This is a genomic window from Bacillus sp. NTK034 (assembly GCF_017303275.1).
Taxonomy (GTDB): Bacteria; Bacillota; Bacilli; order Bacillales; family Cytobacillaceae; genus Cytobacillus.
The window spans coordinates 115,344-173,014 of record NZ_JAFKOJ010000005.1 but is presented as its reverse complement, the minus strand read 5'-3'; the positions used below and the strand labels follow the sequence as shown (position 1 = coordinate 173,014).

The window sequence follows — 57,671 nt, the reverse complement described above, 5'->3', positions numbered from 1 at the left end:
AGTGGCATAGCCGTATCCTTCTACAAATACCTTAGAACCCAAAGGAATGACGTCCGGATCCACCGCAATTACTTTTGCATCCGGATTATCGATAAGATTTACTCCTGTTTTTGTAATGCCGATGCATCCTTCGCAGCTGGCTGTATAGGCAGTTGCAGTGACAGTCAGGCTTTTGTCCGTTTCAGCTGCAGGCTGTTCTGTGTTAGCCGCTTTTACAACTGTTTTAGGCGTTGATTCCTTAGCCGAGCCATTTTTATAGATGATAAGCTCTAAACCAGGTTTAATAAGGTCTGAGTTCAGCTGATTCCATTTTTTAAGGTTATGTACATTAATACCGTATGTTTTAGCGATATTCCAGAGAGTGTCACCGGATTTTACTATGTATATTTCTTCAGGTGAAACATTAAGTTTATCATTTGGGTGAATCAAATCTCCAGTTAGACCATTCCAGCTTTTTATATCCCGAACGGACACTTCATGTTTTTGTGCTATGGACCACAGGGTATCCCCTTTGTTTACTGTTACCTCTTCTGCTTGTGCGCTCACACCTGCTGTACTCCAGATCGTTATAGCTGCGAGCAGATAATAAAAATACTTTTTCATATTAAGCCTCCTAATAGCTTGTTTGACATTTTCTATGCTAGCACAGAAAATTCTGAGAAAAAGAACAGGGAAGTTATAATTCAATTACGCACATTTCATGAAATTAACGAAGAAATGGCAAAACATAATAATGTTCATAATAGATGAACAAAAAGCATCAGAAACGGTCATATTTGATATATTTAATCCTTAAGATGGATTAAATAGAAACTTTTGTATATGGTTTTATATTGTCAGCATGTTAATGCTGTAATGTTGATAGAACAGGAACTGACCGATAAATCGGAAAAGTGACCTATAAAAGAGGAGAACCAGCCGATAAAATACAAATTCTGACCGATAAAATTCTAATTTGACCGATAAATGCTGGAAATTGACCGAAAAACTTGAGGAACAAGGTTTTATTTTAATAAACAGCATATATATAAGAAGTTACAGCATAAGAAGTGTCATACTTTTAGAAATAAAAAGGTATATAAGTGAGTTGTTAATGAAAAATCCTCCTAAGGTGTTAGATATCTCACTGACAAAGCAGTAAGTTTCATTTTTAATGGTAGATGAATAATAAAGAAGAATTTAATGGATATCGACTGGGGGCAAGCTCATATAATCTAGTGAAGGTGTGTTACTTGCTTACAAATGCGTATGTAAATTCTCTTTCTCGGCGATTCGATTTGACGCCAGCGATAATTTCCAATAATAGTATGAGGTTGTGTCGACACATGTGGGAGTAGGGTGTATAATGGTTACGGTTACATGTTTAAATGTTGTGAAAATTTTCAGCATTGGAGGGGATGGGCATGGAGCTTTGGAATTTATATCAGAATAACTATTTGATAGTTTTTGTGTTTTTGTGCCTGGGAGTTTTACTGCCTGTGGTGGCTTTGTTTTTGGGCAAGCTTTTGCGGCCCTATAAGCCATATGATACGAAGTATACCACATATGAGAGCGGGATTGAGCCATTCCATGATTCGAGGGTGCAGTTCAATGTCCGCTATTATATTTTTGCCCTGATGTTTGTCATTTTTGATGTAGAGACTGTATTTTTGTATCCGTGGGCTGTGGCCTATGAGAAACTTGGGATTTTTGCATTGATTGAGATGCTGATTTTTGTATTTATGCTAGTAATTGGACTTGTTTATGCATGGAAAAAGAAGGTGCTGAAATGGATTTAAAGTTGGATAATATTACACCAGAAGAAATGGAAGAACTGCAGCGAAATGTGTTTATGGCAACTTTGGAACAGATTAAAGCGTGGGCGCGGAGTAATTCATTGTGGCCAATGACCTTCGGGCTTGCTTGCTGTGCCATTGAAATGATGGGTGTAGGTTCATCGCACTACGATTTGGACCGTTTCGGATCTTTTTTCCGTACATCTCCCCGCCAGTCTGATGTCATGATTGTTTCAGGTACAGTAACAAAGAAAATGGCGCCAATTGTCCGCCGTCTTTACGATCAGATGCCTGAACCAAAATGGGTGATTGCGATGGGCTCATGTGCAACTGCGGGCGGGCCATACGTAAAATCTTACTCAGTTGTAAAAGGGGTCGACCAGATTGTCCCTGTTGATGTATACATACCAGGATGCCCGCCGAACCCGGCAGCATTGATTTATGGAATTAATAAACTAAAAGAAAAAATCCGTTATGAGGCTAAGACTGGGAAGAAGGTGATCTAACCTATGAGCGGAGAAAAAGATCTTGAACAGCTGAAAAAAGAAGCAGCAGCTAAAGCGAAGGCAGCAGCACTGGCTAAAATGAAGGCGAAAGAGCAGGGTGAAGCGAAGGAAGAATCGCCAGCAGAAGACTTGGATCTGGCCAAGCAAAAAGCCGCCGCCGCCGCGAAGGCGAAGGCTGCAGCCCTGGCAAAGATGAAAGCGAAAGAGCAGGGCGAAGCGAAGGAAGAATCACCAGCAGAAGACATAGACATCGCCAAGCAAAAAGCCGCTGCCGCCGCAAAAGCAAAGGCTGCAGCAGCAGCTAAGGCGAAAGCCGCTGCTCAAGCAAAACAGGCTGGCGGGGATGACGAAAAAGCTAAAGCCATTTCAGCTGCAAAGGCGAAAGCCGCCGCTGCAGCAAAAGCAAAATTAGCTGCGGCAGGCAAAGCTGGCGGATCAGCTGATGATGAAAAGGCCAAGGCAATCGCAGCCGCAAAAGCAAAGGCCGCCGCCGCAGCTGCCGCAAAGGCAAAAGCTGCCGGAAGCAAGGCAGACACTGAACCGGCTGCAGAAAAAGCGCCATCCGTTAATCAGCCTTATCTTGATAAATATGTAAAGGTAATTGAAGAGAATCTTGGTGCTGACGTTCTTGAAGAGTACTATATTAATGATCTTTCCAAGGATGTGCCTACTTTAGTTGCCAAGGCTGAATCATATTTTAAATTGGCAGAATTCCTGAAATATAATGAACAACTTGGTTTTGATTACCTATCAGAGCTTCATGGCACTGATTTTGAGACGCATATGGAAGTGTATGCTCATTTATACTCATACAAAAAGCGCCAATCTGTAGCCCTTAAGGTTAAAATTGACCGCGATAAGCCGGAAATTGATTCTCTGCAGCCGTTATGGGCTGGAGCGGATTGGCCGGAATGTGAAACGTATGATTTGCTGGGCATTCAGTTCAAGGGCCACCCTAATTTATATCGGATTATGCTTGGGGAAGACTGGATCGGGCATCCGCTGCGCAAAGACTATGAACCGTACGATGTGGAGGTGTAACCAATGCTGCGAACCGAAGAAATGCTATTGAATGTTGGACCTCAGCATCCAAGTACACACGGTGTTTTCCGCCTTGTTCTGAAAATTGACGGTGAAATCATCAAAGAGGCGAAACCGGTCATCGGTTATCTGCACCGCGGAACGGAGAAATTAGCTGAAAACCTGCAGTATACGCAAATTATTCCTTATACAGACCGAATGGATTATCTTGCAGCCATGACGAATAATTATATCCTTGTCCACGCGGTTGAAACGATGATGGACCTTGAAATTCCGGAGCGGGCCGAATATCTGCGTGTGATCACCATGGAACTTGGCCGGATTGCCAGCCATCTCGTATGGTGGGGTACATATTTGCTGGATATTGGAGCGACAAGCCCATTCCTGTATGCATTCAGAGAGCGTGAAATGATTATCAATATGCTGAATGAGATATCCGGGGGCCGCTTAACGTTTAACTATATGCGTGTCGGCGGTGTAAAATGGGATGCTCCTGAAGGCTGGATTGATAAAGTAAGAGAGTTTGTTCCCTATATGCGTGAACAGCTGAAAGGTTATCATCAGCTTGTAACAGGAAATGAAATTTTCATGAACCGTGTCAAAGGGGTAGGAAAGTATACGAAAGAGGATGCTTTAAACTACTCTCTGAGCGGTGCAAATCTCCGCTGTACAGGCGTGAAATGGGATCTCCGCAAAGATGAGCCATACTCTATCTATGACCGCTTCGATTTCGAAGTTGCCGTACAGGACGGCGGGGATGCATGGGCCCGTTATCATGTGCGCATGCAGGAAATTGAAGAATCATTAAAAATCCTTGAACAGGCTGTTGAGCAATTCCCTTCAGAAGGCGATATTCTGGCAAAAGTGCCGAAAATCATTAAAGCGCCTAAAGGGGAAGGGTTTGTTAGAATTGAGTCTCCACGGGGAGAAATCGGCTGCTATATCGCGAGTGATGGAAAGAAAGAGCCATACCGGTTAAAATTCCGGAGGCCATCATTCTATAATCTTCAAATTCTCCCTAAATTGCTTGAAGGCGAAAACATTGCGAACTTAATTGCTATTTTAGGGGCAATTGATATTGTCCTTGGGGAGGTGGACGGTTAATGGTAGAAGAACTTCTCTATTCCGAAGCAGGTTTGCTGAATTTCGGCATTTTCTTCTTGCTTGCCACCGTTTTGCTATTAGTCGTTTTGGGATTTGTTACTTACGCCATTCTGGCAGAACGTAAAGTCATGGGATTTATGCAGCTGCGCCATGGCCCGAATCAGGTCGGCGGCCGCTGGGGGCTGCTGCAGACCGTTGCTGATGTATTGAAGCTTTTATTAAAAGAAGACACCATCCCTAAGCTGGCAGACAGGCCATTGTTTATACTTGCACCAGTTATTGCATTTGCACCAGCATTTATGGTGCTGGCGACGATTCCTTTTACAGATAAACTTCAGTTTGCTGATATTGGAGTTGGATTGCTGTATTATATCGCCATTTCCGGGCTGACAACAGTCGGTATTGTCACCGGAGCATGGGCTTCCAATAATAAATATGCTTTGCTAGGCGGAATGCGTGCCGCGGCCCAGATGATTTCTTATGAGATTCCACTCGTTATGTCTGTATTAGGCATTATCCTTTTAACAGGCAGCTTAAACCTTAATGAGATCGTGGAAGCGCAAAAAAATGGCTGGTTCATCATTTGGCAGCCAATCGCTTTTATCGTATTCCTGATTGCTTCAACAGCGGAGCTGAACCGTGTTCCATTTGATTTGCCTGAGGCGGAATCAGAGCTGGTCGCAGGTTTCCATGTTGAATATTCCGGCTTCCGCTGGGCGTTCTTCATGCTTGCGGAATATGTATATTTCTTTGCAATGGCTTCATTGACAACCGTATTATTCCTTGGCGGATGGCTGCCGCTTCCTTTCCTGGAATTCATTCCGGGTGCCGTTTGGTTTGCGATTAAGTTTACGGCTGTCATCTTTATCTTGGTTTGGTTCCGTGTCACATTCCCGCGCCTTCGTGCAGACCAGCTCATGGAATTTGGCTGGAAGGTTCTGCTGCCGGTTGCGCTTGCGAATATTTTCTTAACAGCTTTGCTGAAAGAATGGCTGAATATATTTTAATTGAGGACCGGCCTATAAAACTTCGAGAACTGTCTAGCTTCAGCGCCTACCCCCTCGAGGTCACAAGCCAATCCCTTCCAGAAGGAAAGATCACCTTCTTGCAGGGCTCGTCTTGTGCTTGTCGGGGGTGGGCAAGGCGCTTCCGCATTTCAAATAAGGGGTGAAAAAACATGCTTGGTTTAGCGAAAGGATTATCGTATACCCTAAAAAACCTGACACGCAAAAAGGTAACCTATGACTATCCGAATGAACCTCTTCCGCTTCCGGACCGGTTCAGGGGAATTCAAAAGTTTTATCCTGAAAAGTGCATCGTGTGCAATCAGTGTGCAAATATTTGTCCAACCGATTGTATCCAGCTTACAGGCAAAAAGCATCCGGACCCTGCCAAAAAGGGAAAAATTATTGATACCTATGATATCAATTTCGAAATTTGCATTCTTTGCGACTTGTGCACAGAGGTCTGCCCAACCGAAGCGATTATCATGACCAATAATTTTGAACTGGCGGAATATAGCAGGGATGAGCTGTTTAAAAATCTTGAATGGCTTGATGAAAATGATGAAAATATACGGAAGGTGAATAAAGCATGACGTTTTCAGGTGAGTTTTTAGCGTTTATGTCTCTAGCTTTAGTTGCGGTCATCGGCGGCGTGCTTTTATTGAACCTTACCAAAGTCGTGCATATGGTTGTCGCCCTGGTTTTTACATTTGTAAGCATTGCCGGAATTTATGTGCTGCTTTCAGCTGAATTCCTGGCTGCAGTCCAGATCTTAATTTACTCCGGTGCCATCACCATTATCATGCTGTTCGGAATCATGCTGACACGCCATAATGATACAAGCGAGCCGAAAACAGGCCGCTGGAGAAAGCTGTTATTATTCCTGGGTGTACTCGGCTTTGCTTTCGCAGTCTACATCGGGATATATAACCTTGATTTGCCGTCTGCGCCGAATGACCTTCATGTCAATAATACAGAGCAAATTGGAATTGAGCTTTATTCAAAATTCATTATTCCGTTTGAAGTTACATCTGTTCTATTATTGGTCGCTTTGATCGGCTCCATTGTTTTGGCCAAAAGAGATGATGAGAAGGAGGCGGAAAAGGAATGAGTGCAGTTCCAGTTCAAGCCTACCTGGCTTTGGCTTTAATTCTCTTTTGCATCGGGCTGTATGGTGCCTTGACCAAGCGGAATACCGTGATCGTCCTGATCTCGATCGAACTAATGCTGAATGCTGTCAATATTAATCTGGTGGCATTCAGCAAATACGGCATAATGCCATCCATAACAGGCCAGATATTTGCTTTGTTTACAATTACTGTTGCAGCAGCAGAAGCAGCAGTTGGCCTGGCGATATTAATTGCCCTGTATCGTAATAAGAAGAGTGTTAACATTGATGAAATGGATGCTATGAAGCACTAAAAGACTGTGAAAAATACAGCCGGACTGGCTGAGAATAGAGAGTAGTGAAGGCTGCCATAAATGGCGCCGCCTTTATGGACCTGATAATAAGGTCCCAATCTGACACGCCAAGCATTAGGGCGTGTTCAAAAAAGGGGATTGTGATAATGATGGAGAATGCATGGATCATACCGCTTTTCCCGCTTTTATCGTTTTTGTTCCTTATTTTATTCGGCAAACGGCTAAAAGAAGCGAGTGCATATATAGGAATTCTGTTTTCCCTGGCATCGCTTGTCTATTCAATATTGGTGCTATTTGACCGGTTTTCGGCACCAACTTTTAAAGCAGAAGGCGTTTGGCTGACTATAGGGGATGTTCAGTTAACAGCGGGTTTTGAAGTTAATCAGTTAAATGCACTGATGCTGGTGATTGTATCACTTGTCAGTTTCCTGGTACATACGTATTCGAAAGGCTATATGCAGGGTGATGACCGCTTCCCTGTTTTCTATGCTTATTTAGGGTTATTTACATTTGCCATGCTGGGCCTTGTCATCTCGCCTAATCTGCTTCAGACGTATTTCTTCTGGGAGCTTGTCGGACTGGGTTCCTTCCTGCTGATCGGTTTCTATTTTTTCAAAGAGGAAGCAAAGGCTGCGGCTAAAAAAGCATTTATCATGACCCGTATTGGAGACGTCGGCCTTTTGATCGGAATGATTCTGTTATTCTGGCAGGCTGGCAGCTTTGAGTATGATGAAATTTTTGCAGCTGTTGAAGCTGGTGCCATTTCGGGCACAATGATTACATTAACAGCCATTCTTATTTTTGTAGGGGCTGTCGGTAAATCGGGCCAGTTCCCGCTGCATACCTGGCTTCCGGACGCAATGGAAGGACCGACGCCGGTCTCCGCATTAATCCATGCTGCGACAATGGTAGCTGCAGGTGTGTATTTAGTGGCAGCGTTGTTCCCGCTGTTTACTGCAAGTGAAACAGCATTGATGACAGTTGCTGTAATTGGGGCGTTCACAGCCATTTTTGCAGCAAGCATCGGCCTGGTCCAAAAGGATATTAAGCGGGTGCTCGCTTATTCAACCGTCAGCCAGCTTGGCTATATGATGCTGGCGCTGGGTTCTGCCGGATATGTAGCCGGTGTATTCCATTTAATGACACATGCCTTTTTCAAAGCCTTGCTGTTTCTAGCAGCCGGAAGTGTCATCCACGCGGTTCATACACAGAATATTGAACATATGGGCGGATTATGGAAAAAGCTGCGCGTGACTGGCCCTCTATTCCTGATTGGGACACTGGCGATCAGCGGGGTTCCATTATTTTCAGGATTCTTCAGTAAAGATGAGATTTTAATTGCTGCCTGGGCACATGGGAATACAGTGCTGTTCTGGCTAGCGGTGATTGCTGCGTTCTTTACGGCATTTTATATGTTCCGTCTGTTTTTTATGGTTTTCGCTGGTGAAGCAAGAACCGATATGAAAAATGTTCACGAGTCGCCTGGTGTTATGACGCTGCCAATGGTGGCCCTAGGGGTGCTGGCTGTAGTGGCTGGATATGTGAATACACCATGGTTTGGTACATTTCTTGGTGATTGGCTCGTGGAAGATAACCATGCTCTGGGTCATGGCCATATTGAGGGGCCTGCATGGATAATGATTGTCGCCACTGCTGTTTCCCTGCTGGGAATTTTCCTTGCCTGGCTAATGTATGGCAAACGTTCGCTTGCCCGCGATTGGCTTACAAGCAGAATGCCGCTTTCATACAGTGTTCTGTACAATAAATACTATATTGATGAATTCTATTCGCTGACAGTAGTAAATGGTGTGAAATTCTTTAGCTCATTCCTGCGCTTCCTGGAAGTGTTCCTGGTTGAAGGACTTGTAAAGAGCGTAACTGGAATCGCGTCTGCACTCGGAAGACTTGGTTCTAAATTTCAAAATGGCCAGATTCAGACTTACGGAACAGTGGCGTTTGTCGGGCTTGCTATTTTAGTAGTCATCTATGCGTTTTCAGGGGGGTACTTAAAATGAACTTAGCTTATTTTCTATCCATTTTAGTTTTCTCCCCGCTGCTTGGTATTTTAGTATTATCATTCCTGCCGAAAACACAGGAATCATTGATCAAGGCCGTTGGTTTCCTGGCTACCATTCCGGCACTGGTATTGGCGCTGATAGCCTATTTTCAATACCGTGCAGGTGCAGGCTTGGAACAGCTGAATGAAAAAGTCAGCTGGATTCAGTTTGGAGATTCCGGCCAGCTGGGCAACCTTTTTTCCATTGATTATGAACTGGGGCTGGATGGATTTTCATTAATCATGGTTGTGCTCACAGCTGTGCTTTCAACACTGGCAGCTATTGCTTCTATTCATATTAAAAAAGAATGGAAGGGCTATTTCATGCTGTTCCTGCTGCTTGAAGTCGGCATGCTGGGTGTATTTGCAGCTGAAAACCTGATTCTTTTCTTTATCTTCTTTGAAATAACCTTGATTCCGACCTTCTTCCTGATCGGAAAATGGGGTTACTTTGAAAAGGAAAATGCAGCATACAGCTTCCTGATCTATAACGGACTTGGATCTGCTGTTCTGCTGATTGTCATTATGGTGCTGTTTGCCCGAACTGGCACAGCTAATATTGATGCTTTGATGGCCGCAATGAACGCGGATAATCCGCAGCTGGTTGCGCCAATCTCTGAAAATATGAAAATGGGCATGCTGATTGCGCTTTTAATTGCATTTGGAGTGAAGCTTCCTATATTCCCGCTGCACAGCTGGATGGTAAGGGTGCACGTACAAGCTCCGCCATCAATCGTCATGCTGCACGCTGGGGTGCTTTTGAAAATAGGGGCATTCGGCTTAATCCGCTTCGGCATGGGGATATTTCCTGAGCAATTCCAAAGCCTGGCTGTTTGGCTGGCTGTGCTCGGAGTCGTGAATTTACTGTATGGAGCGTTCCTGGCGTTTGTTCAGACCGACTTTAAAATGGTGCTTGCCTACTCTTCTATTTCCCACATGGGAATCGTTTTAATCGGGTTAGGCGCATTAAATGAGGCAGGAATCCAGGGGGCGATTTTCCAGGTTGTTTCTCACGGGTTAATCGCAGCGCTTTTATTCTTCCTTGTCGGTGTGTTTTATGAACGAGTTCAAACCTCCAATATTCAAAATCTCGGCGGTTTGGCAAAAGGGATGCCGATTACAGCAGGCTTCCTGCTTGCAGGGGCTATGGCTTCACTTGGTTTGCCTGGCATGTCAGGATTTGTAAGTGAATTTATGGCCTTCCTTGGCTTATTTAGAGAAATGCCGATTCTTGCTGCAGTCGGTACAATCGGAATCATTATGACAGCAGTTTACCTGCTTCGCGCGGTACTGGGCATCACTTACGGCAAAGCGCATAGAGACTTTGCCGGCGTTACGGATATGAAAAAGTTTGAGTTCGTGCCTGTCCTGGTCTTATTCGGCTTAATTGTCCTGATTGGTGTTTATCCAAGTGTACTGAGTGAACCGCTGACATCAACACTTGAAACGATCATGCTGGGGATAGGAGGGTGATGAAGGATGGATCTCGAAACATTATTATCATATGAATGGGGCATTATGACGCCAGAGTTCATCATCCTTGGTGTTGCGACCGCTCTTTCACTAATGGATTTATTTATGCCGAAATCACAAAGCCGAAAAGTTCTCGGCTGGGTCGGCTTTGCCGGCATTCTGGCAGCGCTTGTTTCCTTATTGGGCCTTATCGGACATGGACCGGAATCCATTTTGCTTGATACGTTCAGGCTTGATTCCTTTGCAAAAGCTTTTAAGCTGCTGCTTTTGATTGGATCGGCAATGGTACTGCTGATTGCCATTGGCTATGAGCCAAATGAAGGATTGGAAGAATTCAGGGGGGAATTTTTCTATCTCTTCATGGCTGCATTACTTGGAGCGATGATCATGTCTTCAAGCGGCGACTTAATTACCCTGTTTGTGGGACTTGAGCTGCTTTCCATCTCGTCCTACATTTTGGCAGGCATGAGAAAACGAAATCTGCATTCAAATGAATCTGCCATGAAATATGTGATAAATGGCAGTATCGCCACAGCGATCACTTTGTTTGGAATGAGTTATGTATACGGTTTAACTGGAACTACGAACTTAAAGGAAATGGCAGGATTTTTGACATCCGTCTATAACGAGCAGCATATTTACCTGCTTGGCCTTGCGTTTTTTATGATTGTGGTGGGACTTTCTTTCAAATTGGCAGCAGCACCGTTCCATATGTGGGCGCCTGATGTGTACCAGGGCGCACCTACACCTGTAACAGCTTTTTTAAGTGTTGTTTCCAAAACAGCCGGGTTCATCATTATTATCCGCATCCTGTTCTCAATCTTTGCGAATGCACCATCCGGTGATGCACAGGGGCTGCCAATGATTCTTGCTCTCCAGGATTACATTGCCTTCCTGGCAGGAGCCACGATGATTATTGGGAACCTGATTGCGTTAAGGCAGCGAAATATCAAGCGTTTGTTTGCCTATTCCAGTATTGCTCAGGCTGGTTATCTGCTAGTCGTCATTGCGAGCATGTCACTGTTCATGTTTGATACACTCTGGTTCTATCTGGGAGCCTACTTATTTATGAACTTGGGTGCTTTTGCGATCATCCAGCATGTGACACATAAATCGGGATCTGAAGATATCAGTCAATTTGCGGGATTATACCGCCGGGCGCCGTTTCTGGCCATTGCCATGGCCATCTTCTTGCTGTCACTTGCGGGAATTCCGGGAACAGCCGGCTTTATTGGCAAACTGAATATCTTTATGGGTGCCTTAGTGCCGAATGAAGGCCATTATGTATTGGTATCGATTATGATTGCGACAACAGTCGTTTCATACTTCTATTACTTCGGCGTAATGGTGCAGATGTTCTTCAGGCCAGCAGCTGATACAGGAAAGGTTAAGATCCCAGCTGCATTAACAGCTGTTATCGGCATCAGCCTGGCAGCAACCATCCTGTTTGGAGTTGCACCAAATATTGCATTCGACTTCCTGCAGGGCAATTTCAACCAGTTTACTGATTTCTTTCAATAAAGTAGAAATCACTTTTTAAAATGGGAGTTTTAAAAAGCTGTACCAAAAAGGGGTATTAATAGGAGGGGGAATTTTCCCCTTCTTTTTGTTTGTCTCTATTTAAACTTCGTGTTTTTTCGACAATTCGATATAATGGACATATAATCTGCGAAAAACAAAGAAACTTAATTTTCAAAAAATAACCAGTTATGAAACTTACCTGATAGTATAAACGTCAAATGGTATTGTAGCGCACAAAACAGGTAAGCGACGTGGCAAACTTTTAAGGGAGGGAAGAAGATGATATCAGGATTTGGGCAGCAGGCACTTATCAGTATTATGTCTCATCTGGTGTTTATTGCACTGGCCTGGTGGGCGCTTCAGGCATTGCGATTTGAAACACTATTGCGGGCAAATCATGTTTTTCAGGCACGTGTATTATATGTTCTGCTTTCTATTGTGATTGGTTCAGCCGTAAGCAACTTCTTTCTCGACTATCTTCTATGGTCCCAGCAGCTGCCGCTTATACTGCAGAATATTACCTTTCTTTAGGTGATGCATTTGATGGCCATATTTTTTATAAATATAGGTCTTCATACATGTTTTCTTTTTGAAGATTATTGAGTAAAATCTTTTTGTTGCTTGTTTTCCTGCATACATACTATCTTGTGAAATGGTTTTCAAAGTATGCAAAAAAGGGCAGGAATAGCAATGGAATTAACAGTGATTTTGCTGCCTTTTCAGTTTGTCAAAAAGTGACGACAATTCCCAAGTATGCTCACTCTATCCTTGGTAACAATGGTACTAAGGGGAGGAGTTTACAGATGAAAAAATCATTCATTACATTATCCATTATTGCCATTATTGGTTTCATGATGATAATCATTGGGAATAAGACGACTGTAGCCAAAGGGGAGCTTGACCTGTTAACGATGGCCTCGGTTTTACAGGGCGAGAATATTTTAATCAAAGATTGGACTTTGCATGCGAGAGAAAAAATGGAAAATCTTCAAACCCTTCGGGAAGTGAAAGCATTCACCGATGAATTGCAGGCGAAATATCCTGATTGGGAATGGAGCTTTCAAAGATCAGAAAAGTCTTGGGAAGCAGAAGCTATTATTATGAAAACAGATACTCAGTCAGAAGCAGTAAAAGTTTTATCGACCCCCACAAAAGGTCAAGTTCAGACGTATGTGATTTATGAGGCCAAAGGTCAGGGGTGGAAGATAGAACAAAGCGAACTGGCTGCAGAACTGAATAGTAAGATTTCTGACATTTTTCGAGGAAATGCCACAATTTTCTCTTGTATCCAGGGTGAATTCAATGATAAGATTAATAAGTCTTTGCCTGATACTGCAACTCAATTGCTGGAAGCTTTTAATGCAACAGAAATAGAAGCACTAGAAGAGGACCAATTTATTTCAGCATCAGCAAATTCACCGCTTTTTGGTGAATTCATTGAGACAAATGGCAATAAAATGAACATGCAGCTTGGATTACGGACACAAGGAATGGGCGCCAAGACAAACATAGTTATTGGCACACCCATCATTACGATTGAATATTAATATAGAGAAAATGGACGCGGAGGGGAATACACTTTGGATAAAATCATCGTCCGCGGCGGAATTAGGTTAAGCGGTACTGTCAAAGTAGAAGGAGCAAAAAACGCTGTCTTACCGGTTATCGCCGCAACACTGTTAGCAAGTGATGGCAAAAGCGTAATTCGTGATGTCCCAACACTCTCCGATGTATATACTATTAATGAAGTATTACGCTATTTAAACGCCGAAGTGGAGTTTGAAAATAATACAGTAACAGTAAATGCATCTCGAGAGTTGAAGGTAGAAGCACCTTTTGAATATGTACGCAAAATGCGTGCTTCAGTTTTAGTCATGGGATCTTTATTAGCAAGAAATGGCCGTGCCCGTGTGGCATTGCCAGGGGGCTGCGCAATCGGTTCCCGCCCAATCGACCAGCATTTAAAAGGCTTTGAAGCGATGGGTGCGAAAGTAAAGGTTGGTAATGGCTTTATTGAAGCGGAAGCACCAGAAGGCCGCTTGCATGGAGCAAAAATATATCTAGATTTCCCTAGCGTTGGTGCTACGGAAAACATTATGATGGCTGCAACATTAGCCAAAGGCACAACGATTTTGGAAAACGTAGCAAAGGAACCGGAAATTGTAGACTTGGCTAACTTCCTCAATAAAATGGGTGCCAAGGTTAAAGGGGCAGGAACTGGCACGATTCGCATTGAAGGTGTGGACGTACTGTTTGGTGCAGAGCACAACATCATTCCTGACCGCATTGAAGCAGGTACATTCATGGTAGCAGCTGCCATTACAGGAGGAGACGTTCTTGTAAAGGGTGCTGTTCCTGAGCATTCCGCTTCTTTAATCGCCAAGATGGAAGAAATGGGTGTTACCTTCATTGAAGAAGCTGAAGGAATCCGTGTGCTGGGTCCAGATAAATTGAAGGCAGCTGATATTAAAACAATGCCTCACCCTGGCTTCCCGACAGACATGCAATCACAGATGATGGCCCTATTGCTTCACGCTCAGGGTACAAGTGTGATCACGGAAACTGTATTCGAAAACCGTTTCATGCATGTGGAGGAATTCCGCCGCATGAACGCTGATATTAAAATTGAAGGCCGTTCAGTCATTATGAACGGACCAAGCAATCTGCAGGGTGCAGAAGTAGCCGCTACTGATCTTCGTGCAGCAGCAGCCTTGATCCTGACTGGATTGGTGGCAGATGGCGTAACACGCGTAACAGAGCTGAAGCATCTTGACCGCGGATACGTGAGTTTCCACGAAAAGCTTGCTGCACTTGGTGCAGATATCGAACGTGTGACAGAAGTGGAAGAAACACCTGTTAATAACAGCCTTGTTTCTGACATGAACGCATAAGTGATGCCAATCAAGGCGGCCATTGCGAGTCGTCAAAATAGTCGCCTTGCGCGCATACCAAACTGAAACCGCAGAATCGAGCTGTCAGAGGACTGACAAATCGATTCTGCGGTTTTTAATTAATGATAAGAATAACTTTTGAACGTTGATAACTGTCTAACACCAGCGCTTTTCTTATTGGCCGACTAGTAAGAAGGATTCATGGATAATTTTGAATATTTATACTAATATAATAGAAAAAAGATAGGATATAGTGAACAGCTGATGAAGATATAATGAAAAAAATCCTAAAGGTTTCTTTGAAGGTGAAAATTCTGGGATTGGTCCTCATGCTGATTATTTTTATCATCACGTCTTTATCTGGCTTATTTATTTATATGAAGCAGGCTGATGATGTGGTAAAGGCGAGGGAAATTTCTTTGGAAACGGCCAAGACCCTGTCTTATATGCCTGCCCTGCATGATTTCTTTCGGCATGGCGGCGGATATGAAGATATCAGTATATTGATGGACCAGATTAAATATCAATCCAAACCCATGACTGTATTTTTCCAGGGCCGTGATGGGAGGCTGATTGCTTCAACAGATGAAGACGGCTTATATAATAAGCTGAATAATGAGAATCTCGATAAAGCGCTTACTTATGGGAGCTATTACGTACTTCAAACAACAGAAAATGGCAGAAAGGTGCTAAAAGCGGTTGCCCCAGTTATGGTGGATTATGGACCTTATAAAAAAGTCGAGGGTACAGTCGTTGTCTTATATGAAATGGATGCGATATATCTTTCTATTTGGGGCGACATCGCAAAAATTCTAAAAGCTTCCGTCCTAATCTTAATTATAGGAATCATTGGAAGCTTCCTTCTGGCCAACAGCATTCGCAAAGATACACTCAATCTGGAGCCATATGAAATCGCGGCTTTGTATAGAGAAAGAAATGCTATTCTCCAATCGGTGAGAGAAGGGATCATTGCTGTGGATGAGCGAGGGTATATCACCATGATGAACTCGTCTGCACAGCAAATGCTGGATATTGAGGCACAGGCAGAAGGAAGGCCCCTATCTGAAGTAATTTGTTCCTCGGACATGTTAAAGATTCTTACTAACAGCGAAAAACAAAAGAATGTTGAAATTCAATACAAGGAAAAAATTATGATTGTCAACACTGAGCCTGTCTTTGAAGAAAATCAAAGAAAAGGGATGGTAGGCAGCTTCCGGGACAGGACAGAGATCAAGCATATGATTGATGCCCTATCAGAGGTTAGACAGTATTCCGATGACCTGAGAGCTCAAGCTCATGAGTTTACCAATAAGCTCTATGCCATTCTCGGCCTTCTGCAGCTGAATAAGAAGGAGGAAGCGATTGAGTTTATTAAGAATGAGGACCATATCCATTCGATAGAAGAAGATTTATTACTATCAAAAATACAGGATGAAAAAGTCCAGGCCATACTATTAGGAAAAATGGCGCAGGCGTCGGAAAAGAAAATAAATTTTGTTATTGATCCAGAAAGCTCGCTGGAATCCCTTCCGGAAAAATTCAAGCTATCTTCCCTGATCATTATTTTGGGAAATCTCATTAATAATGCATTTGATGCCGTTGCAGAAAAAGAAGAAAAGATGGTTCATTTTTTTGTGACAGATATCGGAAATGACATTATTTTTGAAATCAATGACAATGGGAAGGGGATTAAGGATGAGGATAAGCCATTTATTTTTCAAACCGGTTTTTCTTCCAAGGGAAAACATAGGGGATATGGTCTTGGAAATGTAAACGATGAAGCACGATCATTAGGCGGAATGATTGAATTTGACAGTAATGAAGAAAATGGTACGGTGTTTACTGTCTACTTGCCAAAATGATTATCTCTTATAAAGGGGGAATTTGAGTGGGGTAATCAATGTTCTAATTGCTGAGGATGATTTCCGGATTGCGCAAATCCATGAAGAATTTCTATCAAGGGTTAAGGGCATGAAGCTAATCGGGAAGGCCTTAAATGCAAAGGAAACCATGAATCTATTGAACGTCCATCAAGTTGATTTGCTGCTGCTGGACATATATATGCCGGATAAATTGGGAACAGATCTGCTGCTGGAAATCCGTGAAAAGTTTCCCGCACTGGATGTTATTTTGATATCAGCTGCCAGAGAAAAAGAATATTTGCAGAAAGCTCTGAAGTTTGGCGTCCATAACTATTTGATTAAGCCGGTAACAATGGAGACTTTTGTAGGAACACTTGAGAAATATAGACATGATAAGCAGATCCTGGACTCATTAGTGGAAGTGAATCAGGATGCCATTGACCGGTTATTTGGAAGCCGCAAGGTGAAAGAAGATAAACTTGATTTGCCTGCGGGAATTGACTACCTTACCTTAAACAAAGTAAGCAAAATACTAAAGAAGGAAACGAAAGGCATGTCCGCTGACAAAGTTGGCGAAAAAATGGGTGCATCCAGGACTACGGCGAGAAGGTATCTGGAATACTTGGTAAGTGCCAATAAAGCGTATGTGGAACAGGAGTATGGGATTGTAGGACGGCCGGAACGGAATTATTACATAAAAGAAGGATGAGGAAAAGTCCGAATGATCAGGGCTTTTTCTTTTTATAAATATGTGAACCTCTGAACATATGAACACAATGAACAAAATGCATATAAAGGTTTATATGGACAATTTTTTGAAAACGTTTACACAAAAGTGTTTAGAATTTATTATAAATTCAGAATTAATAACTTAAAAGGAGTGGAAACCGTGAAAAACCTTGGAATTTTAATATTAGCTGCATTTATGCTGGCAGCGTGTTCATCAGGTAAAGCATCGAACAGTGCAGATTACCCCTCGAAAAATATTGAGATTGTAGCCCCGGCATCTCCGGGTGGCGGCTGGGATTTAACTGCCCGTTCCGTACAGAAAATCTTAAAGGATAACAAACTTGTCAAAGGCAATGTAAATGTCATTAATAAGCCCGGAGGCGGGGGTGAGGTTGGCTGGAATTATCTGCATAGCAAAGACTCTCATAACCTGGCAGTTAACTCGAGTTTGCTTCTGACCAATAATTTGCTGGGGCAAAGCAAACTGACCCACAAAGATTTTACTCCTTTAGCCACACTGGCCACTGAATGGCAGGCAATTGCGGTATCTGTTGATTCTCCATATAAATCTATCAATGACTTAATGGATGAGATCAAGAAGGATCCAAAGTCTATTAAAATCGGAGTCGGCCCTGGCTTAGGGAATGATGACCATTTGGCTTTTGTGCAGGTTGCAGACATGAAAGGGATTACACCATCGGACTTGAATTTCCTTGTTTATGATGGAGGCGGGGGAGATGTCGTTACCGCTCTGATGGGGAACCATGTGGATGTTGTAACCACATCGTTATCAGAGGTAAAGGATCAGCATTTGGCTGGAAAACTTAGAATCTTGACTGTATCCTCTGATAAGACATTGGAAGAGCTCGAGGATGTGCCTACGCTCCAGGAAGAAGGAATAGACATGGTCTTTCCACACTGGAGAGGAATTATGGGCCCGCCTGACATGACTGAAGAAGAAATAAACTATTGGGATGAGAAGTTAGCTGAGATGGTAAAAACGGATGAATGGAAGAAGCTGCTTGAGAATAATGACTGGGATGACTTCTATCAAAATAGTGAAGAAACGAAAAAGTTTTTTGATGAACAGGAGAAGTTATACAAAGATCTGATCAATGATTCTGGTCTGGTTAAGTAAGGGAGCGATTGCGATGAAAGCCGTAAAAATCGGAATGCCTGTGTTGATGATCATCATTGCCAGCGTCTTTTTAATCAGCTCTTTTGCCATTCCAAAGGCAAACCTCGGAAATCCAAACGGACCTTTATATTTTCCGGTCGGATTAAGCATTTTCATGCTGGTGCTTAGTGTTATCTACCTTTTTAATGAATTGAAAACCCTTCATGAACACAATGGAAAAATCCAGGGGCTTTTCCAGGGGAGGACACTGAAATTAATAGGGGTTACAATTGTGCTTGGAGTCCTTTACGCCTTTATCTTCGAGCCCTTTGGATTCCTGGCTTCAACCATTATATTCTTGGGATGTCTGCTGTTCTATGTGAATGGATGGAAGAAGTGGAAGGCTAATATCATTGTCACGGTTTTATTTTCGTTAATAACCTGGTACGGCTTTAGTGAATTGTTGGGTGTGAGTTTACCATAAATATGGAGGTGAGAAGATAGCATGGATGCTTTCTTACAAGGGTTCCAGATTGTTTTACAGCCAATGAATATCTTTTGGGTTGTAATTGGCGGATTTTTAGGCACGATTGTCGGCATGCTCCCTGGATTGGGGCCAGCAACAGCTGTTGCGGTATTAATCCCGATTACTTTTGGGATGGATCCGACAAGCGCGATTATTTTAATGGCTGCCATCTATTATGGTGCCATGTATGGCGGCTCAAGAAGTTCGATTCTCCTCAATACACCGGGAGATGGATCTGCAATCGCGGCCACCTTTGACGGTTATCCGATGGCTCAAAAGGGACAGGCGGGAGAGGCAATGGCCATTTCCGCAGTGGCTTCCTTTATCGGCGGGGTATTGGCGGTCTTTGGTTTTATCTTTTTGGCAAAGCCGCTGGCAAACTTCGCTTTGAAATTTGGACCATCAGAATATTTCCTATTAATGCTTTTAACATTATCGGCGATTGTATCACTTTCAATCGGTAAAATGGTGAAAGGCTTCATCGCCATGGCTTTGGGTCTTCTGATCAGTACCATTGGAATTGACCCCCAGACGGGTGTGCACCGTTTTACAATGGATATTCCCCATTTAAGTGAAGGCATTGAATTCCTCATTGTTATAATCGGTGTTTATGCAGTAGGAGAAGTTTTTTATAACTTTTTAACGATTGATAAAGTAAAAAAAGAAAAGAAGAAGGTTGGCAGGATCTGGTTTACAAAAGATCAGTGGAAAAGATCGAAGTGGCCGATTCTTCGAAGTGCTCCATTAGGGTTTATCGTCGGGGTGCTTCCTGGAGCAGGAGGTTCGATTGCTTCCATGATGAGCTATTCAACTGAGAAGCAGCTATCAAAGAAGCCTGAGGAATTTGGCGAAGGAGCAGTTGAAGGACTGGCAGCTCCGGAATCATCCAATAATGCTGCTTCTGTGGGGGCAATGATTCCGCTTTTGACCATGGGAATTCCGGGTTCAGGCACGACAGCGGTTATGCTGGGAGCTCTTATCATGCTGGGAGTGAGGCCAGGCCCCTTGCTTTTTGAAAACGACCCTGGAATGGTATGGGCCCTGATCAACAGCATGTTTATTGGAAATATCGCACTGGTCATCATCAATATTCTCCTTGTCGGCTTATTGGTAAAAATCCTGGATACACCAGCTAAGGTCCTGTATCCGCTTATCATCATGCTGGCGTTTATAGGCACGTACACGCTCAGCTATAGCACCGTTGACTATTTCCTTCTGCTTCTTTTTGGCGTAATTGGGCTTTTCATGAAAATAATGGACTTCCCAATTGCCCCGCTGGTGCTGGCAATTATTGTGGGCGGGGATATGGAGCAGAATTTCCGGATGGCCCTGACTTCATCTAACGGAAGCTTAAGTATTTTCTTCTCTTCTGGAATTTCAATCACACTGATCGTGCTGACTGTACTTTCTTTGTTCTATCCAATTGTGATCAATAAGTTCAAGAAGAAAAGCAGAAATGATGATAAAGAAGCTATCTCTGCTTAATATGAGTCCAGGAAAGTCCACCAGAATAATGGTGGATTTTCCTGTTTATCCTGAAGGAGAAACATAATGAAAAAGAAAATTCTACTGATGATAGCAATCGCGCTGTATCTGTTCTTTTTTATCCTCCCGATGCAATGGGATATAAAAGTACAGTCGCTCACCGCGCTTGTGATCATCCAGCTATTATGGGTCGGAAATGTATTTCCCCTGGCATACAGCTCACTATTAGTCATGCTGATGTTTTCCTTGCATTTTTTTACTTATGAAGAGGTGCTGGCCTATATCGCCTCTGATGTAGTCTGGCTGCTGGTTTCGACATTTATCATCTCAAGGGCCTTTATCGATACTGGTTTAGCCGACAGGCTTTCCTTAATGATTTTGAAATGCTCTCGCGGTGCGGGCAAGGTGCTTGTCTTCATCTCGTTTTTCCTTGTCTTCATTTTATCGGTCCTTGTCCCATCCAATGTTGGCAAAGCAAGCCTTCTGTCTTCCGTATTTGATAGTCTGATCAGAAGCTTAAAGTCAATGGACGAATCAAGCAATCTGGCCAAATCCTTATTTATCGGCATCACTTATCTTATTCCAATTACAGGTGCTTTTGTAGCTACAGGAGCAAGTTCTACGATCTATGCTTACAGTCTTTTGTCCGATAGCGGCCATCATATTGATTATCTGCAATGGACTCTTACTTTTGGAGTGCCAATCGCGATTTTTGCCGTGCTGCTCGGTCTGGCATTCATCATCATGTTTCCGCCGGAAAAAATAAACAAAGAACATTTGCTGTGTCTGCTTGAAGCCAAAATCAGTGAATTGGGAAAGATCAGTTCAAGAGAAAAGAAAATGCTTGCGATTATGGGCATTACACTTGCTCTTTGGATCACACAAAGCATGCATGGATACTCAATTCCCCTCATTGGACTTTTGGGCGCTTGTCTGACCATATTCCCGGGAATCGGAGTCTGGGAATGGGAGCGGGCGAGAAAATCGATTAATTGGGATATCGTTCTGTTCTTTGCTTCTACGCTCATGGTCTCAGGAATGCTCTTAAGTACAGGCACCATCGATGTTCTGGTAAAGTATCTCACGCAATTCCTTGCCCTGAAGACTCCGTTTATGACTGCTTTGATCCTAGTTCTATTAACTTCATTGATGAGAATCATGTTTGTGAATGTCTTAGGTTTCCTCGCCATCATGCTTCCTTTAGTGATTTCACTTGGGGATGTACTAAGTGGCTTCCCGGCACTAAACCTGGTGAAGGCCGTGCTTTTGGCAGGTATTCCAGGCTTCTTCTTTATCACACAATCGCCTGTCCATTTAATCAGTTATTCATATGGCCATTTTAGTGAGAGAGATTTGCTTAAAGCGGGTGCTGTTTCATTCTTGATTTGGATCGGGGTTATTTTAGGAGCTTTCGCATTTTATTGGCAGGGATGAGACAGCTTGAAGAAAAAATGGCGTGCCCAATTTAACTGTGCACGCCATTATAGTTATTTAATTGTAGCCCTGGATTGGTTCACTGCGAAGGATGCGGCCTGAGTTCCGGCGACTTTTCCATAAACAGCGCCGGACATTAAGCCTGATCCACCCGGATAGTTTTTATAAAAGATTCCCCCAACCATCTCTCCTGCTGCAAAAAGCCCTGGAATGGGGGTCTGTTCTTTATTTAGTACTTCTCCATCGGTGTTTACATGTAGTCCGCCAAAGGCAAAGGTAATTCCGCATGTAACCGGGAAGGCATAGAAGGGTCCTTTCTCAACCCGCAGTGCCCAGTTTGTTTTTTCAGGAGTGATGCCTGATGTTGATTTTCCATCTTTCACAGACGGATTATAATCACCATTTTGAACAGCATCATTATATTCGTGAAGGGTCTTTAAAAACTGTTCTTTTTCAACAGGAATCAGTTCCGCTAATTCCTCGAGTGTGTCTGCCTTATAAACAGTTGCTTCTTTCAGATTATATTCTTTGCGCAGAAGAGGTCTTACTTGACTATCAAAGATCTGGTAAGCAACATGTCCAGGCTGTTTTAAAATTCCCCGTCCATATTTCGCATAGGTATAGTTCCTGAAATCGGCGCCTTCATCCACAAAGCGGTACCCTTCTTTATTTAACATGATTCCCAGCGGGTATGAATGCTTCTTGAAGATATCGCCTGGCTTTGTGAAATCACCGACCTTTGGAACATTATAGTCTGTACCAATGGAGTGGCATCCTGACCATTCTCCAAATGTTTCGGCTCCAGCCTCAATCGCCATATTGATTCCGTCACCTGTATTGAATTCTGTGCCCCGGACAGCAGCTGCTTCCCACTCAGGTCCTAAATTCCTGGAACGCATTTCTTTATTGGCTTCAAAGCTTCCACAGGCAAGCACGACACTGTTTGCCTCTACGGTAAGTTCTTTCTCTCTTTGCTTAACAACTGCGCCGGTGATTCTGCTGTCTTCCGTCAATAGCTTGGTTGCCTGAGCCTCATACCATATATCAATGCCTGCTTCCTTGGCACGCTGGAAAAGTGCCTTCATTAAGCCAATTCCTTTTTCTTTCGTTTTAACAGGAAGGCCGCCCCAGAAGTGAATTTTATCATCCTTTTTAAATGATTGATTATCATAATTCAGTTCAAATTCAACACCCTGCTCCTTCATCCAGACGATTGTTTCATAAGACTTTGAAACAAGCTGATTTGCCAGCTCCTTATGGCTCTGGCCTTCCGTCACCCTCATTAAATCATTATAATAGTCAGAATCACTGTACTCCGGCATAACAATGTTACCGGCTTCTTCATCTGTCAATAATGGCATGATTCTTCTGATATCGCTTAAATCGTTATAAGCAAAACGGATGGCCCCATCTGTAAAATATGAATTGCCTCCGCGCTTATGTTCAGGACCTTTTTCAAGAACCAGGACGCTTGCACCATTCTCCTTTGCCGAAATTGCCGCACATAGTGCCGCATTGCCGGCTCCCACCACTACTACATCATATTTAGCCATTTTAAGTTCCTCCCGACGAATGTTTACTATTTATAACTTTATTGTAGGGGGAATGGTAAAATAAATGAAATATTGATATTTTATTGTTAACGATAAAAAATTTCTATTTCAATGGAGGCTGAAATGGACGAAAAAGATTGGCTCATCCTGCAGACGATCCATAAAGAACGGAATATTACGAAAGCTGCGGAACAGCTGTATATCTCGCAGCCTTCATTAACATATAGGATTCAACAGCTGGAAAAAGAATTTGCTGTAAAAATCCTATCACGCAGAAAGAGAGGAGTGGATTTTACATCCGAAGGGGAATATTTAGTGGAATATGCCAATAGGATGATTCATCAGCTAAGAGAAACGAAGGATTTTCTCAGCAGCATGGAGGGTGAGGTAAGAGGAGCATTAAGGCTTGGCGTCTCGCAAACGTATGCCAGATATAGATTGCCTGAAATACTGGCTGCATTTCTAATTCAATATCCACAGGTAGACTTGAAGTTAAAAACCGGCTTCAGCTATGAGGTTATCCAAATGATTCAGAAAGAAGAGGCGAATGTTGGCATCGTCCGTGACCCTTATGAGTGGAAGGGGCCAAAAATGTTAATAGATGAAGAGAGAATCTTCCTTGCTTCAAAGGATAAAATCGATTTAGAACAGCTTCCATATCTGCCGAGAATAGATTATAACACCGATCCATCCTTGAAAAATATAATCGATCTTTGGTGGAAGGAAAACTTCGACCTTCCTCCGGCTATTACAATGGAAGTAGATATTATCGATACATGCCGTGAAATGATTCTGAATGGGCTGGGTTATGGAATCCTGCCGGAAATTTGCCTTAAAGGCTGCAAGGATTTAAACACATGGGAATTGAGCTTCAAGGGTGAAAAGCTTTACCGGAAAACATGGCTTGTATTTAATGAAAGTTCAATGGATCTCTCGGCCTCAAAAGCTTTTATCGAATTTATCCGGGGCAGTAAAGCTTAAATTGGATAAATCGCATTCCGGTTCATTAAGTTGTCATAATAGCTTGTCCATAGCCATAAACATGAAATGAGTTCGAATTATTTATTTGCTATGGAGGCTTAAAACATGACAAAATTCAAACCTTTCATCGTACTAGCCGCACTGTTGTTTGCCGTCACGCTCATCGTTCCCGCCCTGCTCGTGATACCCTTTACAGAAGGGAAAGTCAGCGGAAAGCTTGGCGAGGAGCTTCAGACTGAGACCAAGAAAGAGACGGCGGCAGAAATTCCCCAAGGGCCAGCCATAGAGGTAGGGGTCTATCGCCTTGCACAGAAAAAGCTGGAGACGGTTCCGCTTGAAGAGTATATCGTCGGAGTAGTAGCATCGGAAATGCCGGCTGAATTTGAAGAGGAAGCTTTGAAGGCTCAGGCATTGGCAGCAAGGACATTTATTGTTAAGCAGTTAATGAATAAAGATAGCGTTGAACTTCCTGAGGGGGCATTAGTTTACGATACAGTAACCCATCAGGTTTATAAAAATGATGAGGAACTGAGGCAGCAATGGAAACAAGATTATAAGTGGAAAATCGAAAAGGTAAGAGAAGCCGTTACCGAAACCAGAGGTCAGATCCTCACTTTCGATGGCTCACCGATTACAGCTTCCTTCTTTTCAACAAGCAATGGATTTACTGAAAACTCCGAGGCCATCTGGCCAAATTCCGTTCCTTACCTAAAAAGTGTAGAAAGCAAATGGGACCTCCAGTCTCCGAAGTTTAACGGCAGAGAGGTATTCACCGTTCAGGATTTTGAAAGGAAATTGGGGGTGACACTCCCTAATGATAGCACGATAGGAAACGTGACCGAGCGAACAGCCGGCCAGCGGGTCTCAAAAGTGGATATTAACGGGAAAGTAGTCAGCGGAAAAGACATCAGAGAGAAACTGGGTTTGAAATCAACAGACTTTACCTGGGAACGCAAAGGTGACAACATCATTATCAACACCCAGGGCTACGGCCATGGAGTCGGCATGAGCCAATACGGTGCAAATGGCATGGCGGCTGAAGGAAAGAACTACAAAGAAATCGTTGCCCATTATTATAAAGGGGTAGAAGTTGCCGCTTCCGACCAGCTGCTGACGAAAGTCACGGCTAAGAAATAAGCGAAAGAGCTGGTTCATAGAGAATCAGCTCTTTCATGCTGCCCTTTTAAAGAAACCAAGAAGCTTACTAAGCCTTTCAAACTTCCCATAAAAAAGAGCCCTGCTGATAAAATACCAGCATACCGCTACACCGGTAATATCCTTAACAGCGTCAATCACAGCAGCAGACCGGTACGGTACAAATGACTGATGGATCTCATCGAGAACTCCGTAGAAGCACGCAAAAACAGCCAAAAGAATATTGACTCCCGGCGTTAGCTTGCATGCAGTTAAAGCAGCCAAAACCAGAAGAACATACAAAATACCAAACTCAATCAGATGCATAGATTCTTTTATAAAACGGTCCACCGCCAAATCCGGCAGCTCCACCACTGCATCTGCCGGCATGCTGGACAGGACCCAAATAAGCGCCATATAAAGGATAGGCAGCACACGTATTATCCACTTAACCATTTATCAGAAACTCCTTTTAAAATTTTTACGAAAATCATGCATAATCCGAAAACCTTTGTCGAAAAATAAGCCCAAAAAATTTTTTTTTAGAAATGTATATAATCCTCTCAATCTGTTCAGACTGATTGCTGAGGTGATGATAAATGAGAGAGGAAGAAAAGAAACGATCTTCTCAAGATTCCAGCTTTAAACGCTTTATGAAAAAGCGGTGGGCATTCCCAGCTATCTACATTGCAAGTGCAGCAATCATTCTAACCGGTGTTCTTTGGTATCAGACAAGCGACAACGCTACAGACACTGACAGCTACGATTATGAAGCCACTGATATTACCGGCAAAAAGTACGACGAGCCAGCATTGGAAGTTAACCGCGCAATGGAAAACTTCGTAATGCCTGTCAAAGATCCAGACTCAGCTGTCATTCAAAAACAATTCTATGACTATGACGGCAAGGCTGAAGAACAGGAAGCTGCTCTAGTATTTTACAATAACACATACCATCCGAACACAGGTATTGATATTGCTACCAAGGATGGAGAAACTTTTGATGTCCTTGCTGCATTAAGCGGAAAAGTAACCAAGGTAGAAGAAGATTCACTGTTGGGCAATGTTATTGAAGTGGAGCATGACAAAGGAATTGTAACACAATATCAATCTGTTACAGAGATGAATGTTAAGGTTGGCGACCAGGTAGAACAAGGTGATGCTCTAGCAAAGGCAGGCGAAAGCTTGTTTAATGAAGAAGCAGGCGTACATGTACACTTTGAAATCCGCAAAGACGGAATGCCGGTCAATCCGCTTGATTACTTCAATAAGCCGCTTAGCTCTTTACAGGAGTTAGATACAACTGACAAAGCAAATGCTGAAGAAAACAGCGGTGCAACTGAAGAAAACGACGAAGCTGCTCCTTCTGAGGACAAGTCAACAGAAGAGTCTGGCAAAACGGAAGACGAAGGTTCTGCTGAAGAACCTGCAGATGAAAATGCCGGAAATACGGAAGAAGACGAGTCTGCTGATACAGAAGAAGACCCAGCTGGAACTTCTGAAGACGAAGGTCAAACTGACGACCAAGTTGAAGAAGACACTGCAACTGAATCAACTGACGCCTAATAATAGGGAGTCTGCCGAAATGGCAGGCTCTTTTTTGGTGACAGGTACCACCCGATTTTTGTCGAATCAACATTTTTTCGACAATTCTGCCATTATCCTGTATAATACTTCGAAAAAACGAAGAGTTATATAGGGGGAGAAAATATGAAAAAGCTGCTATTAACCGGATTTGAACCTTTTCTTGATTTTCCGATTAATCCGACGGAAAAGATTGTGAATGCATTGAATGGCAAAGCTGTTGGAAACTATGAAATTATGGGACACCTTTTGCCGGTGGATTTTAATCTTGCACCTAAGAAAATAGCAGAGGAAGTAATGGAGAAAAAACCGGATGCAGTGATTTCTCTCGGACTGGCTGCAGGCCGCACAGCCATCACACCGGAAAGAATTGCAATCAATTGCCAGGATGGGGAGCCGGACAATAGCGGAGTTGCCCCTGAAGACAAACTGATAGAGGAAAATGGCCCCGATGGCTATTTTTCAACCCTTCCGATCCGCCGGATGGTTGATAGACTTAAAGAAGAGGGATTTCCTGCATCAATCTCAAACACAGCGGGGACTTATCTATGCAATAACGTTATGTATTCCGTGCTCCATCTGCTGAAATCCGCAAACATTGAAGCACCGGCGGGTTTTGTGCATATTCCTGCTTCCCACGCACTGGCAGCAGCAGGCAAAAAGAGCATGGCAAGCTGGTCAGATGCAGATTTGCTGGAAGCCATTACTCTTATTATCAAAGAATTGGATTAAAGAGCCGGACAGGCTCTTTTTTTTTGCGAGGTTTTTATTATCACTATAGTGTTTTCCTCTAATGCCCTAAAGTTTCTGCCAACCAGGCTTATTGAATAAAACCCTTAAGCATCAACGGAGCAATGGGTCACTTTTAAAAAAAATAATTATATTTCCAGCATGTACTTGACCTGGAAATGATTTTTGTACATAATGAAGTATGAATTTTCTTAAAATTAAGTGAAGTCAGAAAACAACCCAGTCGCCTGTTTTCAAACTTAAAGCGGAAAGCAGAAAAAAAATGACAGCGCTTTCTAAAAAGGAGGAACCAAATTGCTTACGTTAGTGTCTATGATGGTCATTACAGGGATTTGCCTTTTTCTTGCTTTAAGAAAGAAAAGGCCGATCTTCCTGGCAGTTCCATTTCTATCAATCTTTGCTTACTTCCTCGTTCAAATCATTCTTGTTCCCGCACCTTTCATGGATACAGTCAAATTTATTTTCAGTTTAAGGTAATGGTTTTGTCCGGGTCCGGATAACGGATCCGGTGAAATAGCAGCGATTTAGCTGCAGATAACCAATAAAGGAGTGATTCCTGATAATAAAGTCTGTTAATCAGAATCAAGAGTGGTGAATTTATCATTTTTACCGGGGGTGGAGTTTTGAAAAAAATTGATAAAAAAGTAGCGGACAGTTATTTCCGCGAAAAGACTCGGAATATGATCATTTATTTTGCTATTGGATTTCTTGCCTCTTTTGGCGTTGTCTTTTTTGCAGAACCGTTAAGCGATATTTCGATTAACGGATTTCCATTCCATTACTTTATGGGCGCACAGGGAGCTGTACTGACCTTTATCATTCTGCTGTTCGTTAATGCCAAAATGGGGGATGCCATTGACCGGAAATATGGAATTGATGAAAACAAAAATGAACAGATCAGTTCAGGGAAAGTCCTTGATCATTAAGAGAAATGAGCGGCTGTTCAAGCCGCCGCTATAAACAGTGATAAAAGGGGCATCATTAAAAATTTGTCCGTAAAAAAGGGGGATGTCTTTGGATACGCAATTCTTGGTCTCATTATCCATTATTCTAGCTACATTTGCTTTGTATATTGGCATAGCCATTTATAATAAGGCAAAAGAGACATCGGAGTTCTATGTTGCAGGCCGCGGGGTGCCGCCAGTCTTTAATGGAATGGCAATAGGCGCCGACTGGATGAGTGCCGCTTCTTTTATCGGGATGGCGGGAACGATCATGCTCCTGGGCTATGACGGTCTTGCCTATATTATGGGCTGGACGGGCGGATATCTGCTCTTAACCTTCCTATTGGCACCACAGCTGCGGAAATATGGCCGCTACACGGTTCCTGAATTCATCGGTGACAGGTTTGACAGCCACACAGCCCGTGTGATTGCAGCCCTATGTACGATCATTATCAGCTTCACCTATTCGATTGGCCAGCTTTCCGGTTCCGGAGTGGTTATTGGCCGCCTGTTCGAAATTGATGCGAAACTTGGAACTATGATCGGTGTCGTTCTGATTGCCTTTTATGCTGCATTCGGCGGCATGAAAGGAATTACTTGGACACAGGTTGCTCAGTATGTCATTCTGATTATCGCTTATATCATTCCAGTCGTATTCATGTCCCTTCAAATTACAGGAAACCCGGCGCCATGGCTTTCATATGGAGAGCTTGTAGGCAAAATGGGTGAGCTCGACCGGCAGCTTGGAATCTCTGAATATTTTGCGCCATTTACAAATGGAACGAAATGGCAGTTTCTAGCCCTTATGTTTACACTGATGGCTGGTACAGCCGGACTTCCGCACGTAATTGTCCGTTTTTATACGGTATCCACGATGAAGGCCGCACGCTGGTCTGGAGCATGGGCTTTGTTGTTTATCGGCTTGCTTTATCTGTCTGCACCTGCCTACGCTGCATTCTCCCGTTTCATTTTAATGACACAGGTTGCCGGCAGCAAAATTACAGAACTGCCTGCCTGGACGAAAACATGGGTTGATACAGGCAAGCTGCAAGTCGCTGATGGCAATGGCGATGGCGTGCTGCAATGGAATGAACTCATTATCTCGAATGATATTGTCGTTATGGCAACACCTGAGATTGCCAATCTTGGCATGTTTGTCATCGGTCTTGTGGCAGCGGGGGCAATGGCTGCTGCATTATCAACAGCCGGCGGTTTGATGATTGCGATATCTTCTGCGTTTGCCCATGATATTTTTTACCGCGTGCTAAAACCGAATTCAACTGAAAAGATACGTCTTTCAGTTGCTCGCTGGTCCATTGTAATCGCCACTCTTTTGGCTGGCCTTATTGCACTTAATCCTCCAGGAGCGATTACGCAAATTGTTGCCTGGGCATTCGCGCTCGCGACAGGAACATTCTTCCCTGCGCTTGTTCTGGGTGTCTGGTGGAAGCGTTCAAACTCACAGGGCGTCATAGCCGGCTTGCTGGTCGGATTAGGTGTAACTTTGGCTTATATCTTTGCTGCTAAATATGGCGGCTTTACCATCCTGGGTATCATTGATACAGGCGCTGGTGTGTTTGGTGCTGCTGCTGCATTTGCAGCTAATATCATTGTTTCTCTTATGACAGCTGCTCCTTCGCAAAAAATTCAGGAGGAGGTTATGGATCTTCGCTATCCGGAGCAAATGGTCTATAAAGATGGTGAAGTATGGATGAACGATGATGGATCAAAATCTGTATAATCTATACCGTTTGGAGGCTGTGCGGCTTCACCCCTTTTTTCAAGGGGTGGAATCTGACACAGCCCTTTCACTTCTATCGTTATGTGAAGTCCGCCGCTATGGGAAAAATGACATTATCCTGAAAAAAGATAAACAGCGTGAAGGCCTTCTGCTCATTTTAGAAGGTCTTTCAGAGGTGTTGGTAAAAAATGAACACAATGGACGGGAAGAAGTGCTTGAAGTAGTCCAGGCAGGGGAATTGATTGGTTTTTCCAGTCTTGCCGATTTCCTTGGAGTTTCCAAACAGATTGATACAGAGTCAATGGTCGAAGTCAAAGCCTCCAGCGAGGTAAGGGCGATGTTTATTCCGTTTGAAGTGGTGAGAAAAAGATGGGATGACCCTTCTGTTCATGATTACTTGCTGACGCAGGCAGCCATCAGATTGAAAGATGTTTACGCTTCACTTGCAGAACAGGTAAAGCGCGCGACAGATTGTGGAGAAAATGATGCATTCATGGTCAGGGTTCAGGATGTCATGAGTACTGAGGCAGCGGCAGTCGGTCCGGCCGCAACCATTCAGGAAGCCGCTAAATTAATGCATAGCAGGAAAATTAGTTCGGTCCTTGTTGCAGATAATGATTGCTTAATAGGGATTATTACGGAAAGAGATATAGTGGAAAGAGTCGCAGCTAAAGGTGCAGATTTATCATCTCAAGCAAGAACCATTATGACGGAAAACCCAGTCACGATATCAAGGTTTGCATATTACTATGACGCCCTTTCACTGATTCTGTTAAAGGGCGTCAAACACCTGCCTGTCATGGAAGATTCCAAGGTGGCGGGGATTGTGACACTATCAGATTTGCTGAGAAAGAAAAACGAGAATGTGATGAAGACAGTTCTAAAAATTGAAAAAGCCGACCGGGGCAGCCTTCCGCAAATCAAAACCGGCATCTATGACATTATTGATTCTTTAATAAGGGACCGTGTTCCCATATTAAAAATACTTGAAATCATTACAAAGCTATACGATCGCCTGACAGGCAGAATTATTGCTCTTTCTATTTCTGAACTGGTAGAAAAAGGTTTGCAGCAGCCATGCGAATTTGCTTTCTATCAAATGGGCTCAAGCGGCCGTGGAGAACAGTTCATGCTCACAGATCAGGACCATTTCCTGGTTTATGAGAATCATTCAGAGGATGCCTCGGCATTTTTTGATGTGCTGGGAAAAAGAATTACTTCTAATATGGAAGCGGCTGGCTTTGCACGCTGCAAAGGACTCATGATGTGCAGTGAACAAAAATGGCGGGGTTCACTGGCAGATTGGGAGGAGCGGCTGCGGACATGGATGCTTCAATCAACAAATGACCATTTATTATTAGCGCAAAATTTCTTCTCCTATCGGCTAATTGCGGGGAGTGAAGGGCTGCATGCGAAATTTGAAGCACAGTCTGCGAAGCAGATAAAAAGGTCCAGAATTTTTTTATACCGGCTGGCACAGCTGGAAAGGGACCATTCCATTCCCACCCTGGACCAGCCGATCCGGTCCCTATTCAAGCTGCATCGAAAAAGCATGGATATGAAAAAAGAGGTTCTATTTCCCTATCACCATAGTTTGCAGATACTGTCCCTTATGCATGGGAAAATATCAGGCACCCCACTTGAAAAAATAGATTTCCTGAAGGATAGGCAGGTATTCTCAAAGGAGTTTGCACACGATTTGAAGGAAGCAGTAAGTACTATTATGACCTTGTATGTAACCCAGCGCTGGCAGCAGGAAAAATCAGGTGCCGCTCTCTCTTCCGTTGTCTCATTTACAAGAATGTCTACCCGTGAAAAAGAAGAATTAATTCTAAGCTTAAAGACATTAAGGGAACTGCAGAGCCAGGCAATTGCTGGATTCTCTTAATATCTCTGAAAGGAGGCTGGTATGTTTTTTCTCAGAAAAAATGTGACATGTTCTTTAACATATGAAAACATTCCATTATCAACGCCGCTTGAAGATCTGAATTTTATTGTATTTGATACTGAAACTACAGGATTCCAAGTTTCTGCGACAGACAGGATCATTGATATCGGCGCCGTTCCGGTAAAAGGGCTTCAAGTGCAGGAAAAGGACCTATTTCAGACATATGTTAACCCAAACCGACAAATTTCTCGGGAAATAAAAGAATTAACCTCTATTTCCGATGAGATGGTAAAAGATGCCCCGCAGGCCTTGGAAGCTATTCAGAGCTTTTTTGACTATGTCGAATCCAGGGAAGCAGTATGCCTGGTTGGCCATTATGTAAGCTTTGATGCACTTGCTCTCAAAAGTGAATTTAAACGCGAAAAGCTTGCTTTAAAAAGGTTCCTGACCATTGACACGCTGGATTTGATTGGCTTTATCGCCCCGTCCTACGATATGCGCGACCTTGAGAGGTATGCCATGGCATTCGGCACCCGCATATATGACCGCCATAGTGCAGCGGGGGATGCTTTAACTGCAGCTTACTTATTTGTTGAATTGCTTTTTCAATTTCAGCAGAGGGGACATAAAACCTGGGGGGAATTGATTAATGCAACTGACAGTCTAATGAGATCCCTTTTTTAATGACTGTGGTTGGAATGTTGGTGAGCGGGTTGGTGATATGGATTAACCAATGGAAAGCCGGCAGAATGCGGCTTTCCATGCCTTTACTGTATATCGATCAGTGAACCGTCCTTATAAACCACCAGGACTTCTTTTCCTGACATTTTTTGATAGGTCTGTGCTGTTCCATAGGGTACCTTCAATGTGAAATAATCATCCCCGTTTTTAAATTCCACCGTAAAATTGTCTGCGGCACCAGTGATGACTGCTTTTATTCTGGAAATGTCACCTTTAATGGTCAATTTCTGATTGATGAGTACCATATCACTTTTTAACTTGTTCAATGTTTTCAATTCATTGACATTCATGCGGTAGCGCTTTGCGATCCCCCATAGTGTATCGCCGGGCACAACGGTATAAACAGCTGTCTCGTTATTAAAGGGTTCTTCTGTATGGCGCTCAGTCCGGACCTCCAGTGATTGGCCTGGATGAATCGTGTCAGACCTAAGGCGGTTAACCGCTTTCAATTCTTTAACAGTCATATCATGTTCTCTGGAGATCTTATATAAAGTATCTCCCTGCTTCACTTTGTAAGTGCCTGTTAATGCCTGAGCTTCTTTTGCTGAAGAGCTGAAACCGGCTGATGCAATTACTGCAGCAAAAACGGTGCTGGCTGCCGCCATTCCTCTTGCTTTTATCTTCTTTCTTTTATCATTTAGAATCCTTTCCTTGCGTGTTTGCATACTATGCTCATCCTATCTGTTGGAATATTGTGGTTTCATAACCAATTAAATGAATTGTTTTCCGAAAAAAATAGTACGGTATTAATATCCGCTTCACAATAGGGAGGAGTTCCTGGCTCTTTTCCCTTGTTTCCGAAAATGCATATAGTTCAATCCGCTCTGTAATTCCTAGATATATGAAATTATCTGCTGCTAAGGAATTTGTTTATTGGCTTTGAAATGAATTACCCGGCAATGGTGGATTTTGTCGAATATGCTGGAAAAGTCCTGGATCTTATAAATGGAACAATTAAAATTAGGACAGTTGTCACCGGTCTTTAGACTGCTTAATTTTCAAATACCCCAAAGAATTATTTGAAAACATTTCTAATTTTTGACCTCCAGATGTCCTATTTTCAAAAAATTTACACAAAACCTTGTCCCTATTGTGTTTTTCGTGCATATTACCTCAACCAAGCTAATAAACTGTTACAAACCTTACAAAGAGAATGTATGAGGTGAGGGATCGTTTTACTAAACTAATGAATATGTTGAGGACATGTTTAATTTTCGCAAGCTGAAAGCAAGCCTTTCGGGCGCATGCCACGATTAAGATCATTTAATCAGGAAACCATGCGGAATACAGTTGAAGACCAGACAGAAAGCGAGTCTCATTTCACACTTCTCACATCCAAATTGGGGAGGGCGAGTGGTGTGCACGATTACATCAAAGAGAGAACTATCAAGATTGGAAAGTATATCGTGGAGACGAAAAAAACGGTTCGCGTAATCGCGAAGGAGTTTGGCGTATCCAAAAGTACAGTCCATAAAGACTTGACGGAAAGATTACCTGAAATCAATCCTGAACTGGCAAACGAAGTAAAGGAAATCCTGGATTATCATAAATCGATCCGCCATCTGCGCGGCGGTGAAGCCACTAAAATGAAATACAAAAAAGAGGAAATGGAAGAAGAGCCAGTTAAATGAAAAGAATTAAAAAGCGCCGATAAAGGCGTCAAAGGCTAAAGACTGCCGTTATTAGCTGTACCATGGCAATTTTTCTTTTGCTGTACATGATGAACCTTCATGCGGCTCCGGGGGCTAAAAGATCATAAGCTGTTTCCATGGCCTGAACCAAGGCTTTGCTCTATGGATTTAAGCCCCTTCCTAAGTCGCCTGCATCTATTTCCCCATTTCGACAAAAACCCTCAAAAAGTCTCACAAAATCTGTCAAAATGTTACTGCTTTCACAAGGAATGTGTTAAAATATAAAATTAGGATAGGACTTGGTTCGTAAAGACTAGGACTCCTAAAGAGAACGCCGGGCAAAATCATTTCTTTTTAAAAAGAACTGATTTTTTTTGCGCGGCTTAAACTGCTGTTACGAATAATGACTTGAACATCTAACTAAAAAATTAATAAGCGAAGTTCGCTTTAAGAATGCCTAAATAGAGAGAGCCTTCAAAGGTGCGGACAGAAGCTGGCCATTTTGCAAGGAGGAAAAAAAGAAATGTTTGCTAGGGATATTGGGATTGATTTAGGAACTGCCAACGTGCTAATCCACGTTAAAGGTCGCGGAATTGTGCTGAATGAACCATCTGTAGTAGCGATTGATAAAAATACAAACAAAGTACTGGCCGTAGGAGAAGAGGCACGCCGCATGGTCGGACGTACGCCAGGGAACATTGTGGCAATCCGCCCGCTAAAAGACGGGGTTATTGCCGACTTTGATGTGACAGAAGCGATGCTGAAGCATTTTATCAACAAACTGAATGTTAAAGGTTTCTTATCAAAGCCGCGCATTTTGATTTGCTGCCCGACAAATGTTACAGGTGTTGAGCAGAAGGCGATTAGGGAAGCTGCTGAAAAAAGCGGCGGCAAAAAGGTATATCTTGAAGAAGAACCAAAGGTTGCGGCAATCGGAGCGGGCATGGATATCTTCCAGCCGAGCGGAAACATGGTTGTCGATATCGGAGGCGGTACAACAGACGTGGCGGTTTTATCAATGGGAGACATTGTTACATCTTCATCCATAAAGATGGCCGGAGATAAATTCGACAACGAAATCCTTCAATATATTAAAAAAGAGTACAAGCTTCTAATCGGTGAAAGAACGGCCGAAAATATTAAAGTAACCATTGGGACGGTTTTTCCTGGCGGCAAAAATGAGGAAATGGAAATCCGCGGCCGTGACATGGTGTCAGGTCTTCCAAGAACAATTACAGTTCGTTCCGATGAAGTTCAGGGTGCTCTGGCTGAATCCGTTGAAGTCATCGTACAGGCTGCTAAAAGCGTGCTTGAACGCACTCCGCCTGAACTGTCTGCAGACATCATTGACCGCGGGGTTATTTTGACAGGAGGCGGCGCCCTTCTTCACGGAATCGACCAGCTTCTGGCTGAAGAGCTGAAAGTACCTGTCTTAATAGCCGAAAACCCGATGGACTGCGTTGCTGTTGGAACTGGCATCATGCTTGATAATATTGATAAGCTTCCGAAGAAAAAGCTTATATAATCGTGAGGAACCCGTCTTTTGGCGGGTTTTCTTTTTGCAACAGCTCAAACGCTGTTTGGAGCGAAGTGACCGATATATTGAAAAAGTGGCTGATAAAATCCAAATCAGACCATATCTGCAAAAAAATATACCAATAAAAATGAATTCTGACCGATAAACTAGCCAAACAGACCGATATCTGAAAAATAAATAGTGTAGTTATCTTTTATAAACTTTCTCCCATTCCAGCCGATTAAAAAAAGGTACAGCTTTTTTCAAAATCTGACTCAATTCTTCAAATTTTTAATGTTTATTGTCGGAAAGTTTCTTATAATAGAGGTAAATAGATCTTCGGAATGGCAATTTAGAGGTGATTAAAGATGTTTAGAGGTTTCTACACGGCTGCTTCCGGTATGCTGGCGCAGCAGCGGAGGACAGAAGTACTGACAAATAATATGGCCAATGCCAATACGCCAGGCTTTAAAGCAGATCAGACGAGCCTGAGAGCTTTTCCGGAGATGCTTCTGCAGCTCATGGGCCAGCAGACAGTTCCAACCGAGAAAGGCCTTAATCTTCCCTTAAATCAGGAAGTGGGCAGCCTTAATACAGGGGTCTATATGCAGGAGACAATTCCGTCTTTCATGCAGGGAGATATGAAGGAAACTGGTCTGAATACGGACCTGGCCATGCTTGATCTTAATCTGACTGTTAATCCGGATACCGGCTTAAGAGGGTCCGTCTTTTATACAGCAGCAGGTATTGATGGCGAGCCGCGCTATACCAGGAATGGGAATTTTACCATTGACGGCGGGGGCTACTTAACGACAGCAAGCGGATTATATATTCTGGATGATGCGGGTGAACGGATTCAGCTTTCCAGTGACCGGTTTACAGTGAGTGAAGATGGTGTGATTACAGGAGAAGCAGGTGAAACAGCGAGATTGGGCATTATGTATGCACAAAATCCTGAAAGCCTGCGTAAAGAGGGTGACGGACTGTTTGCAGTGACAGAAGAGAGCGTCCTTGAAAATGCCTATAATGCACAGAATGTCCAATTCAAGCTGCAGCAGGGCTATTTGGAGCGTTCCAATGTAGATGCTTCCCGGACGATGACTGATATGATGACCGCCTATCGCTCATTTGAAGCAAACCAAAAGGTCCTTCAGGCTTATGACCGCAGTATGGAGAAAGCCGCAAATGAAATCGGACGGATCGGGTAATGTCCAGCGGCAGACCCGCTAAGGGGGAAAAACAATGAATAGAACCATGATCACGGCAACGAATACCCTGGCCCAGCTGCAGAAGCAAATGGATATTGTCAGCCATAATGTGGCAAACATTGATACAGCGGGCTATAAAAGAAGAGAAGCCAATTTTACCGATTTGCTTTTTCAGCAGTTCAATAATCAGCGGAATGCGAATGCGGAGACAGCAAGACTAACACCTGCAGGCATCAGGCAAGGAGTAGGCGCAAAGCTGGCGCAGTCCCAAATCGTCATGAAGCAGGGTGCTTTAAAGGCAACCGAACGGCCGCTTGATCTTGCCCTCACAAAGGAAGGGCAGTATTTCCGAGTGCTCGAGCAGACAGAAGACGGAGCAGCTGTGCGTTTTACCAGAGCGGGTGCCTTTTATTTAACTCCGGTTTCGGAGAATGAGACCATGCTTGTGACAGGTGACGGACTTCCTGTTCTTGATGAAAATAATAATTCGATTATAATAAATGGACAAGCTAAAAATTTTAAAGTGACCGAAACAGGGAGCTTTTTGGCAGAAGAAGCCAATGGTTCCATCCAGGAATTCAATCTTGGAGTGGTTCTGATAAACAAGCCTCAATTCCTGGAGCAAAAAGGGGATAATCTTCTTGGCCTTCCTGATGGAGCTGACGGCGATGGGATCTTTACTGAGCTGAATGGTGCGCTCCGCGGCCAGATAGGAATGGCCCAAGGCTCCCTTGAACAATCCAATGTGGATATGTCCAAGGAAATGACAGATTTGATTAACCTGCAGCGGGCATATCAGTTTCAGTCAAGATCTGTCTCCATGGCTGATCAAATGATGGGGCTGATCAACGGAATACGTTAGGTAAAAGGGGAAATAAAATGTCAGTAAACAACAGTAATCAAGAAGCAGTCAAGACGCGTGAACAACTGAAGAAAGAACGCAGCAAAGAAGAATCACCGCGTAAAGGGCGGGTTCGCATTCGCCTCATTCCGATCTGGCTTCGGATTATTATTGTCGTGCTTTTAATTTTCCTGAGCGTTACGGCCGGAGCCGCAGTCGGATATGGAGTCATCGGCGGCGGGGAAGTAAAAGATATTTTTACAAAGTCCACCTGGATGCATATTGTGGATTTGATTGAAAAAGAATAAGAAAAAAATGAAGAGGAGGGCGATGATGCCCTTCTTTTTTGTTTCCGCTTTGCCTCCAAGCGATTTTTTAGTAAAATAAATATAAGCTATTATTAGTATCTGGTACTAAATACTGCAGGGGAGCGATACATATGAAATTGAATGTAGAAGAAATTAAAGAAATAATTCCTCACCGATACCCATTTCTGTTTGTGGATTCCATTGAAGAGCTTGAGCCTGGAAAAAGAGCCGTCGGCAAAAAGAATGTAAGTGCCAATGAGGAAGTGTTTAATGGGCATTTCCCAAATTACAATGTATTTCCAGGATGCCTGACTCTTGAAGCCTGTGCGCAGACAGGTGCTGTTGCCCTGCTGTCACTGGATGAATATAAAGGAAAACTTGCCTTTTTTGCCGGTGTGGAGAAATGCCGCTGGAAGCGCCAGGTGCGCCCAGGTGATACACTTATCATGGAAGTCGAACTGCTCTCCGTCCGCAGAGGAATCGGAAAAGGAAAAGCCGTTGCGACTGTAGAGGGCGAAGTGGCAATGGAAGCTGAAATTATGTTTGCAATTGAAAGGTAATGATATAAGAAATCCCGTACGGAGCGTGCAGGATTTTTTCTGTAAAAAAATATGCAAGTTGTTTCGGTTTTTGGGAAATATAAAGGAAGACCAATGCAGCAGGTCAACAATACACCTTATGAAAGGAGCTTTTACGATGAATAAAAAGCTTTTAACACTTATCGGAGGATCCGTTCTTTCCGCCATGCTACTAGCAGGCTGTGCCACAGATAACCAGGAGCCGCCGCCGGAAGATGACACAATCACTGAAGAAAATGGTGATGTTAATGATGGCGACATGACTAATGATCTGAATGAAAACACAGATGACAACGACATCAACACAGATGATGACGGCGACATGATGGAAGACAACAACGAGCCGGGTGAAGATGCTGTTGAAGATAACCTGGATATGCAGGACAAAGATAATAAAGATCAGTAATAAGGCAAGGACAGGGGTGTACCTGTCCTTTTATAAAGAAAAACTCCCGTCATGATTGAGCGGGAGTTTCTTTATTTTCCTTTTTTGCAGCAGCCAGGCGCGGCTTGCTTTGCATTTTTATTTTAAATTCATCAAGCAGGCTGTCTCCAATAAAGCCTTTGTCCAAGAGGTCCTGAAGCAGAAGTTCGGCATAATCATTTTTCGTTCTTTTGAGTGATCCTTCAAAAAGAATGCTGATATGGTTTTCCAGTTCATTGATAGAGGTAATTTTAGTTTGGAATGCGGCTGGATCGTTTTCTTTTTTCGTAATAACAACTTGGATGGTCAGCTCGTCCTTGTCATCAGCGCGCTTTTTGAAGTACTCAAGATAGGATTTATCAATAAATGCCTCCAGGAGCCAGTTGCTCTTCTCGTCTTCTTTATTGATTATCAACCCATCATCCAGTTCAATATCAATCAGGCCATTTTTTTCCACCAATTGCAGAGAAACAAGTTTAAATGTTTTCATGGCTTACCTCCATCTCTAAAATAAGTTGTCTATAAAAAATTATAACACAGGCTAAACTGAAAGCGAATTTGACAGATTGTCGAATTTCCTTTTTGTATATGTTGAAAATAAGATTTTCGGGGGCGTTTTTTGTGGAAAAGGAGCTGAAAAATAAATTTTTAAGGGTGTTTTTGCCGAAAAGGCTCTGCAAAAAACACATTTTGGCATTTTTACACAGTGGAGAAGTTCCGGATATGATATAGCTATTAAAGAGAGGAGATGAAAGCTATGATCAATCAAGTGACCCTGGTTGGAAGATTGACAAGGGATCCTGAGCTGAAAAGGACACAGGAAGGAATTCCGGTGACAAATGTGACGCTGGCAGTAAACCGCCAATACCGCAACCAGAAGGGTGAAATCGATGCGGACTTTGTTCAGTGTACTTTATGGAAAAAATCAGCGGAAAATACATCACAATATTGCCGGAAAGGAACGCTGATCGGGATAACCGGGCGAATTCAGACGAGGCATTATGATAATCAGGAAAAGAAACGTATTTATGTAACAGAGGTGGTAGCGGAATCGGTCCGCTTTCTCGACCGGAAGAAGACAGAGGATATCCCGGTGACCGTGACCAAGGAGGAACTTCCATTTTGAAAGAAGTGTCTGAAAGAGAAAAGGCATTGGAATATTTGCTCGAAAGCCTCATAAAGATGCTCGGAAAATCAAACCAAAGAGTCGATGACCTGAATAAACGAGTTCACCAGCTTGAATCCTTCATCCGTGAAACCGCAATGCAAAACCGTCCCCAGGAGAAACCTGGACGACTTACCGTAATTAATTGACGGCATCCCCAACCAGCTGTCCACATATTTTCCTTCCCTATAGAGAATCAATCATATCCCCAGCACTTCCCTTAAATTTGAAACCCGGTACTCCTGTGCCGGGTTATTTCTAACATTAAATGGTAATAAAGCGGTTTGTGAAAACAAATATTGTATATAGGTATTAAGAATCAGGGAGGATTTTCACAGAATATGTCGAATATACTTTTTGAAAATAATAAAGAGGAGGTGTAATTTAGTGGATAAAGGAGATGAAACCGGGTACCTGTATTTCCAAACAGCAAATAAAAGATTAAACACCAATCATCAGCCAAGCTTCTTTGATGCGCTTCAGCTCATCCAGCTACAGAATAACAAATCCTATCAAAGAATTCCTCTTAGAAGCCATACTTCACTCACGTTCAACGATATGGAAAATGATAAGGAAAGACTTCTTCATTATAAATTTAAACTCGGCCAGGTGGCGATAAACGCCGGGGACAATAACCCTACATACCAGCTGCTATCCTGTTTCATTATAAAAGAAGGCAGCAAAGTAACCTTTCTGACGCAAAAGCCTAACAAGCCTGAATATGCGAAAATAAAAAAACAGCCTTCAAGCCTTTATGCATATCAAGGACTTGAAGACTGAAAAAATTTATGTCAGGTGAACCAGATCTCTAAGCTCATCTGTTGAAAGCTCGGTAATCCAATTCTCGCTCGTAATAATTTGATCATTAAGGGACTGCTTTTTTTCGAGCATGCTATCAATCTTCTCTTCGAGCGTCCCAGTGGCAATCATTTTATGAACATGAACAAAGCGTTTTTGCCCAATCCGGTATGCGCGGTCGGTTGCCTGGTTTTCGACGGCGGGATTCCACCAGCGGTCATAATGGATGACATGGTTTGCTGCCGTCAGATTTAAACCGGTTCCGCCGGCTTTAAGCGACAGCAGGAATACAGGGAATTCGTGATTTTGAAAACGGCTGATCATATGATCACGTTCCTGCTTTGGCACGCTGCCGTTTAAAAACGGCACATCGAATCCGAATTGTTTTTTCAGCAGGCGGGCGATCATGTTCCCCATTTCTATATATTGGGTGAATATCAGGCAGCTTTCTCCCTGTTCATGTACAGCGCCGACAAGCTCGCTTAACTTTTCAAGCTTTACAGATCGTTCAAGGACATGCTTTGGCTTCTCCTCTTTTAAATAAAGGGCCGGGTGGTTGCACAGCTGCTTTAAGCGGCTTAATAACTGCAGGATCAGACCTTTGCGCTCAAACCCTGACAGCTTTTCGATCTGTGCGAATGTATCCTGGACAAGCTGCTCGTATAGTGAGGCCTGTTCAGCAGTCAGTGGGCAATATTCCTTCTGCTCAAGCTTATCAGGCAGATTTAGGGCTACATCCTCATCCTTCTTTGTGCGGCGGAGCAGGAAGGGACGGATATATGCCTGCAGCTGCTTAACTTTATTCTTGTCGTCATCCTTCTCAATCGGCAGTACATAGCGCTTCTGGAACTGCCCGAGACTGCCGAGATAGCCGTGGTTCGTAAAGTCAAAAATGGACCAGAGCTCGGTCAGCCGGTTTTCCATCGGCGTGCCGGTGAGGGCAATATGGTGCTTGCCCTTTAACTTTCGGACAGCCCGCGATTGCTTTGTCTGGGCATTTTTAATATTTTGGGCTTCATCAATTGAAATGGAGCTCCACTCGATGGTTTCAAAATCCTCCAGATCCATATGGGTCAGTCCATAGGAGGTCAGCACAATATCAGACTCCATTACTTTTTCAGAAAAGCTTTCGCCCTTCAGGCGGTTTGAACCGTAATGGAGATACACACTCATGCCAGGTGCGAAGCGCTCGATTTCCTTCTGCCAGTTGCCGAGGACAGATGTAGGGCAGACGATAAGCGATGGGCCGCTGTCTTCCTCTTTCTTTACCTTTAAAAGATAAGAGATCAGCTGAATCGTTTTTCCAAGCCCCATATCATCTGCCAGAATGGCGCCAAAACCATATCGGCGCAGAAACAGCAGCCAGCTCATACCGAGCTTCTGATAAGGGCGGAGATCACCCTTGAAGCTTGCAGGAACCTCTTCAAGCGGAAGACTTTTGATATCGCGTAGCTGCTTCACCATCTGTTTCCACTGGCGGTTAAGCTCAATCTGAATACGGGCAAAAGCCTTAGGATTATCCAGCTCGTCTTCCTGCGTGCTCTCGTCAGCCATAAGCTCCTGTTCTATCAAGTCACGGACATGCAATCCTTCTTTTTCCGCTTTCTTCATTAAATCCTGAATTTGGCGGACAAAATGGGGATCCAGCTTGATCCAGCGGCCGCGAATGTAGACAAGCCGTCTTTTTTCCTCAACCATGCCCCGGAATTCATCCTCTGTTAAATCAACGCCGTTCATGCTGAAGCGCCAATCATAATCAAGCATGGACTGCAGCCCGACAAACGAAGGGCGATGACTGCCAGTTCCTTTCACTTTGGCTTTGACTTTCAGGCTAGCGTTCTTCATTGCCTGCCACCATGAAGGAAGCAGAATTTCCACGCCAAGTGCGAGCAGTGTTTCGCTTGCTTCAGTCAGAAAGGTCCAGGCTTCATCTTCGGTCAGGGAAGTGGAGATCTGTCCGGGCCTGCCTGCAAGCCATGGAAAAAGCTCAAGCCAGCGCTGGATTTCTTTTTCAATTGAATCATCATAATCATGCCAGTCATGCGGATAGTTGGAATAGTCCTTGTAGTCGACAAAGACATCAGAATTATTTTTTCCGCGAAGGAAAATCGCCAAATCCCAGCTGGAGTCAATATCCCCGGGCTCTTCCAGCTTAAGTCCAATCGAAAAAGGAGCTTCATTTGATTTGACACCGATCCATTCCTGCCAGCTTTCTTCATCAAAATAAGCTGCAAGATCCCTTGGTGAGAGGTGCTCACTCCTCAATGCTTCAAGCTTTTCACCGAACTGTGCTTTCGCTTCCTGATTTTGATTCATAAAGCCATCAAGGGAGCGGTGAAATAAATCTCCGATAAACTCCCGGACAGGGGAGCCTTCTACATTCTGGTCCCAAAAGTTCGTGCCGAATTCGGTAATTACACTTTCCGGCAGTGCCCAGCGGAATTGATCCTGTTCCCAGGCGGCAAAATCCGGCATCCATTCTTTTTCCACGATTGAATCGTAAAGAGCATGAGAGGAAGCCAGCAGAATTTCGGCAGTTTCATCCCAGCTCCATTCAATCAAACGGTTGAACTGCTCAGCCGCAAACAGGGTAACGAGCTGCCAGCCGCTTACAGAAATTCCTTTGATTCCGTCCGCATCAACAGCATCAAGCATAGTCCCAAAAAAACTTTCTCTGTGATGGTTAAAAAGAAGCGGCATCCATTCTTTCTGGGGTAGAAGGCGGCCTTCTTCATTGACGGCAAAAATCAGGTAGCGGTCATTGTTTATTGGTTTCACTTTCACATGGAGAAATCTCGTTTTAAGCATCGATTAGCTTACCCCTTTTGCATTCTTCCTGAAAGGCGCGGAGACGCTTCGTTTTTTCAAGCAGCAATTCAAGAAAAAGCTGCCAGTCTTCCTGGCGTTTCAGTTTGTTGTACAGCGTGCGAAGCTTTTTCATTTTCCGGACAGCCTCGCGATAATGATCCCTGTTTTTCATATTGATATGGGCAGTGATAGACTGATGATAAAGAGGCAGGAGGATGGAGGGCTCCTTTTTGCTGATTTCCCTGATCCGGTCCTTGCCTAGAGAATCAATATCAAAGCCAATAAACGCCTGCAGATCTGCCCACTTTATGAATTCGCCTTTTTCAAAAAGCAGGTATTCATAATCGTTGTAGCTGTACGGCAGCGTTTCCATAAGGGCTTTCTCGTACAAATCCATTTTGCTGCTTTCCTGGCAATAAGGAGAAATCGCCCTCATGGCCAACCGGGTAAAATCCATACAGGCATAATAGTCATCAGATTGTTTCAGGTAATCCCGTAATTTATGGATAAATGCTTCTGCATAAGGACCCATCCGATTCCAGTCCTTATTGGCTGAAAAATAATCGATCCAGTAAAGCATATAAGGAGTCATTAAGTCATTTGGCACACTTAAAACACTGAGTGCCTGTTCATCATTTCGTTCAAGGATATGAAGATGCACATAACCTGCCACAGAAGGAAGACTGGGCGATTCCTCTTTGATGGAAGGCTCCAGCTTCTGGATCTCCGCTTCACGCCATTCTTTCTTTTTGAAAAAATGTGTCCATAACAGCCTGTATAAATGGGCCCGTTCATAATCCAAACCAAAAGAACCGGTGATCAGCCCGGCGGAATCATCTTTCAGCTTTTCAATATATTGATCGAAAGCGAAGGGAAGGGAGTGCACAGACAGTTTGTTCATAATCTCAACGGAATCTTCCATCAGGGACTGATAGAGATGGCGGTAATAACGGTCAATCAACTCTTCGCCGTGGCCATACTTCCTGCTAAGCGCCATCAGCTTTTTAAAAGAAAAGACATAGCCGATAAGCAAATAAAGAAGCCTCCATTCCTGTTCGACCGGTGCTCCCGCTTTCATGCGGCGCAGATAAACATGGAAAAGCTCAGGGAGGACATAGGGACGAGGCTCTCCCTGTTTTTCCATCAGCTCGGTAAAGCTTTCTTGGAATCCGGCAACCCAGCCGTCATAACCGGTCTTCAGCTGACCGGAGGATTTCAAAAGATCCTTTGCTCTTTGAAGCCCCCAATTCTTGGCTGTCTGCTTTTCCTTTATCGGCTTCCTCCACTCTTCAATCCATATGGACACACTTCTGGCTTTGGAGAGAAGCTGCAGAAATACCGCAGTCTGATGGCGGCAAAAACCTTCAGCCGGACAGGAACACTCGCTCAAATGAATAAACTCAAGATCCAGTTCAACCTTTGCGGGAGTCACATCCTGGACTGTCGCCAAAACCTTATCATCCTCAAAGCGAAGCTGATAAACAAGACCCTGCCGAAAAAGCATCAGCCCCTTCTGCATCAGGCGTGCATCTTCCTCATTCTCTGCACGCAGAATCCCCTTCAGCTCATTCGCTGCAAACTCCAAAGGCTCCAAAAACCGCTCCGGAATCATCTTTCAACCCCCTTTTTGGTGGGACAGAGGGACAGGTTGGTTGTCCCGGCGTTCCGCAGGGGACAACCAACCTGTCCCCATGTCCCAAAGTACATTCCTATATTATAACATTTAGAGCAACTGGAATGAAGGTGCGCACTGTTTCAAAAATAGGTTAGAAAAGTTCTTAATGGAAATCCTGCGGTGAATTTAGTCGGAATTTTCGATTTTTTTATAGATAAAATGATATAATGGATTTAACGCATTAAAGGAACTGGGTGGGATAATGACTGCTGTAAATGCTAAACAACAGGAATCAGATAAATATTCGCTGCATGATGCCGGCTTCAAAAAAATTATGATTGCGATGACGAGTGCATCCATTTTAGCATTTGCTAATTTATACTTTGTGCAGCCGATTATGCCTTTGCTGGTGAAATCATTTGACATAACATCTGCAACAGCCGGTTTATCACTGTCTGCTGCTGTAGTTTCTATGATTTTCGGATTGCTATTCTTTGGATTTCTATCTGATCGAATCGGTCGGGTTTCAATAATGAATATCACGCTTGTTTGCACCATTATTCCGCTGGTGCTTTTGCCCATTTCGCCTAATTTTGAAACGTTTCTGGTGCTGCGCTTCCTGCAGGGGATTTGTATAGCGGGCCTGCCTGCAGCTGCCATCGCGTATTTAGGGGAGGAACTGGATTCCAGCAGCGTTAGTCTCGGCATTACCATGTATATTGCAGCCAATGCCATTGGCGGAATGGCCGGCCGCATCTTCGTCGGATACATTGCTGATATGGCCAGCTGGCAGACTTCTGTTTACTTCCTATTTGGATTCTCCATTCTGTTATTCATCCTATATTTTATGACTTTGCCAAAATCTCATTATTTTAAGCCCAGTAAGATATCTGTTAAAAAAGACTTGTCAGGCATGGGCTCACATCTGAAAAATACGAAGCTTTTCCCTGCATTCACGATGGGAATCCTCCTCCAATTTTCGTTCACAGGAGTATGGACGTACCTCCCTTTTTATCTCGAACAGGATCCTTTTAATCTTTCTGTAAAAAATATTTCTTTTACCTACCTGGCATACAGCTTCGGTATAGCTGGTTCCATGCTAGGCGGAAGCCTGTCTGCTCATTTTAGGCAAACCACACTGGTCTCGGTTGGAACCGTCATTTTAATAGGAGGGACCTTAATTACCAATGTGCACTCTTTATCAGTAGTTGTAATGGGTCTCTGCCTGACCTGCCTGGGGTTCTTTGTGGCGCATTCACTGATGGCGACCATTGTAAATGAGCTCGCTGCCCATCACAAAGCGGGTGCCTCGAGCATCTATCTCGTAAGCTATTACCTTGGAGTCGCAACCGGAGGGACGCTTGCCGGACTGGTATGGCAGACTGGAGGCTGGACGGGAATTACGGTGGTTTCTCTTGGGCTGCTTCCGGTTGTGGTGTGGCTGTCAGTAGGACTTAGAAGGTTAAGTTAGAAATCAGGAAAAAAATAATATTATAACAGAAAGTTACTATTAAACTATGAAGTGCATTGTATGGGAGTCATATTAACAAGCAACCCAGATGTATCCCATTTATTAATTTTTTATCGGTATTTCCCTTTTTTGCTGACAGTTAGGTAAAATCCTATTTCTGTCTCAAGAGAGGGATTTTTTATTTGGCAGTCACTCTAATGTTATTTGCCAATTGTGTTAACCATGATATTAGAGCTGATGATGAATTGAAGTTAGGGATCGTTAGTCATTTGTAAAGAAAAATTACTAAATTGTCTTAATTTTTTTACATATTAATTTGAAAAAGTTCTTCAAAGCCGACAGGGCTCCGCATTTAACTAATGTAAATTGGCATGGAAATTGCAAATTACTTTTATAACAATAAATTTAATGCTAAGGAGTGGCGGCTATGGCACAAGAGTTTCATCCATTATTAAAAGGAGCAATTGAATTACATGTTCATAGTTCACCAAGTTTGTTTCCAAGGAAGCAAACCGACTGGGAACTAATAGAGGATATTAAAAATGCTGAGATGGCGGGTGTGGTTTTAAAGGCACATGAAGCTCAGACAGTTGACCGGGCAAGTTTAATCCGGGAAAAAGAGCCCGGAGTTCATGTGTACGGGGGGCTGGTGTGCAATTATTTTACAGGAGGGTTGTCTCCAACCGCAGTAGATGCAGCGATCCGTTTAGGGGCGAAAATCATTTGGATGCCTACTTTTTCTGCTGAAGAGCATCAAAGGTATTTTGGTAAAAAGAAAACCAAATTCTTTAATAGCAAGCGTTCTATGAAGCACCCTGGTTCCGGGATTGAAATTTGGGATGAAAACAAAAAACTCCTGCCGGAAGTACATGAAATCTTAGAACTGGTTGCAGAGGCGGATATTGTGTTGGCCACGGGACATCTGGCTGCTGAGGAAGTGCTTGTATTAGTGGAGGCAGCTATTGAGAAAAAAGTTGAGAAAATCTTAATTCAGCATACAGATTTAGGTATTGCCAGAGTGCCTTTTGAATTAGAAAAAGAATTAGTGAAAAAAGGGTGCATCCTGGAAAAATGTTATTTAGCATGCAGTGAAGACTTTAACGATATTTCCCCAAGGGAAATGGCTGAGAGCATTAAAGTTCTTGGAGCTGATTCCTGTGTAATGGTGACAGATTACGGACAGCGGCATAATATTGCACCTATTAAAGCCTTAAGTAATTTTATAGAAGAAATGCTGGCATATGGAATAACAGAAAATGAGATTACGAAAATGGTAAGTGACAACCCTAAGAGGCTGCTGGGGATTTAGAAAGGATGAAAAAATTGGAAGATGCTATAGTAAGAGAAATCGAGGGAATTATTCCTGCTAATCGTGTTCTCACCAGTCTGGAAGAACTATATTCTTATAGCTATGATGCTTCTTTTGGTGAATATTTGCCCCAATTGGCCATCCAGCCTGAGAGTGCGATTGAAATAAGTAAGATTATGAAAATTGCAAACAAACATAAAATCCCAGTCTATCCAAGAGGGGCGGCGACATCCTTAAGCGGGGGTCCATTGCCTGTTGAAGGTGGAATCGTCCTGGATATGACTCGAATGAATAAAAAATTAATCATTGATTGTGAAAACTTATTAGCCATTGTATCTCCTGGGGTTACGACTGGTGAGATTCATTACCAGGCAGAAAAAGCAGGGCTATTTTATCCTCCGGACCCGAGCAGTTCCAAAGTGTCCACTATTGGCGGAAATTTATTAGAGAATTCAAGCGGGCCGAAGGGACTGAAATACGGAACGACTAAGGAATACGTGATCGGATTGGAAGTAGTAACACCCGAAGGGGAAATTGTCCGAACAGGCGGGAAAACGGTTAAGAATGTCACAGGTTATGATTTAACAAGATTAATTGTTGGATCTGAAGGGACTCTGGCGATTGTAACGGAGGCAACATTGCGATTAATTCCAAAACCGAAAGCGCGCAAGACTTTATTAGCCACATTTAGCAGATTAGTTGACTCAGGATACGCTATAACCAAAATTTTGTCTTCAGGAATTATGCCGGCAGCCATGGAATTAATGGATAACGCATGTATAAGGGCGGTTGAGAATTTTAGTCCGTGCGGGCTTCCGGTAAATGCCGAAGCGCTTGTCATTATAGAAGTGGATGGGCATCCCTTGGCCATAAATGAGGAAATTGAAAAATGTGAAGAGATTTGCTGGCAAGTGGGAGCAGCTGCTGTTAGAACTGCCAGAACAGAAGAGGAAAGAGAAGAAATATGGAAAGCTCGCCGAATGGTTTCCCCTGCCATTACACAAATGGGGCCAACTAAAATTTCTGAGGATGCTACGGTTCCTCGAAGCCAAATTCCTGCCATGATGGAGAAATTGAGCCAAATCCGAATAAAGTACGAATTAAACTTAGTGGTTTTTGGTCATGCAGGCGATGGGAATTTACACCCAAATATCATTACGGATAAACGAAATATCGAAGAAATGAAACGAGCCGAAAATGCGGTAAGTGAAATATTTGAAGCTGCTGTTTCACTTGGAGGAACGCTATCAGGCGAGCATGGAATTGGGACGCTTAAAGCGCCATATATGGAAATGGAGCTTGGGGAAGCGGGTCTTGGTCTCATGAAAAAAGTAAAAAACGCCTGGGATCCTAACAATATATTAAATCCGGGAAAGATCTTTCCAAAAGCGGGGCAAACAAAGGTGGTGTTAGTTTAACATGAATGCTCCATTGAAAAAAACGCAAGATGTGAGTGAAGACAATAAATCTATACATTCGCTTTCTCTCTTTTCAAAAAAGGGCAATCGGTTATACGAACTGGCCTATGAAGCCACTAATCAGTGTATCCAGTGCGGATATTGTTTGCCTGCTTGTCCAACATACGAATCAATGGGAAAAGAGTCCGCATCACCAAGGGGGAGAATCAACCTTGTCAAGATGGCAGCCGAAGGAAAAATAGATATTTCAAGCCACTTGTCTGAACCCATTGATTTATGCCTGGGCTGCCGGGCCTGTGAAGTGGCCTGCCCTGTGGGCGTTCCCTATGGGCACATATTAGAGACAGCAAAAAACGTCATTGCAGAGGAACAAATGAACAATGATGCTGGAACAATGAATGACAATCTGAAACATCTGGTCTTATCTCAAGTATTTCCATACCCAAAGCGGATGAGGTTACTAGGGAATTTAACATGGTTTTATCAAAAGTCCGGAATTAGAAAAATGGTGAAAAAAACAAAGTTATTGCACAAGATTTCAGAACCGCTGGCTCAAATTGAAAACGTGCTGCCGCTTGTAGAATCTCCATTAAAGAGAAACAAATTAGGAACCATCATTCCCGCCAAGGGCTCCAAAAAAGCACGGGTTGCATTTTTTACAGGCTGTATTTCGGATGCCTTGCTCAACAGAACAAATAGATTATCAATCGAGCTCCTAACAGTAGCCGGCTGTGAAGTAATTATTCCGAAATCGCAAAATTGCTGTGGTGCCCTTCATGCCCATCAAGGAATGATAGAAGGTGCAAAGGAGCTTGCGAAGCAAAATATTTCTGCTTTTGAAGAATCAGAATCCCAATACTATATTAATAATGCCGGTGGTTGCGGAGCTCTTCTTAAGGAATATGAAGATCTTATGAAAAATGATGAAGAATGGGCTGAACGGGCAAAGAAATTCTCTCGTGCCTCCAGGGATATTAGTGAAATTCTGGTGGAATTCGGTCCTCTTCCTTTTAAGAAGCAATGGAATGGTGTAATCACTTATCAGGATTCATGTCATCTAAGAAATGTCCAGAGGGTGCATGAGCAGCCTAGAAAATTACTGAAATCTGTACCAGGCGCTGCTTTTGTTGAGCTTTCAGGCAGTGATAAATGCTGTGCTTCAGGCGGTATTTATAATCTTCTCCATTTTGGGGAGTCCATGGAAATCCTTGATGGAAAAATGGAGAATATAGAAGAAACGAAAGCGGCAACCGTTGTCACAACGAACCCAGGATGCCTCTTGCAAATGCGTCTTGGAATCGAACGGAAGGGGTGCAGCGGCCAAGTGCAAGGAGTCCATTTAGTAGATGTACTCGCAGAGGCTTGCGGAATTTCTTAGGATGGTCTGTTTATTCTTAATGGAAAAGGAGAACGATTATGAGAATAGGAATAGCCCAAGTTGCTCCTCTCTTTGGAAATGTTCAAGCCAATTTAGCGCAAATGATAGATATAATGCATGAGAATGATGGGAAAGCAGAGTTACTCGTTTTCCCAGAGTTATCTTTAACAGGATATGACCTCAAAGATCAACTATTTGATGTTGCGCTCACAACAGATGCAAAGGAAATTTTGCAAGTATGCGAGGCTTCCGCAGATACAGGTGTGAATGTTGTATTCGGCTTTGTTGAAAAGGGGAAGGGCGAGCAAATTTACAATTCAGCAATCATGATTCAGAATGGGAAGATTACCTCTATTCAAAGAAAGATCTACCCAACTAATTACGGTGACTTTGAGGAAGCAAAATACTTCGCAAGAGGAAAAAAAGTAAACCTGGATCAAATAGGTTCTTTTATTTCCAGCATGCTGATCTGCAATGATGTATGGCATCCGTCATTGCCCCATATTGCTGCACACCACCACACTTCTCTCTTGATAGCCTTAATTAATAGTCCGGAAGGCGGTCTCGGCAGTGACTATTCCAGTTCTGCAGGCTGGGAGAGGGTAGGCCAGTTTTACGCAAGCGTTTATGGGTGCTATGTAGCGTTGGTAAACCGCGTAGGGATTGAGAACGGCATTATGTTTTATGGGAATTCAAAAGTGATTAATCCGTATGGTGAAATCATTTTACAATGTCCTTATGGAGATCCAGCTGTTCAAATTTGTGAAATTGATTATAAAGCAGTAAAAGAAATACGGAAGCTATTACCCATAATGAGAGATGAAGATGTTCATATTACATTAAAGCATTTTAAAGAGATTGCGGATCAAGATTTCGTTTGAAATCTTATTAAAAAGAACCCTTGCATGTAGAGTAATGGATCATTAACCAATACTTATAGCAAGGGTGTTTTTGTTTCTTTTATTCTACTATAATAGCATATATAAGAATTTTCTAAATATTAATCAATCTCAGGACAACTTTGACAGGGGAAATTTCTTTGAAAAAATTATTGCAATCAAGGATAACAAAGAGATATGTATTTATGACCTTTATCGTCGTCTTTGGATCTCTGGCTTCAATTTATTTTGTGACCATGAATGTACTAAATGATTCGGTACGTTCGGAAATTGAATACCGAAATGAATTAATGTCAAAGACCGTCAGCACGAAAACCAGTTTTATGTTTGACAAAATGATTAATGATATCCGTGTCATTTCCGAGTTCGTTCTAAGTAATTCTAAAGAGAATACATATTTTTACCGGAAGGAAATGGAGCGGCTTGTTTCTGAAAACCCTCTATATCTATTTATCGACGTCATGGATGAATCGGGTAATTCAATTACCACGATACCTAATGTAAAAAAGTCTGCATCGGGAGATTTGAATAAGATTTTAGAGAGATTAAAATGGACCAAGGCGTTTTACATATCAAATCTGCTTACCCTCGAAGATGGCCGGAAAACAATCGGGATTGCGTATCCAGTCCTTGATGATGGAGGGCAGTATCGGGGAGCGATACTTGCCTATGTTAATCTAAATATCCTCTCAGAATATCTTTCGGAGGGAAAGATTGGTTCAGAGGGACTGAATGTTTTAATAGACCGAAATGAAACAATCATTGCACATTCTAAGGAACAATTAATTGGTGAGACGCTTAAGAATCATGAACTTGGCCAAATGCTTAACAAGTATCGAAGCGGTATATGGGAAGGATTATTGTTTAATGAATTTATGCTCGCTTCCTATAGGCCGATTACATTAGGCGGATTGGGGCTTATTATTTGTGAATCTATCGATCAGGCAATGGAGCCTGCAAGACAGGTACAAGTGCTTTTATTTAAAGGTTTTATCATTGTCGTTTTTCTTACTTATTTATTGACATTGTTCGGGGCATTTCGATTCATTAAGCCCATAACGAATTTAACGAATCAGGCTAAGGAATATTCGGATGGGAAAAGAGCTGACTTTGAGCTTCTCCATACGGGTGACGAACTTGAAAATCTTACAAAAACGATGGCAAGTATGGCAATGGAATTGAAAAATAAAGAAAGACATTTGTTCTATATATTGGAATCGATACCATATGGAATCATCACGATTAACAAGGATGGAAGGATTGTTACCTTTAATAAAGGGGCGGAGGAGTTATCGGGATTTTCCAGGACTGAGGCAATTGGCAGGTATATTATCGATCTTCCATTGAAAAGAAATGAAGCTGATTTTCTGTCATGGAGGACCATAAAGGAAGGAAAAGAAATTAATGAACAGGAAAGCTATATTTATGATAAGAACGGCAGAAGGCATGATGTCCGTATATACTCTTCTTTATTTAGCGGGGAAGATCAGAATATTCTTGGATCGATCCTCATTCTAAGAGATGTAAGTGATATGAAGAAAATGGAGGAATATCTAAAGCAAAGTGAGAAGCTGGCTTCCCTGGGACAGATGACTGCAGGAATTGCACATGAAATTAAAAATCCTTTAAGCATTATTCAAGCAGCTGCAGAAGCAATCCAGCTGGACATGCAAGATCCTTCCTTTATTCAGGAAATGACTGACGATATATTAGAAACAACGGATCGATTAAATCAACTGTTAACAGATTTCTTGAATTTATCCAGGGGGGAATCTGACGATGAGTTGGAAAAGGTGGACTTAGCTGCTGTATTGGATGAATTATTAGGACTTCTAAAAAACAATTTTGCCGATCGGAATATATCGGTTTCAAAATCCTTTGCTGTCGAAGAAGCATTTGTACTGGCAACTCCAGGGAAACTAAGTCAGGTGTTTTTAAATATTATTATTAATAGTCTTCACGCAATGGATGAGGGAGGCAAGTTAACTGTTCGCATATTGGATTATGAATCTGATTGGTTAATAGAAATAAAGGATAATGGTTTAGGCATACCGGAAAGTGAAATCAAGTGGATTTTTAATCCATTTTTTACAACGAAGAAAGAAGGCACTGGATTAGGGTTGTCAATAGCTTATGAAATCACAACACAATTTGGCGGGGTCATTCAAGCAAATTCCGATATAAGCGGCACCGTATTATCCGTTCAACTGCCAAAGTTTACTGAAGAAAGGTGAGCTTAGAAGCATGAAAAATATTTTACTGGTTGATGATGAATCGAAAATATTGAAAATCTTAAAATCTTCATTATCCAAGCAAGGATATAACGTGTATACAGCGGCCAACGGACAAGAGGCTCGAAATAAAATCGCTGATACTAATGCCGATCTTGTTTTTTTGGATTTGAAGCTTCCGGATGCCTCAGGCTTAGAACTTTTACATGAATTTATTGGACTTTATCCTAACAAGATCTATATTATGATGACTGCTTTTGGCAATATCGATAATGCAGTATCTGCAATGAAAGCAGGAGCATTTGACTATATGGTCAAGCCTGTAAAATTAAATGAACTCATCGTTACGATTGAAAAGGCTTTTGAATGGCTTGGTGTAAAAGAAGAAAATAAAAAATTGAAAGAACAGCTTCTTCATTCTGAAGTTCATGGAGAACTCGTAGCTAATAGCAGTCCCATGAAAAATATTCTTAGGCTGGTAGAGAGAGTTTCAGCAACGGAAGCAAACATACTCATTCAAGGCGAGAGCGGAACAGGGAAAACAAAAATTGCACAAATGATCCATATGCTGAGTGAAAGGAAACATGCACCCTTTATTCCCATAAATTGTGCAGCGATTCCTGAACAATTGCTGGAGAGTGAACTTTTTGGCCATGAAAAAGGCTCATTTACCGGGGCAGTATCGAGCCGAAAAGGGAAATTTGAATCCGCAAATGGCGGAACGATTTTTTTAGATGAAATTGGTGAAATCTCACCGTCTTTCCAGGCTAAGCTCCTGCAGGTAACACAAGATAAAACCTTCATGCGGGTTGGAAGCGATAAATTAAGCAAGGTCGACATCCGAATTATTTGTGCTACAAATCGCGATCTAAAGAGACTAGTAGAAGAGGGGAACTTCAGGGAAGATTTATATTATCGATTAAACATAGTAGATATTTATATTCCATCCCTAAAGGAGCGAAAAGAGGATATCCCCCTTTTAGTAGAAAACTTTCTTGAAAAGTATCGGAGCAAGCATCAAAAAGATTATAAAACCACCAGGAAATTAATGAGTCATTTAATGAATTACGGGTGGCCGGGAAACGTCCGTGAGCTTGAAAATGCAATTGAACGAGCGGTTGTATTATGTGATGGGGATTCGATCACAATCGAAGATTTTCCGAGGGAAATCCGTGAAGTAAAAAATGATAACTCAAATGATATGATTAAAATAGAAAATAGTGCTTCATTGCCGGAAATTATGGACGAAATTGAGAAGAAATATATTTTGAAGGCACTTGATGAATCACTTGGACAGCCTGCTAAAGCGGCAAGAAAGCTTGGGATTTCAAGACAAAGCCTTTTATATAAAATGAACAAGTTTTTCTCGGAGAACATATGAATTCGCCTGGGTTGCTAGCAGATATTGTTAGCAGCCTTTTTGCAGCGAACAGTATTGTGTAAATATTTTTTTACACAATGGGAGGATATCTTTACAATTTATTTAGAAAATTCAATAAAATCGGTTAACTTAAGTTGGCACAAAACTTGCTAGATATATAAGTAAGAATAATATAAGGGGGGAGAATTTGGAGATTCTAGAATTTGTCCAAACGAACTGGCCGGAGATTTTAGAGATGACCTTGGAGCATATCGAATTAGTTGGGCTTGCAGTAGGCATCGCGATAATTACTGGGGTGCCTTTTGGGATTTATATTTCACAGAGAGAGAGTTTAGCAGATCTGGTTCTGGCCGTGGCAGGAATCATAATGACTATACCAAGTATTGCATTGTTTGGGATTATGATTCCTATTTTCTCGCTAATTAATCAGGGAATAGGATTTTTGCCGGCAATAGTTGCTTTAATCTTGTATTCACAGCTGCCTATAATTCGAAACACATATATTGCGATAAAAAATGTGGATTCGAATGTAAGAGACGCAGCAATCGGCATGGGAATGACAACCTTTCAGAGACTAATAAAGGTGGAGCTTCCTCTGGCGTTTCCCGTCATTATGGCAGGTGTGCGGATGGCGATTGTATTGACCATTGGAATTGGCGCAATAGCTGCTTACATTGGAGCGGGAGGGCTAGGCGGGTATATAGCCCGAGGTATTTCAACAAGCTATGCAGTAATGATCCAGGTAGGGGCAATATCGGTTTCAATTTTAGCTATTTCAATTGATGTTTTGTTAGGAAAAGTTCAGAAAAGATTTTCTTCTGGTGTAAGTATCAAATCTTAAAGCATATGGACTGAAAAAAACTTGAGGGATTTACTATATGAAAGAAGGTGAAGTAGAATGATTGAATTTCAGAATGTTACGAAAGTTTATGAAAGCGCTGACAAAAAGGTAACAGCCGTCAATAACATTAATTTTCATGTTGAACCAGGAGAAATCTGTGTATTTCTTGGTCCATCAGGCTGTGGAAAAACAACGCTGCTTAGAATGGTAAACCGTTTAATTCCTATTACAAGCGGAAGTATCGAGGTTGATGGAAAAAATATCAATTCCATGGATATCATCAAGCTTCGAAGGTCCATTGGATACGTAATCCAGCACAATGGGCTGTTTCCGAACATGACCATTGAAGACAATATAAATGTTGTTCCCAAGATGCTGGGCTGGGATCAAAATCGAATGAAGAATCGTTATAGTGAGCTAATGGAAATGATGGGTTTAGACCCGGGGCAGTTTCAAAAGCGTTACCCTTTTGAATTATCAGGTGGCCAGCAGCAGCGAATTGGGATTGCCCGGGCATTGGCCGCTGATCCCCCTGTTATGCTAATGGATGAACCTTTTGGAGCACTTGATCCGGTCATTCGTGACCATTT

The 57,671-nt window shown here is 42.8% G+C and carries 55 protein-coding genes (2 of these 55 cut by a window edge); 48 read left to right on the top strand and 7 right to left on the bottom strand.

Features of this window, described 5'->3' with window-relative positions:
- A protein-coding gene (locus tag JI665_RS15790; RefSeq protein ID WP_206840703.1) for a LysM peptidoglycan-binding and 3D domain-containing protein crosses the window boundary here: on the bottom strand, positions 1–603 show its 5' portion. It extends 114 nt beyond the left edge of the window; only the first 603 of its 717 coding nucleotides appear in the window; its start codon is at positions 601–603; its stop codon lies off the left edge, out of view.
- Positions 604–1,403: 800 nt separating this feature from the next.
- Here JI665_RS15790 and JI665_RS15785 point away from each other — a divergent pair.
- The 20 genes from JI665_RS15785 (at position 1,404) to JI665_RS15690 (ending at position 21,946) form a co-directional block, all read left to right on the top strand.
- Entirely contained in the window at positions 1,404–1,778 is a 375-nt protein-coding gene (locus tag JI665_RS15785) for an NADH-quinone oxidoreductase subunit A (protein WP_009332205.1), read from the top strand.
- Positions 1,769–2,281, top strand: a complete 513-nt coding sequence (locus JI665_RS15780) for a NuoB/complex I 20 kDa subunit family protein (protein WP_035327895.1) — start codon at positions 1,769–1,771, stop codon at positions 2,279–2,281. Before JI665_RS15785 ends, JI665_RS15780 begins: the two co-directional genes overlap by 10 nt.
- Positions 2,282–2,284: 3 nt before the next feature.
- Complete coding sequence (locus tag JI665_RS15775; protein WP_206840701.1) at positions 2,285–3,322, top strand: NADH-quinone oxidoreductase subunit C; 1,038 nt, start codon at positions 2,285–2,287, stop codon at positions 3,320–3,322.
- A gap of 3 nt (positions 3,323–3,325) precedes the next feature.
- A complete protein-coding gene (locus JI665_RS15770; RefSeq protein ID WP_206840699.1) occupies positions 3,326–4,426 on the top strand; it encodes an NADH-quinone oxidoreductase subunit D in 1,101 nt (366 codons plus the stop codon).
- Complete coding sequence (nuoH, locus tag JI665_RS15765) at positions 4,426–5,433, top strand: NADH-quinone oxidoreductase subunit NuoH (RefSeq protein WP_206840698.1); 1,008 nt, start codon at positions 4,426–4,428, stop codon at positions 5,431–5,433. The genes JI665_RS15770 and nuoH overlap by 1 nt, the downstream gene beginning before the upstream one ends.
- Before the next feature lie 170 nt (positions 5,434–5,603).
- A complete protein-coding gene (nuoI, locus tag JI665_RS15760; protein ID WP_009332200.1) occupies positions 5,604–6,023 on the top strand; it encodes an NADH-quinone oxidoreductase subunit NuoI in 420 nt (139 codons plus the stop codon).
- Complete coding sequence (locus JI665_RS15755) at positions 6,020–6,541, top strand: NADH-quinone oxidoreductase subunit J (RefSeq protein ID WP_206840696.1); 522 nt, start codon at positions 6,020–6,022, stop codon at positions 6,539–6,541. Before nuoI ends, JI665_RS15755 begins: the two co-directional genes overlap by 4 nt.
- A complete protein-coding gene (nuoK, locus tag JI665_RS15750) occupies positions 6,538–6,852 on the top strand; it encodes an NADH-quinone oxidoreductase subunit NuoK (protein ID WP_206840694.1) in 315 nt (104 codons plus the stop codon). The genes JI665_RS15755 and nuoK overlap by 4 nt, the downstream gene beginning before the upstream one ends.
- 146 nt (positions 6,853–6,998) lie before the next feature.
- Positions 6,999–8,867: an NADH-quinone oxidoreductase subunit L gene (gene nuoL / locus JI665_RS15745; protein WP_206840692.1), complete on the top strand. Its 1,869-nt coding sequence runs from the start codon at positions 6,999–7,001 to the stop codon at positions 8,865–8,867.
- Positions 8,864–10,381: an NADH-quinone oxidoreductase subunit M gene (locus JI665_RS15740; protein ID WP_206840690.1), complete on the top strand. Its 1,518-nt coding sequence runs from the start codon at positions 8,864–8,866 to the stop codon at positions 10,379–10,381. Before nuoL ends, JI665_RS15740 begins: the two co-directional genes overlap by 4 nt.
- Positions 10,382–10,387: 6 nt before the next feature.
- Positions 10,388–11,902, top strand: a complete 1,515-nt coding sequence (gene nuoN, locus JI665_RS15735) for an NADH-quinone oxidoreductase subunit NuoN (protein ID WP_206840688.1) — start codon at positions 10,388–10,390, stop codon at positions 11,900–11,902.
- 279 nt (positions 11,903–12,181) lie between these two features.
- On the top strand, positions 12,182–12,433 hold the full coding sequence (locus JI665_RS15730) for a DUF1146 family protein (protein WP_206840686.1): 252 nt from the start codon (positions 12,182–12,184) through the stop codon (positions 12,431–12,433).
- 272 nt (positions 12,434–12,705) lie between these two features.
- Positions 12,706–13,449, top strand: coding sequence for a YwmB family TATA-box binding protein (locus tag JI665_RS15725; RefSeq protein ID WP_206840684.1), 744 nt, complete (start codon positions 12,706–12,708; stop codon positions 13,447–13,449).
- Positions 13,450–13,482: 33 nt separating this feature from the next.
- Positions 13,483–14,793 carry a UDP-N-acetylglucosamine 1-carboxyvinyltransferase gene (murA, locus tag JI665_RS15720; RefSeq protein WP_206840683.1) on the top strand — a complete coding sequence of 437 codons (1,311 nt, stop codon included), beginning with the start codon at positions 13,483–13,485 and terminating at the stop codon, positions 14,791–14,793.
- A gap of 275 nt (positions 14,794–15,068) precedes the next feature.
- On the top strand, positions 15,069–16,655 hold the full coding sequence (locus JI665_RS15715; protein WP_206840681.1) for a sensor histidine kinase: 1,587 nt from the start codon (positions 15,069–15,071) through the stop codon (positions 16,653–16,655).
- A 22-nt stretch (positions 16,656–16,677) separates the two neighbouring features.
- Positions 16,678–17,364, top strand: a complete 687-nt coding sequence (locus tag JI665_RS15710) for a response regulator (protein ID WP_206840679.1) — start codon at positions 16,678–16,680, stop codon at positions 17,362–17,364.
- A 180-nt stretch (positions 17,365–17,544) separates the two neighbouring features.
- A complete protein-coding gene (locus JI665_RS15705; RefSeq protein ID WP_206840677.1) occupies positions 17,545–18,522 on the top strand; it encodes a tripartite tricarboxylate transporter substrate binding protein in 978 nt (325 codons plus the stop codon).
- Between the two features lie 13 nt (positions 18,523–18,535).
- The gene (locus tag JI665_RS15700) at positions 18,536–18,985 is read left to right on the top strand and encodes a tripartite tricarboxylate transporter TctB family protein (RefSeq protein WP_206840675.1); all 450 of its coding nucleotides are present in this window, start codon (positions 18,536–18,538) and stop codon (positions 18,983–18,985) included.
- Between the two features lie 21 nt (positions 18,986–19,006).
- Positions 19,007–20,512 (top strand): tripartite tricarboxylate transporter permease, encoded by a 1,506-nt coding sequence (locus JI665_RS15695; protein ID WP_206840673.1) that lies wholly within the window; start codon positions 19,007–19,009, stop codon positions 20,510–20,512.
- 66 nt (positions 20,513–20,578) lie between these two features.
- Positions 20,579–21,946 carry an SLC13 family permease gene (locus JI665_RS15690; protein ID WP_206840671.1) on the top strand — a complete coding sequence of 456 codons (1,368 nt, stop codon included), beginning with the start codon at positions 20,579–20,581 and terminating at the stop codon, positions 21,944–21,946.
- Between the two features lie 53 nt (positions 21,947–21,999).
- On the opposite strand, the gene tcuA is transcribed toward JI665_RS15690, so the two are convergent.
- Entirely contained in the window at positions 22,000–23,499 is a 1,500-nt protein-coding gene (tcuA, locus tag JI665_RS15685; protein WP_206840669.1) for an FAD-dependent tricarballylate dehydrogenase TcuA, read from the bottom strand.
- A 123-nt stretch (positions 23,500–23,622) separates the two neighbouring features.
- Here tcuA and JI665_RS15680 point away from each other — a divergent pair, with 123 nt between their 5' ends.
- Together JI665_RS15680 and spoIID are read left to right on the top strand one after the other, a co-directional pair.
- Positions 23,623–24,480 carry a LysR family transcriptional regulator gene (locus JI665_RS15680; protein WP_206840667.1) on the top strand — a complete coding sequence of 286 codons (858 nt, stop codon included), beginning with the start codon at positions 23,623–23,625 and terminating at the stop codon, positions 24,478–24,480.
- A 105-nt stretch (positions 24,481–24,585) separates the two neighbouring features.
- Positions 24,586–25,617, top strand: coding sequence for a stage II sporulation protein D (gene spoIID, locus JI665_RS15675; RefSeq protein WP_206840666.1), 1,032 nt, complete (start codon positions 24,586–24,588; stop codon positions 25,615–25,617).
- Between the two features lie 33 nt (positions 25,618–25,650).
- Here spoIID and JI665_RS15670 read toward each other — a convergent pair whose 3' ends face one another.
- Positions 25,651–26,070 (bottom strand): VanZ family protein, encoded by a 420-nt coding sequence (locus JI665_RS15670; protein WP_206840664.1) that lies wholly within the window; start codon positions 26,068–26,070, stop codon positions 25,651–25,653.
- A 143-nt stretch (positions 26,071–26,213) separates the two neighbouring features.
- Here JI665_RS15670 and JI665_RS15665 point away from each other — a divergent pair, with 143 nt between their 5' ends.
- The 7 genes from JI665_RS15665 to JI665_RS15635 all read left to right on the top strand — a co-directional run bounded on the left by JI665_RS15665 (position 26,214) and on the right by JI665_RS15635 (position 33,204).
- Positions 26,214–27,179, top strand: coding sequence for a M23 family metallopeptidase (locus JI665_RS15665; protein ID WP_206840662.1), 966 nt, complete (start codon positions 26,214–26,216; stop codon positions 27,177–27,179).
- A 144-nt stretch (positions 27,180–27,323) separates the two neighbouring features.
- Complete coding sequence (locus JI665_RS15660) at positions 27,324–27,929, top strand: pyroglutamyl-peptidase I (RefSeq protein ID WP_206840660.1); 606 nt, start codon at positions 27,324–27,326, stop codon at positions 27,927–27,929.
- A 312-nt stretch (positions 27,930–28,241) separates the two neighbouring features.
- Positions 28,242–28,424, top strand: a complete 183-nt coding sequence (locus JI665_RS15655; RefSeq protein ID WP_206840658.1) for a hypothetical protein — start codon at positions 28,242–28,244, stop codon at positions 28,422–28,424.
- A gap of 146 nt (positions 28,425–28,570) precedes the next feature.
- Positions 28,571–28,873, top strand: a complete 303-nt coding sequence (locus tag JI665_RS15650) for a DUF4212 domain-containing protein (RefSeq protein ID WP_019380636.1) — start codon at positions 28,571–28,573, stop codon at positions 28,871–28,873.
- Positions 28,874–28,961: 88 nt separating this feature from the next.
- Entirely contained in the window at positions 28,962–30,632 is a 1,671-nt protein-coding gene (locus JI665_RS15645; protein ID WP_206840656.1) for a sodium:solute symporter family protein, read from the top strand.
- Positions 30,613–32,520, top strand: a complete 1,908-nt coding sequence (locus JI665_RS15640) for a DUF294 nucleotidyltransferase-like domain-containing protein (RefSeq protein ID WP_206841070.1) — start codon at positions 30,613–30,615, stop codon at positions 32,518–32,520. Before JI665_RS15645 ends, JI665_RS15640 begins: the two co-directional genes overlap by 20 nt.
- A 21-nt stretch (positions 32,521–32,541) precedes the next feature.
- Complete coding sequence (locus JI665_RS15635; protein ID WP_206840654.1) at positions 32,542–33,204, top strand: 3'-5' exonuclease; 663 nt, start codon at positions 32,542–32,544, stop codon at positions 33,202–33,204.
- Between the two features lie 83 nt (positions 33,205–33,287).
- Here the strand turns inward: JI665_RS15635 and JI665_RS15630 are convergent, their stop codons facing one another.
- A complete protein-coding gene (locus JI665_RS15630; protein WP_206840652.1) occupies positions 33,288–33,926 on the bottom strand; it encodes a LysM peptidoglycan-binding domain-containing protein in 639 nt (212 codons plus the stop codon).
- A 693-nt stretch (positions 33,927–34,619) separates the two neighbouring features.
- Between JI665_RS15630 and spoIIID the strand changes: the two genes are divergently transcribed.
- The 7 genes from spoIIID (at position 34,620) to JI665_RS15595 (ending at position 39,749) form a co-directional block, all read left to right on the top strand.
- Positions 34,620–34,892, top strand: a complete 273-nt coding sequence (gene spoIIID, locus JI665_RS15625) for a sporulation transcriptional regulator SpoIIID (RefSeq protein WP_009332173.1) — start codon at positions 34,620–34,622, stop codon at positions 34,890–34,892.
- A gap of 523 nt (positions 34,893–35,415) precedes the next feature.
- Positions 35,416–36,417 (top strand): rod shape-determining protein, encoded by a 1,002-nt coding sequence (locus JI665_RS15620; RefSeq protein ID WP_206840650.1) that lies wholly within the window; start codon positions 35,416–35,418, stop codon positions 36,415–36,417.
- A 359-nt stretch (positions 36,418–36,776) separates the two neighbouring features.
- Positions 36,777–37,616: a flagellar hook-basal body protein gene (locus tag JI665_RS15615; RefSeq protein ID WP_206840649.1), complete on the top strand. Its 840-nt coding sequence runs from the start codon at positions 36,777–36,779 to the stop codon at positions 37,614–37,616.
- A 34-nt stretch (positions 37,617–37,650) separates the two neighbouring features.
- A complete protein-coding gene (locus tag JI665_RS15610; protein ID WP_206840647.1) occupies positions 37,651–38,478 on the top strand; it encodes a flagellar hook-basal body protein in 828 nt (275 codons plus the stop codon).
- Positions 38,479–38,495: 17 nt separating this feature from the next.
- Complete coding sequence (locus JI665_RS15605) at positions 38,496–38,765, top strand: DNA-directed RNA polymerase subunit beta (protein ID WP_206840645.1); 270 nt, start codon at positions 38,496–38,498, stop codon at positions 38,763–38,765.
- 131 nt (positions 38,766–38,896) lie between these two features.
- Positions 38,897–39,325 (top strand): 3-hydroxyacyl-ACP dehydratase FabZ, encoded by a 429-nt coding sequence (fabZ, locus tag JI665_RS15600; RefSeq protein ID WP_009332168.1) that lies wholly within the window; start codon positions 38,897–38,899, stop codon positions 39,323–39,325.
- Between the two features lie 70 nt (positions 39,326–39,395).
- On the top strand, positions 39,396–39,749 hold the full coding sequence (locus JI665_RS15595; protein WP_244671217.1) for a hypothetical protein: 354 nt from the start codon (positions 39,396–39,398) through the stop codon (positions 39,747–39,749).
- A 49-nt stretch (positions 39,750–39,798) separates the two neighbouring features.
- On the opposite strand, the gene JI665_RS15590 is transcribed toward JI665_RS15595, so the two are convergent.
- A complete protein-coding gene (locus JI665_RS15590) occupies positions 39,799–40,257 on the bottom strand; it encodes a YwpF-like family protein (RefSeq protein ID WP_206840643.1) in 459 nt (152 codons plus the stop codon).
- A gap of 267 nt (positions 40,258–40,524) precedes the next feature.
- Between JI665_RS15590 and ssb the strand changes: the two genes are divergently transcribed.
- From ssb to JI665_RS15575, 3 genes are all read left to right on the top strand, one after another.
- The gene (gene ssb, locus JI665_RS15585) at positions 40,525–40,893 is read left to right on the top strand and encodes a single-stranded DNA-binding protein (RefSeq protein WP_206840641.1); all 369 of its coding nucleotides are present in this window, start codon (positions 40,525–40,527) and stop codon (positions 40,891–40,893) included.
- Between the two features lie 5 nt (positions 40,894–40,898).
- The gene (locus JI665_RS15580) at positions 40,899–41,081 is read left to right on the top strand and encodes a hypothetical protein (RefSeq protein ID WP_312886229.1); all 183 of its coding nucleotides are present in this window, start codon (positions 40,899–40,901) and stop codon (positions 41,079–41,081) included.
- A gap of 238 nt (positions 41,082–41,319) precedes the next feature.
- Positions 41,320–41,712, top strand: a complete 393-nt coding sequence (locus JI665_RS15575; RefSeq protein WP_206840636.1) for a hypothetical protein — start codon at positions 41,320–41,322, stop codon at positions 41,710–41,712.
- 6 nt (positions 41,713–41,718) lie between these two features.
- Here the strand turns inward: JI665_RS15575 and JI665_RS15570 are convergent, their stop codons facing one another.
- Both JI665_RS15570 and JI665_RS15565 read right to left on the bottom strand, forming a co-directional pair.
- The gene (locus JI665_RS15570) at positions 41,719–44,538 is read right to left on the bottom strand and encodes a DEAD/DEAH box helicase (protein ID WP_206840634.1); all 2,820 of its coding nucleotides are present in this window, start codon (positions 44,536–44,538) and stop codon (positions 41,719–41,721) included.
- Positions 44,531–46,150, bottom strand: coding sequence for an SWIM zinc finger family protein (locus tag JI665_RS15565; RefSeq protein WP_206840632.1), 1,620 nt, complete (start codon positions 46,148–46,150; stop codon positions 44,531–44,533). Before JI665_RS15565 ends, JI665_RS15570 begins: the two co-directional genes overlap by 8 nt.
- Before the next feature lie 265 nt (positions 46,151–46,415).
- On the opposite strand from JI665_RS15565, the gene JI665_RS15560 reads away from it, so the two are divergent.
- The 9 genes from JI665_RS15560 to JI665_RS15520 form a co-directional block, all read left to right on the top strand.
- Positions 46,416–47,624 carry an MFS transporter gene (locus JI665_RS15560; protein ID WP_206840630.1) on the top strand — a complete coding sequence of 403 codons (1,209 nt, stop codon included), beginning with the start codon at positions 46,416–46,418 and terminating at the stop codon, positions 47,622–47,624.
- A 427-nt stretch (positions 47,625–48,051) separates the two neighbouring features.
- The gene (locus JI665_RS15555; protein WP_206840628.1) at positions 48,052–48,933 is read left to right on the top strand and encodes a DUF6282 family protein; all 882 of its coding nucleotides are present in this window, start codon (positions 48,052–48,054) and stop codon (positions 48,931–48,933) included.
- A gap of 5 nt (positions 48,934–48,938) precedes the next feature.
- Positions 48,939–50,351 carry an FAD-binding oxidoreductase gene (locus JI665_RS15550; protein ID WP_206840625.1) on the top strand — a complete coding sequence of 471 codons (1,413 nt, stop codon included), beginning with the start codon at positions 48,939–48,941 and terminating at the stop codon, positions 50,349–50,351.
- A gap of 1 nt (position 50,352) precedes the next feature.
- Positions 50,353–51,729 (top strand): (Fe-S)-binding protein, encoded by a 1,377-nt coding sequence (locus JI665_RS15545; protein ID WP_206840623.1) that lies wholly within the window; start codon positions 50,353–50,355, stop codon positions 51,727–51,729.
- Positions 51,730–51,767: 38 nt separating this feature from the next.
- Positions 51,768–52,610: a nitrilase-related carbon-nitrogen hydrolase gene (locus JI665_RS15540; RefSeq protein ID WP_206840621.1), complete on the top strand. Its 843-nt coding sequence runs from the start codon at positions 51,768–51,770 to the stop codon at positions 52,608–52,610.
- A gap of 158 nt (positions 52,611–52,768) precedes the next feature.
- Positions 52,769–54,862: a sensor histidine kinase gene (locus JI665_RS15535; RefSeq protein WP_206840619.1), complete on the top strand. Its 2,094-nt coding sequence runs from the start codon at positions 52,769–52,771 to the stop codon at positions 54,860–54,862.
- 10 nt (positions 54,863–54,872) lie between these two features.
- Positions 54,873–56,240: a sigma-54-dependent transcriptional regulator gene (locus tag JI665_RS15530; RefSeq protein ID WP_206840617.1), complete on the top strand. Its 1,368-nt coding sequence runs from the start codon at positions 54,873–54,875 to the stop codon at positions 56,238–56,240.
- Between the two features lie 235 nt (positions 56,241–56,475).
- Positions 56,476–57,081: an ABC transporter permease gene (locus JI665_RS15525; protein ID WP_206841066.1), complete on the top strand. Its 606-nt coding sequence runs from the start codon at positions 56,476–56,478 to the stop codon at positions 57,079–57,081.
- A gap of 57 nt (positions 57,082–57,138) precedes the next feature.
- A protein-coding gene (locus JI665_RS15520) for an ABC transporter ATP-binding protein (protein ID WP_206840615.1) crosses the window boundary here: on the top strand, positions 57,139–57,671 show its 5' portion. 466 nt of this gene lie beyond the right edge of the window; 533 of the gene's 999 nt are visible here — the first part of the coding sequence; it begins with the start codon at positions 57,139–57,141; its stop codon lies beyond the right edge, outside the window.

Excerpts from the sequence above, each read along its gene's own strand:
- tcuA (WP_206840669.1), bottom strand. The coding sequence starts at position 23,499 with ATGGCTAAATATGATGTAGTAGTGGTGGGAGCCGGCAATGCGGCACTA.
- JI665_RS15545 (WP_206840623.1), top strand. The coding sequence starts at position 50,353 with ATGAATGCTCCATTGAAAAAAACGCAAGATGTGAGTGAAGACAATAAA.
- JI665_RS15555 (WP_206840628.1), top strand. The coding sequence starts at position 48,052 with ATGGCACAAGAGTTTCATCCATTATTAAAAGGAGCAATTGAATTACAT.
- nuoH (WP_206840698.1), top strand. The coding sequence starts at position 4,426 with ATGGTAGAAGAACTTCTCTATTCCGAAGCAGGTTTGCTGAATTTCGGC.
- JI665_RS15740 (WP_206840690.1), top strand. The coding sequence starts at position 8,864 with ATGAACTTAGCTTATTTTCTATCCATTTTAGTTTTCTCCCCGCTGCTT.
- JI665_RS15590 (WP_206840643.1), bottom strand. The coding sequence starts at position 40,257 with ATGAAAACATTTAAACTTGTTTCTCTGCAATTGGTGGAAAAAAATGGC.
- ssb (WP_206840641.1), top strand. The coding sequence starts at position 40,525 with ATGATCAATCAAGTGACCCTGGTTGGAAGATTGACAAGGGATCCTGAG.
- fabZ (WP_009332168.1), top strand. The coding sequence starts at position 38,897 with ATGAAATTGAATGTAGAAGAAATTAAAGAAATAATTCCTCACCGATAC.
- JI665_RS15680 (WP_206840667.1), top strand. The coding sequence starts at position 23,623 with ATGGACGAAAAAGATTGGCTCATCCTGCAGACGATCCATAAAGAACGG.
- JI665_RS15610 (WP_206840647.1), top strand. The coding sequence starts at position 37,651 with ATGAATAGAACCATGATCACGGCAACGAATACCCTGGCCCAGCTGCAG.
- JI665_RS15670 (WP_206840664.1), bottom strand. The coding sequence starts at position 26,070 with ATGGTTAAGTGGATAATACGTGTGCTGCCTATCCTTTATATGGCGCTT.
- JI665_RS15640 (WP_206841070.1), top strand. The coding sequence starts at position 30,613 with ATGGATCAAAATCTGTATAATCTATACCGTTTGGAGGCTGTGCGGCTT.
- nuoI (WP_009332200.1), top strand. The coding sequence starts at position 5,604 with ATGCTTGGTTTAGCGAAAGGATTATCGTATACCCTAAAAAACCTGACA.
- JI665_RS15635 (WP_206840654.1), top strand. The coding sequence starts at position 32,542 with ATGTTTTTTCTCAGAAAAAATGTGACATGTTCTTTAACATATGAAAAC.
- JI665_RS15605 (WP_206840645.1), top strand. The coding sequence starts at position 38,496 with ATGTCAGTAAACAACAGTAATCAAGAAGCAGTCAAGACGCGTGAACAA.
- JI665_RS15690 (WP_206840671.1), top strand. The coding sequence starts at position 20,579 with ATGAAAAAGAAAATTCTACTGATGATAGCAATCGCGCTGTATCTGTTC.
- JI665_RS15615 (WP_206840649.1), top strand. The coding sequence starts at position 36,777 with ATGTTTAGAGGTTTCTACACGGCTGCTTCCGGTATGCTGGCGCAGCAG.
- JI665_RS15620 (WP_206840650.1), top strand. The coding sequence starts at position 35,416 with ATGTTTGCTAGGGATATTGGGATTGATTTAGGAACTGCCAACGTGCTA.
- JI665_RS15570 (WP_206840634.1), bottom strand. The coding sequence starts at position 44,538 with ATGCTTAAAACGAGATTTCTCCATGTGAAAGTGAAACCAATAAACAAT.
- JI665_RS15780 (WP_035327895.1), top strand. The coding sequence starts at position 1,769 with ATGGATTTAAAGTTGGATAATATTACACCAGAAGAAATGGAAGAACTG.
- JI665_RS15550 (WP_206840625.1), top strand. The coding sequence starts at position 48,939 with ATGAAAAAATTGGAAGATGCTATAGTAAGAGAAATCGAGGGAATTATT.
- nuoL (WP_206840692.1), top strand. The coding sequence starts at position 6,999 with ATGATGGAGAATGCATGGATCATACCGCTTTTCCCGCTTTTATCGTTT.
- JI665_RS15560 (WP_206840630.1), top strand. The coding sequence starts at position 46,416 with ATGACTGCTGTAAATGCTAAACAACAGGAATCAGATAAATATTCGCTG.
- nuoK (WP_206840694.1), top strand. The coding sequence starts at position 6,538 with ATGAGTGCAGTTCCAGTTCAAGCCTACCTGGCTTTGGCTTTAATTCTC.
- JI665_RS15660 (WP_206840660.1), top strand. The coding sequence starts at position 27,324 with ATGAAAAAGCTGCTATTAACCGGATTTGAACCTTTTCTTGATTTTCCG.
- nuoN (WP_206840688.1), top strand. The coding sequence starts at position 10,388 with ATGGATCTCGAAACATTATTATCATATGAATGGGGCATTATGACGCCA.
- JI665_RS15755 (WP_206840696.1), top strand. The coding sequence starts at position 6,020 with ATGACGTTTTCAGGTGAGTTTTTAGCGTTTATGTCTCTAGCTTTAGTT.
- JI665_RS15540 (WP_206840621.1), top strand. The coding sequence starts at position 51,768 with ATGAGAATAGGAATAGCCCAAGTTGCTCCTCTCTTTGGAAATGTTCAA.
- JI665_RS15775 (WP_206840701.1), top strand. The coding sequence starts at position 2,285 with ATGAGCGGAGAAAAAGATCTTGAACAGCTGAAAAAAGAAGCAGCAGCT.
- JI665_RS15630 (WP_206840652.1), bottom strand. The coding sequence starts at position 33,926 with ATGCAAACACGCAAGGAAAGGATTCTAAATGATAAAAGAAAGAAGATA.
- JI665_RS15530 (WP_206840617.1), top strand. The coding sequence starts at position 54,873 with ATGAAAAATATTTTACTGGTTGATGATGAATCGAAAATATTGAAAATC.
- JI665_RS15665 (WP_206840662.1), top strand. The coding sequence starts at position 26,214 with ATGAGAGAGGAAGAAAAGAAACGATCTTCTCAAGATTCCAGCTTTAAA.
- JI665_RS15700 (WP_206840675.1), top strand. The coding sequence starts at position 18,536 with ATGAAAGCCGTAAAAATCGGAATGCCTGTGTTGATGATCATCATTGCC.
- JI665_RS15770 (WP_206840699.1), top strand. The coding sequence starts at position 3,326 with ATGCTGCGAACCGAAGAAATGCTATTGAATGTTGGACCTCAGCATCCA.
- JI665_RS15695 (WP_206840673.1), top strand. The coding sequence starts at position 19,007 with ATGGATGCTTTCTTACAAGGGTTCCAGATTGTTTTACAGCCAATGAAT.
- JI665_RS15525 (WP_206841066.1), top strand. The coding sequence starts at position 56,476 with ATGACCTTGGAGCATATCGAATTAGTTGGGCTTGCAGTAGGCATCGCG.
- JI665_RS15730 (WP_206840686.1), top strand. The coding sequence starts at position 12,182 with ATGATATCAGGATTTGGGCAGCAGGCACTTATCAGTATTATGTCTCAT.
- spoIID (WP_206840666.1), top strand. The coding sequence starts at position 24,586 with ATGACAAAATTCAAACCTTTCATCGTACTAGCCGCACTGTTGTTTGCC.
- JI665_RS15565 (WP_206840632.1), bottom strand. The coding sequence starts at position 46,150 with ATGATTCCGGAGCGGTTTTTGGAGCCTTTGGAGTTTGCAGCGAATGAG.
- JI665_RS15725 (WP_206840684.1), top strand. The coding sequence starts at position 12,706 with ATGAAAAAATCATTCATTACATTATCCATTATTGCCATTATTGGTTTC.
- JI665_RS15785 (WP_009332205.1), top strand. The coding sequence starts at position 1,404 with ATGGAGCTTTGGAATTTATATCAGAATAACTATTTGATAGTTTTTGTG.
- JI665_RS15715 (WP_206840681.1), top strand. The coding sequence starts at position 15,069 with ATGAAAAAAATCCTAAAGGTTTCTTTGAAGGTGAAAATTCTGGGATTG.